This window comes from Ferroplasma sp. Type II (assembly GCF_000496155.1).
In genome coordinates, this window is the sequence record NZ_KI542683.1 from 1 (window position 1) to 41,173 (window position 41,173).

Consider the following 41,173-nt stretch of genomic DNA (forward strand, 5'->3'; position numbering starts at 1 on the left):
ATATTCTATATAATCAACAATTCCTTTCTCGATAAGGGTTTCCAAAAGTTTCATAGCATATCTATAGTTTAAATTACATTTGTATATTATTCTGGTGATATTCACGTCGTCATTATTTTTCAATAGTTGTAGAATTTCCCTCACTATAAATATTTTTTCGCGTCTCTCGATTTTCTCATATCCTTTTTCTATTTCTTTATCATAGCCATCAAAGAATTGGGCACCTGGTATTTTTATTATTTTTGCCATGTTACCTTCGTTCATTATTATTTTTTTATATAGTTTCATTCCGTATTTTAAAACTGTTTCCTTTATTTCAGGTCCTACAACACCACTGTATATAGCAATTTTTCTTTTGAATTTGTTCTTAGGCACCATATCTATAAACTCTTTTACCTTTTTCATTTTATTTTCATTACTACCTTTCAGCAATACTACCGGTATTCTCTCGTTAGTTTTCCTGGAGTGTATAATAAGGTCAAATTTGTATTCCTTTGAAACTCCGTCAAGTGGTTCGTTGTAGCTATCTTCCCATTCATTGCTGTCAAATACTATTTCAAGATTATTCACCATATCATTCACCCCTAAGAATATTATTTATAACACCATACATTTCTACCACCCTGTTCCATCTGGCTTCCATGATTTTTTACTCTTGCTCGGGTACAGTATAAGACCGGCCACACCCATGAAAATTATGGCTAAAATCACTTTGGAATAAATCAGTGCATATCCAAGATATGGTATAGAAAACAGAACATGACCTTTGACATCATATGTGGGTACCGGTTTAGGATCCTCTGATGGATTTGCAACCCCCTTTGTTCTGAAATATTCATGACCACCAATATAACATATGCGTATTACCTGGTGTGCAAATAATGTTCCGTTTTCCCAGGGTGCATTGAATACTATTATTTCCCCCACTTTCACCTGTGATGGTTTAACAGGTCCTACAAAGAGCACCGATCCAGGTTTTATTACAGGAGACATGCTTCCAGTAGGGTCTCCTATCACAAAGTAGCTGTGATCAACAATTCCTGGTGTTACCATTACAGAAACTATGGTTATCACGACTATTAGGGCAATTAGGGATTTTGACTTTCTAATTGCTTTTTTAAGGTCTATTTTGCTGCCTTTAAATATATTTTCAAACTGGTACGATGTTTTTATAACAACATCTGAGATAAAAATAATCAGTGAAAGGGTAACCATTTCCCATATAAGATAATAATACTTTGATACTGAAATGTTTATAGAAAGGGAATTAAATAATATGAATGTAAAAAGGAATATAAATGCTGCAATAAAATTGTAATTGGTCTTGTAATAAATAAACATTACAGTTATTGCAAAGAAGAACATGAAAACAATATTAAACACAGCAAGGGAAAAAATGATTTTTGGGTCTATCAGTACGTTGTATGGATAATAGAATAACAGGATTATGGCACCGAAAATCAGTCCTCTACTAGCAAAGTTTTCTATTCTCGATTTTTTAAATCCTAAAAGTATAAGACAAAAAGAAAAGGCACCTAAGGCAGAATAAATAATTATGGCAGGAAGTGTTGAAGGGTAAAAATGGAATGAAACCCTATTGAATGCTATTCCCGGTTCAAGGAGAAAAATCTCCAAAAATATTCCAAGTATTGCTATTTTTACCACATCTTTGTCTAATTTAATTTTGATACCGAATATAAACGGCAGCAGCAGAAGAAGTGATACTAATACAGTAATCAATGTATTCTTTATGTAATGCAAGGAAAGCTGATATACCACAACGTATGCTAAAATAAATGATGCCATTCTATTCATTTTTTATCACCAAATCCTGGAAAAATATAATTTTTGAAATCATGGGAAACAAAGAACATATTTTCTCTTCTTATGTTGAATAATGGTTCATGGTAGGCATCGGATAGCTTGATGAGCTCCTCAAAGGAATCGACCCTTACTATTCCTCCCTTGGGCATTACATCTATATCAATTATCCTGTCCCCATATTCCCCGAGTATTACCTCCATTTTATTCTTTTTCCTTGGTAGGCCTATATATGAAACTATTAGGAAAACTAGAGCTGTGACAGCTAATAATGTTACTATGTAGCCATAAATAATTGGTATGTTCACAAAGGGCCGGTGTCCGTATGAATCTTTTAACTGTGTAGTTCCAGTAAGATCCGCAGGTTTTCCATAAGAGATCAGGTACTTTTCATTACCCTGGGATATGGTTATGTCCGTGCTGGAAGACACACTATGGTTAGGATTTGTCACTGTAACATTGACACCCACTGTTGAAGGTTGACTGTTATACCCAAGCTGATTATCTATGTTTGCAGATTGATTATACAGATAACTTAAGTTGAGGGGAATTACCATATAATGTATTGAATGGCTCCCACTAAATGTAAAACCGGTAACGTTGGAAGCAAATGTTTTGTTCCAGGAGGGGTTGGCAGAGTCCACATATATGGTATATGATATAATAACTGACTGTTTTCCAGAAGAAAGAAAGTTCCCGTTAATGTAAACCGTCATATTTTTAAGTATATGTTGATAAACCACACCTGGGTTATAGAGAGTTGATGAACTGTACAAACCGTTATTTGTGAGATTAGCCTGCATATTTACTTGTAAATTCGATCTAAAATCAGTTTCACTTATATATTTAGTATGCTCTCTGGGTTCTATTATTATCAATGATGAGAATATAAGAATAACTGCGATTATTATAATAAGTGCTACATTTAGTTTTTTGTTCATAAATATTAGAAGTATAGAATGGTTTAACCCTTATTTATTAAAGATATCTAATTTTGATACATATGTTAGATATGTACTACACCTACTTATTTTACATAAGAACAATATTTTCTAAGTAATTCTCAGGCTAACTGTTATGAAAATCTATATCTTACTGAACTTTCTTATTTTCTTATTTACAGTTAACAGATTAAATTCTGGTGACTAAATTGAACAAAAAGTTAGCCGTATTATTGGTAGTGCCCATTCTCATAGCAATGGGGGGAACGTTTGCGTTCTCCGCATTCTCTGGGGGTTCAAGTACTGCCATAAATAGCACAGCAGGTCATTTAACCTGGGAAAACAACCTAACCCTTGTCAGAACAAACGCGAATAACACGCCAATAACAATACAGGGTCCAAGCGGGCAAATATACGAAATAGGACAAGGTATGCAATACCACCATAATAGTGGACACTACACAATAGGTCTCGGAAATCAGTTCTACACAACAGCTACTAGCGGAAGAGAGTATGTTGTTAATGTGACAAACATGGCTCCAGGGGAATATGTGGAATTAATGGCTACCATAACGAACAACGGAACAGTTGGATTTATGGTATCTCCAGCAGCGCCAACATTCTCACCTGCAGTCAACAGCACATACAATGCAACACAGGCCTCACAGGGTAAGTTCGCAAGTGTCCTGCAGAGCTCAAACGGATATGTATACAACGTAACAGCAGTAAGTGGATTTAACACATCAATTAGCCCAGAAGGGAGCGCAGTAATGCTAATATACATCGGACTTGGAAACGACAACGGTCACGATTTAAACCACTACCAGGGATCTCATTTCTCTCTGAATGTAAACCTGAATGTTGTATCTGACCCGTAAATACCAGCATAAAAATATTTTTTTATTTTTTTATTAATTCTTAATTATACACTTATCTTATGATCACAATAGGTTTTTGTACATCGTGATTTTACATCTATTTTATTTTTATTGACCTAAGAGTACCACTTTTCAATGTTTTCCAAATGCTATGGCGTGGGTGCACTAATCTTTAACCATGCTCTCCATATTCATTGTTTTACCTATGAGATTGGAGATCTCTGATTTGCATTCTATTTTCGATGTTACACTCTTTCCTCTTATTGCATAATTGAGATTTATGTCCTTCAGGTATCCTACTGTGGATATAAGGGAAACAGATTCATTATGTGAGTGGATTTCATTGTATATGAGTGCAAGAAAGAGGTATGCCATAAGTGAGAAGAATATGTGCACCCTTATCTTCTGTGGAGTCCAGTGGTAGAGTGGAAATGCCATATCAACTGTATTAATGGTACGGAAACAGTGCTCCACACGATTTCTCTTCTTATACACGCCTATTATATCTCCAGCATCCATAACCAATTCCCCTGACTTTCCTGTAGACCCTGCGGAAGTGTTTCATGAACGTTGGTTATGGATAGTTTAATGTTAAACAACTGGAAAGAGATATATATAACAGATGATTTATATAAGTATTTAAAGGGGGGATGTAAGTGTCAGGAAGAGTATATACAGCTGATGAGAAGTACAATATAATAATGGAATCATTCCAGAACCCTAATATTGCAATAGCATCAATATGCAGGGAACATGGAATAGCAGTATCAATGTTCTATAAATGGAAGGAACAGTTCCTTGAGGGTGGAAGAAAGGGGCTTGCGGGCAAGGATCCTGATAAAGCCCTGATGAAAGAGAATGAGGAATTAAAGGGGATAATAGGTGAGATGACAATAGCAAATGAAATATTAAAAAAAAATTACATAAAGAGGAAAAGGTGAGTACAGTGGATGAGATGAATGGAAATATTCTGGCATAAACAGGATTACATACTATTACAGGAAGAATAATGATAAAAGTGAGGACAGAAGATACAGCACCAGGATAGGGAATGACATAATAAATAAAATAATAGAGCTGTGCAGGGAAAGGATAACATATGGATATAACAGGATATGGGCACTGTTGAGGAATTCAGGAATACTCATAGCAAGGAAAACAGTATATAAAATAATGAAGAGCAATAACCTTTCCCTACCGGTGCATAGCCACAGGGACAGGAAAGAATTAAAGCTTATTGCAGCTGATAAGCCTGAAATGGTTATTGAAACAGATATAACATATATCCCCACAAAGAATGTAATGACATATCTGATGTGCATTAAGGACATATTCTCAAAGGAATGGTATGGCTATAACTATAATACTTCATGCACTGCAAAGGATGCTATCAATGCTGTAAATGATGCAATAATGAGGAAGTTCCAGGGCAATGTGCCGGAAGGGATTACATTAAGGACAGACAATGGACCACAGTATATCTCAAGGGAGTTCAATAATTACCTTAAGCTAATGAAGATAAGGCATGAATACATAGAAAGGGAAACACCTACAGAGAATGGAGATATTGAGTCCTTCCACAATTCAATTAAGACAGATTACATATGGGTAAGTGAAATAGACAACTTCAATGAAGGGAAAACAGTAATAGAGAATGCATTCTATGACTATAACAATATAAGGCCACATTCCACACTTGATTATTATTCACCAAAACAGTTCCTTGACAAATGGGATAATGACAGTGGCTTCAGGGAATACTATGGAGAGTTCCTGAATAATATGAAGGACAGTTACAGAAGGAGAAGGAATAATTATTATAGGAGGATGAGGATAAATGTACCTTGAAATGGAAAGATTTTTGTTTAACAATCACTATCCAACATCAATTCGTTTAACCCTTATTTATTAAAGATATCTAATTTTGATACATATGTAAGATATGTACCACACATACTTATTTTACATAAGAACAATATTTTCTAAGTAATTCTCAGGTCAACTGTTATGAAAATCTGTGTCTTATTGAACGTTCTCATTTTCTTATTCCCAGTTAACAAATTAAATTCTGGTGACTAAATTGAACAAAAAGTTAGCCGTATTATTGGTAGTGCCCATTCTCATAGCAATGGGGGGAACGTTTGCATTCTCTGCATTCTCTGGGGGTTCAAGTACTGTCATTAATAGCACAGCAGGTCATTTGGCCTGGACAAACAACGTGACCCTTGTCAGAACAAACGCGAATAACACACCTTTAACAATACAGGGTCCAACCGAGAACACATACGAGATAGCAAAAGGGTCAACCTCTGCAAATTATAATTCCAATGGAAACTATAATCTGAGTCTAGGAAATCAGTCATACTCAACACTTAACGGTCTAAAGGAATACACTGTTCGAGTGAATAATTTCGCTCCTGGTGAATTTGTAGAGTTTCAGGCAACAATAACAAACACTGGAACAGTTGGTCTTATAGTGGTACCACATGTACTAGCAATTGGCGAAGAATTTATATCCACTAACGGCACATACAATCCAAGAGATGCACCCATAACTGCAACACAGGTAGGAGTAAATAGCACCAGTCCCTTTAGTACCGATCTGGCGAGTTCGAACGGATATGTATACAACGTGACAGCACCAAGTTCAAGTGGATTCTATCAATCACTTAGCCCAGAAGCAAGTGCAATAATGGATATATATGTAGGACTTGGAAGCGGCAGTGGTAATCACTACCAGGGATCTGGCATCACTCTGACCATATTCCTGAGTGTTGTATCTGACCCGTAAATACCAGCATAAAAATATTTTTTTATTTTTTTGGGTCATCCGACTTTTGTGTGGGTTCATGGATAAAGCTCTAAATTACCGCACATGAAATATATTGCTGTCTTCAGGTGTTCCTTATTTCTCTAATCGAAAGACATCTTCTCTATGAGTGCAATCTTTGAATTGATCCATTCACCTCTTGCGTTTGTTATATGGTGTGGAAATAATTCGATATGTTTCCGATATGCCCCTTCATCAATCTTGCGGCATAATGCTGTAAGGATGTCTCCATATCCTTTCCATGAGATGATCACAGATCATGCATTGTTTCCACCAGATGGAAAAAGGAAACTTTGAACCCTTCTCATGCGTTATGTATATCATCTTAACTACCTTTTTCACCAGATCAGGGGATACCTTCTCAATCTTCCATGGCAATTTAAGTTCAGATAGTACTGAATAAAGCTGGCATTTGTCAATGAAATAATATAAAAAATATCAAATAAAACTACCCATACTAAAGTATGAAGAGCCATTTTTTTTATTGATTCTTAATTATGCAATTATAATACTTACCTTATGATCACAATTGATTTCTGTATATATAAAAAATATATCTTCAGAATCATACTAAAATCCGAATATTCATGTCTTATCAAGATTGTTTAATGACGCACTATGCCAGCTTATTTCATTTCTTCATATACACCAACCATGACATTCCTTCACCCGCATTAGGTTCTATTATGATTTCCCTTAACCATCTTAACACCTACCTTTGGAAATTATCACATGTCCTATTCTTAAACTTCTGGTGTATAACTCTCAATTATGTTGACAGGGGGTTCATGTATTATCTTTATTACTTCCAATTCTACCTTCACTGATATTGTCGCAAGGAAGCCCGCTTTCTTTGGAGGCGTTAGGAAAGGCAACATATATATCCACAACTCCTGGGCATTCTACCAGCTCAGGACGTTCATTGAGTACAAAAGTCAGGGAGGCCGGCATTCCAGTCATAGTGATTGATGCACACAATACCAGGTTGACCTCAAATCGTTTCATACTAAGTTGTAAAAGAGAGCTCGCAATTAATAAAATGATGCATTATTTATATCTGTGGTCATTAAAATAATTAACTATACAGAATTTATGCAATTTAAATTTACGCCCGCGCCGGGATTTGAACCCGAATCTAAGGCTCCGCAGGCCTTCAGGATATCCAAATTACCCCACACGGGCTTCTTAGTATGGCTTAAACATATTTTAACTTTATAATTTTGCAATATGAAAACAGGAATTTTATAAATGATACTACGATTTATTGCTGTATCCAGCATCTGAAGATAGTGGGGATATTTTTATGGACTTATAATTAAAAATGTGTTTCTTATATTTACTGGATGCTGATGAAATTCATTGAAAAATATCCAAAAATGATAACTCTCAGCAAATCATGGCAATAACATCAGTCCGGCTTAAATTCCGGTAATATGACGTCAATCAGTGAAGGTCCACCCTTCTTGGCAGTTTTTATTGCCTTCTGAAATGCTATTGCCAGTTCGTCAGTTGTTTTGACAGTATATGAATCCACATTGAACCCCTTTGCTATGGTAGCAAAATCCATTCTTGGGGCATCAATATCTATGAACTGGGTATCCTTAGAATTTTTTATATATTTTTGCGTTGTGTTTTCAAAATAGGGCCATTCTATTGCCCATGAACCATTATTTATGATAATATATATAACTCCAAGACCATAATGCTTCACGCTCCATAGGGCAGATGTTATATTCCCGAATATGGCATCCCCATCTCCTGTAAGGCATACAACAGGTTTGTAATTCCCTATTTGTTTTAAATAATTCTCTTCATTCCTTGCTATGAAGGCACCGTATGCCATTCCAACCGGTGAACCAAGGTGCCCGCTGGGGTTGCTGAAAAATGTACCCGGTTGTTCAAGTTTGATTTGCTGGTTAATACCATTATAATACCTGATACTGCCATTAACTAAAGCCATATCACTTTCCCATTGTGAGTTAAGAATAAATCCAATGGAATTATCGGTCAATTTGCCCGATTTCATATCCTTTTCAGCCATATTTTTTATATCGCTCATTAATTTATCATGGCTTTCCTTAATATCTTCCCTACGGTTGGCAATAGATTCCATGGTTTTGCCGTCAATATGAGTTTTTTTCATTATCAGTTCCAGTGTGGGCCCAAATCACATTCTATATCTATGGAATTGAAAAGATTGGAAGACCCATAATCACCACCACTGTAAATGTCTCTGCGCCTCACAAATTCGGTAGAAAAATCAATAATATCTATGTCAATTGGAAAAGCATTACCCGGCAATATGCCAAATTCAAACAAAAGCAGAAGATCGTCATTACCGGTTTCTGGGATGTACATTCTCGGAACAAATCCCAAATGCATCTCATTATGCAATGGAAAACTCATGAAATATCGCCGTTCTTTTACTCCAATACCGAAATGTGAAGCAAAATCAACCATAGTTTTTACATATTCCATATTTCTACCACCATGAGATACAAATATTTCCGGGTGTTCAGAGGCAAGAATTTTGTCTCCTATTTTTCTTACTGTGTCCATATCGGGGAGCCTTTTGTTATAATAAAATTTCTTGGTTTTGAGTTCAAGCCCGTCATAGGTCTTCTGCATGAGGTCGTGCCTCAGTGTGAGAAATGAAATTCCTTTCGGTTCCAGCTGTGTAATAAAGAATGCCTTTGATAAATCCTCCTCCATCATTTCCTCAGACTGTGAATTATTTGACCACTTGACCCATGGCTCAATAACCTGCAAATGCTTTGATGAATAATGGCTTGTTGGATCATTCAGGAGATGTGTTCCAGGTATATCCCTCGAAGCAAGTACCAGTAATGGGGCCATATTTAAGTATGAAGAATACAAAGCCCCAATGGAGTTCTGTGTACCCACTATCCTGTCAACCAGCGCAATTCCTGTCTTATTCTTTGCCAGTGCATAACCTTCAGCCGAACTTACTGCAGTGAATTCATGCAAAGCCTGAATCCATTTTAGCCCCTTTTCAACTGAAATAGCATCTTGAATTTCTGCCATCCCAGCACCTGTAGTTCCAAATATAAAATTATTGCCATATAACTTCAAAGATTTTATCAGCACCTGTGCGAGAGTTTTGATCTCATAATCCTCAACCATTAATAATACATCTCAAATACGGATTTAAAATTTTGTTAATATTATCCTGTCTTTATGTTATTTAATGACCATGTTACTGATATTATGGAATTTCCAAATTCATGGAAAGTTATGCAGGTGTGCAAGGTTATTGTTTCCCTTAACCATCTTAACATCTATCTTTGGGAGTTCTCATCCTAATGAATTCTGAGATACTTAAATTTCCCGGGTGTAACTACACATCCTCTATCCAGTTCCTAAAGGATTCAGGGATTATTTTTTATCTAACTGCCCCCAGGGAGACCCCATGCGGAAGCGTGTGGAGGAATTGGGCGCTGAATCTCAATCCCTTGCCGTATCTTGCCAGCTTGACCTTCTTCGTGCTTATATTCATCTTCTTTTCACCATTCCTTATTATTACATAATTTCCATAACTATGGACCCCAACAACGTCGTATCTGCTCTCCCCGAATTCCACTACATCACCGGGTTGTAAGGGGTATCTTCTCCTTCTTATTGATGGCCTGAATCCCTTCCTGTTCGTCTGGATAGAACGGTTGTTCCTCCTTCTTTGTGTGATTGTAAATGGAGATGTCCTGGCCTGGTTGGTTCCTCCAGCAATCACAAATGCATCGTTGGCATGGCTCTTATCCAACCCCAAAGAAATACGGTTCCTCTTTGTGATGTAACCGAATGTATGATCTGCTCCAGTTAGCTGAGTGAGTTTCCACCTTACAGTGTTCATGAAAGCCGCATCTCTTAACGGCATCAATGCACTCTTTCTCAGATCGGGATATCCGAACTCTTCTGCGGTAAGGTTGTTCTTCTTCTGGTTGCATTCATGGCATGAGATGGCAAGATTGTCTACTGTATTAGAGCCGCCTCTGGATTTAGGTGTGAGATGCTCTATTTCCAGCGGTATGTTTGTCTTTCCACAGTACACACACTTTCTATGGAACTTCTCAAGGAGGTATTCCCTGATCTCATATCCCTGAAGTTCTCCCTGCTGGTATTCTATTCCACTCATCTCAGGATTCTTCATCTTCTGGGTATCAAAGGATGCAACCTCAATAATAATATCGGATATTGGAAGTATTTTTTTAAGTTTCTCAATCAGTCTTATGTGAGTCTGTAGTTTGTGATCTATGCTTGGTGCAAGCCATCCCTCCCTGTTGTTCCCCCAGTTCATAAATCTTGGTTTCCTGTACCAGAGTTTGTCTCTCCTGCCTTTACGATACATGGATTTCTCCACGTTCAGTTTTGGCATGTCAGTTCTTATGACCGCTTCTCCTGATACCAGTTCCTTCCTTTCCGTTAATGCAGAGAATCCAATGTGCTTGTATCCTGCATCAATTCCCAATGTTACTGGCTGCTTTGTCTCTCCGGTTGCATATAGAAGTTGTATAGTGAATGGATTTGAGAATGCAACCTTTGCTTTTTTTCCCTTTAATAATTTTCGTGCCTTTCCTAGTGTTGTCGGCATTAAAGGTTCGTTGCGCATGTTTATGACGGGAACCCTCAGGTCCTGTCCAGTCATGCCTGACTGTAGGTCCACATCGGGGTTGTTAGAAGGGGTTTTTAAACCATGCACACTGAGAGTTTCCTCTCTGTTTAATGCATGATCACAGTTGCCACGGACTTGTGGAGCATCCGTAGGTGTGTATGTATTTCTCCAATCTAACTTCTGCTTCTCTTTCATGTTTTTCACCATGTCTTTCAAGCCCCCTAATCAACTCTTGCGATGCCCCTCACGGAACAAGCCCCTTCCGTCAGGGAGGGGTAGTTGACCTCTTTATCCCATTTATATTGTATGTACCATGGTGTTCTATGCCTTCACTACCATGGAAGAGCATTTGATTGTATGGCTCTCTTCCATTTTGTATTTAATCCGTTCTATTGATATATTGAATGATTTCAGAATAAAGTTCTGGTTGAGGGCATCATTTACTTTCATAGTTAATAATATAATTCACGACATATACTGAGGGTTATTTAAATAATTAACTATACAATCTTTGCAAGCTGTGCATGTGGTACCCCATCTATTTTTATTATATTCTCTTTGTCTATATAGTTTGCATCAATTGCTGCATTTACCACATGTTCACCTACGAGGTTTGCTATGGTGCATATGCCAAGGGATGAAATAAATGTCTGTTCAGAAACTTTCATTTCCCCATAAAATTCCGGTTTAACATTAAGATGCAACTTTCCCTCTCTCAGGTCCCTGTTCATAAGTTCGCTGTCTGCTGCTGCGAGCATTACCTCGCCATTGATATTAAGGATTTTCATGTTTATGTCATTCAATCAAATCACATCCACCCTTTTATTTGAGGGTTCATAAATAAATCCATCACTTTTTAATCTTGCGAGATCGGTTTCAGCCCTTTCCCTGCTTATTCCTTTCTGCTTCAACATCTCTATAACGGTTTCAATATCGGGTGCTTTTTTCTGTTCACCCATACTTTCCTTTGCTTCCTTAATCACTGATAAAACGATTTCAAGTTCCGTTCTCTGCTTAGTGCTTATTCCCGTATTCAGTATGTCTATATCTACCTGACCATTCATGGCAGACACCTCCTTAAGGTAATAGTCCACAACACCCTTTGCAAGCAGAGCATCCTCCACTGTGATAATGGGAGATAGTCTTGCCCTTGCGGAAGCTTCTGCTAGCCTTATGGTGGATTCAAGCTGCCTGGCAGTTATTGGCACTGAATCTATGCCACTGGCGCGAGTTTTTACATACTCCTCCTTTAATATGCTGATAGCCTCATCGCTTAACCTTGGAAATATTCTGTTTTTTGCATATGAAACATATTTCCTTATGAGATCTTTGTCCAGTTCTGCTAAAAAATTCTCCTCATCAGGAATATTTATGTCAAGGTTACTGTTTTCAAGACTCCTGTAAATTTCACCCAGCCTGTTGGTTTTAAGCACATGTTCCGCAAGCTTATCATCTATTTCTCTATTGGGAGTATCAATCAGCTTAAAAATTATGTCAAACCTCGAGAGCAGAGGAGCAGGAAATTCTGTCTGTTCTGCTATTGTTTTCATGGGATCATACCTTCCGAACCGGGGATTGGCAGCCGCAAGTATTGAGCATCGGGATTTAAGTGTGGCCATTATGCCTGCCTTTGATATTGTGACTGACTGCTGCTCCATGGCTTCATGCATAGATGCAGTATCATTCTTGTCCATCTTGTCAAGTTCGTCTATAGCAGCAAAACCATTATCCGCAAGAACCAGTGCACCCGCTTCAAGTGTCCATCTGCCCTCCCCAAAATCATCTCTTACTGCAGCCGCAGTTAATCCTGCAGCGCTTGATCCCTTTCCGAAAGCAAATACACTTCTCGGCGAAACGAAAGTCATGTACCGCAAAAGTTGGGATTTTGCAGTTCCCGGATCCCCTATCATGAGTATGTGTATATCTCCCCTAATATGAGTTCCGTCCTTCATTATCTTTCTAACACCGCCAAAAAGCTGGAGTACAAGAGATTTTTTGATTACTTCAAGGCCATAAATTGAAGGTGCAATAGATTTTGCCAGTTTATCCAGTATATTTGGCTCCTTTGCCAATTCCCTGATTTTCTTTTCATCCTCATCGTTAATTTTAATTTCTTCAAAGTCTCTTGTTTCCTTTTTGAAATTGTTCACATTTAGATATATGTTATATTCGGTCAACATTGTGTTTCCTATATGTTTTTCATCAGCCTTTAATATGCCATATACGTTTACCCTGTCACCGGGGTATATTTTACCGGTGATATCATCCTCAATAATTAGCGTAAGCCTCTGTGGCTGTGAAGTTCCATCTATTGTATCCGGGTTTTCCTGTATTTCCAGCTTCTGGGTGTCCACAAATTCTGATTCTTCCGGGATAAGTTTGAGCTTTCCCTTATTCCATCCACATGCCTGGCAGGCTGTAGGTTCGAAAAGCTTCTGTATATCTTCAGGAACAACTGTAAGTTCCCCGCACGCAGGGCACTTGAATGCGGCATACTGCAACCGTGGCAATACCTCTGTATTCTTCCTTATTATCCCATTTATGGATATATATGAATTTACATTGCTGCTTCTAACATTCCGTATTTCATATTTTATACCGCTTACCTCTGGGATATTTTCCAGCCTGATATTTATACGTCTCACTTTACTGTAGGTAATACCCAGTGTTTCCTTGATGTAAAATTCTCCAATAGTCAGATAATAATAGGGGTCTTTCATCAATCCTTCAATGAATTCTGAGCTATAGCCAGACAAATCGTTGTATGAAATATACAGGGATTTTACCTCAGGATAGTCGCTTCGAAGTTTATTTATCTGGTCATTGTAATCGTAACGGTCAAAGAAATCCACCCATTGCCGCTTTATATTGTCTGCCTCTATATCCTGGTTAATCATCTAAAATTATTATATATAATAAGTATTTAACACTTTATTCAATAAAAATTCAAAAATAATTTATACACACTTGTTATTAACCATTAATGCCGTCGTAGCTCAGCCTGGTAGAGCGCGTGCTTGGTAAGCACGAGGTCGCGGGACCGAATCCCGTCGGCGGCTTACTGCTAAAAGGTTAAATCCCTCTGTATCAATAGCAAAGTAATGGCAATATATGGGGTAGAAAGGGATATAAAATCAGAGCATACAAGATTAGGGAAGATAAACGCAGAAGCCAGGAATGCAATATTAGATTTTGTTGATGAAGTCAAGATAACAGGCATAACAGGTTTCAGGGAATTATTCTATTTGACAAAGCTAAGGATTATTTACAACAATCTTCAGGATAAGTTCCTTAACCCGGACAAGAGGGCAATTATAACAATGCTCCTGGACTTCAAGAAAAAATACACGGACCAGACTTTAATTGATTATGAAAACGTGATGAAACGGTTCTACAGATGGAAATTTGGCACACTACCCGATTATATGGCAAATCTTAAAGTTAGCCGGAAGCCAAGCCATGACAAGAAGATGGATCTTATTACCAGGGCAGATATAGATGAAATGATTAACAACTGCAACAATGCCAGGGATAAGGCAATTATCTCCATTCCATACGATTCAGGGTGCAGGATAGGGGAAATACTGGACCTGAGGATAAAAGATGTTGTTTATGATGAATACGGTGCATTATTGCATGTGCATGGAAAGACGGGAAACCGCAGTGTAAGGATAATAGGAGATTCAATCGCTTACCTGAGGGATTACTTAAAAACCAAGGATGGCAGGGATGAATACCTTTTTACCGGCCTGCAGGGTACTACCATGCATAAGCAGCTGCAATATACTGCTATCAGAAGATTATTTATTAATGTGAGAAGGCGTGCAGGAATAGAGAAAAGGATATATCCGCATCTGTTCAGGCATACCAGGGCCTCAATGCTGGCTTCTAAAGTTCCGGAAGCACCACGTGAGAATCAAATGGGATGGGTGCATGGTAGCCAGATGACTGCAATATATGTGCATTTGTCTGGAAGGGGCCAGGATAATGCGATCCTAAAAGCCTATGGAATACATGTAGATGAGGATCGGATAATAGAGGAAAAGCCTAAGAAATGCCCGAGATGCGACCATTTAAACGCTTCAACTGCATTATACTGCACAAATTGCTTTATGCCATTCAATGAGAAGCTGGCCCTGGAATACAAGGATAAGGAAAACAATATTGTGTCCACACTGAAAAGCTCCTCTGTTATACCTGGAATGACCAAGAGCATCCTGGAAAAAGCCCCGGAAGGATTCAAAAATAAAATGATTGAGGAAATCCTGGAAGAAATTTTAAAGGATCCGGAGCTGCTGAAGAGATTCAAAGAAGAATCCAGGAATGGTGAGAAATAAAAATCAATAATATTTATATAATAAAAATCTAATATAAAACGATATTAATCTATAATTATTTTCATTCTATGCCTATATAGAAATATTATAATTACTAATGAAATAATTATTAAACTGGAACCATAATATAAAATCCCATTGAATAATCCTAACATATTATCTATAAGTCCTAGAATAATATCAGAAAATCCCATACAGAAATAAAGTATCATATAATAATTTGATAAAACATTACCCATTCTTAATGGAGGTGCAATTGTCCTGATTCCCCTGGTAGCTCCTGTAAAGGCAAATCCGCCCCCTATTCCAATCGTGATTGTTGCTGCACTAAAAATTAATATAGATTTAAACGGCAATGATACAATAATGAGGATAATGCCAATAATAATAGAAATTATCCCAATAGTTAAAGAATTAAATATATTAATTTTCATTGATAAAATCTGCATTATTGAAGATATTACTAACATCAAAAATACTAATAAACCTGTTATTGCTATATTTGAAATGTTCAATAACTCTATAATATAAAACGGTGACAAAGACAAATAAAATACGGTAATAGACCAGGCAATAGATGCTGTGGCTGCACTTAATATAAATAAATTCTTTGCTTCCATATCCAGTTTTGGAAAATGGAATTTAAAAACATTATGATTGTTATCTATTCTGAATCTATTTATTACAGGAATAATAAAAATAAAAGGAATTATAGTAATTATTAATGAGATAATATATACCAGTTTTAAAGGGAAAGGTAAATATTCAGCCATAAAACCGCCAAGTAATGGCCCCACCGCGATTCCTGATGATGTTGAAAAAGATGTTAGGATTGCACCTGTTTTTCCACGATAATGAAATAATAATGCACCTGCTGGACCAGATATTGCACCACTTGCTAAACCCTGCATAGCCCTTGCTAGAAATAGTTCTGGTGCATTACCTGCCAATAAAAAAGCTATGATACCAATAATCTCAAAAACAATTCCAATAATAACATACCAGTTTCCAGTATTTAACCATTATGTATGACCGTATCATATTTATTCTATGATTTAATTTAGGTTCTTCCCACTTTCATGTGGGTCCCCATCAATGGGATAACAAGGAAAGCCGGTTTTTTAAGGTCAGTGGGAGTTAGCGGATGCCCAGCGAGACCAGTCTTTTATGATGAGCGATAAAACCCAATAAATGAAGCCTCTCTGCGGTCTATCATTTTTATTTACCCATACGAAAGTGCGAAGAGCCTTAATTTATAATCATGTTCAAGCATGTCAATAAAATTCTTAAAAAACACTGCAATAAAATATCAAGGGAATCAAAGGTTGAAGGAATAGGCATAGACAGCTATTCTAAGAAGTTTAACCTGTCAGCACATCTATCCATATTAGCAAAAGGGATAATTAAAAAGAATGACCTTACAGATATAGCATATAACAATGGAATAAGCAAATCACAGCTGTCAAAGCTCAACAATAAAAGGCCATACACTATATCTGAGAAGGTATTCTACAGCCTTTTAAACACATTCATAAAGGCACACAGGTATGATATATACCATGATTATCTTGACAAACTATACAGTATTCTGGCAATAGATTCTACATTTATAGAAACAATGGTTAATGGTTCCGGCATATACCAGAGGGAGAAAAGGAGAAATGGGATAAAGATCCATATTGCAGCTAAAACAAATCACTATGCATTGCCATTGAAGGCAATAATAACACCTGCAAATGTAAATGATTCCAAAGTATTTGATGATCTGTTATGGCATATAAACGAATACATGTCTGGCAATACTGTTTTAACATTTGATTTAGGGTACTATAGCTATGACAGGCTTAAGGAATTAAAGGAGAATAATATTAACTTTGTTTCAAGGCTCAGGAAGAATGCCGATTATACTGTAATAAAAGAGGAAACGTTCAACTCTAAGATTGTAGGGTTCAGGAATGGATTGGAATTGAGGCTTGTATCACCGGATATTGATAATAAAAGGAGGGAGTATGATCTATTCCACTTAATTTAGGACGGTTATAATTGAGAATATATAAAAATATTATAATATCCCAAAAGTGTGCTATATTCGCGATTATTGGCAGATATACGAAGATAGGGATTAACCATTCCCAGAACATAATTTACCTAGTAACCCAGTAAAAATCACACGGATATACTGTAAAAATATGATGATAAGGTTCGCCTATGGAGATACAGCAAAATAAATGATTTTATTAATCTAACCATATCATCATAAGTGTCCAAATTTAGAGGGGACACACCAATAGAGAATAAGGATTATGTAAAGGCAGTATTTGGAAACAACAATATTGCTTCAGTACTGGCAAAGCACATTATGCCATACGGGAATAATGGAATGACACATAAAAAGATTATACAGCTTGTTGAAAAGGGCACTGATATGATAATAAACAGCAGAATAAAAGACAATCCATATACAGATAAACTTTTTGAGTCAATAAAATCTGCAAGAGCATAGAATTTTCCATGTTAATTATCGGTATAAATACTGGATTTACAATACAATAGCTCAGATAACAATTGGGGTGTATAGAAAAATATCTAAAAGTACAGCAATTTTCTGTATCTACATCGTAATGGGGCAGACACTCAATGTCCGGTATAGGTGCAAACATAAGTATTAAGTATCACCCCGTAATTGTTAGAGCATGTCTTGCGGATGTATGAATCATTCAGAAAAAGGAAGTGGCGAGCACAACATGCATGACCATGGAAACATGGGCAGCAAATCGGACGACAGCATTATGACAGCGATGGGTATCCTGAATATCCGTTATGCGAAGGGTGAAATCAGCATGGAAGAGTACAAGAGCATGAAAAACGAGATTACGTCGGGACAATAATATGGCAATAGAATACAGGATAGATTCCAAGCTGACATTTGAGGAGGCGTGTTCTGATGTACCAGCCGTGGTGAAAAAGAATGGTTTTGCCGTTCTGGCAGAGATAAAAACCAGCGAAATCCTGAAAAGCAAAGGATTAGACTACACAGAACTCAGGACATATGATATCTGTAATGCAGGATTTGCCAGTAGAGCGCTTGCGATAGATGCCAGGTTGGAATCGGTTCTCCCATGCCACCTCATAGTGAAAAAGGCAAGCGATCATTCTGAGATATCAGTTCAGTTGCCCGGCGAGATATTCCATATACTCAGTCCGAACAGTTCAAATGATGTGGAGGCTTTTCTGGACGAGGTGGAAAAAAAACTCAAAGGAATAGTAAATTCTTTCGGTGGTTATGATATGAATGCAGAAAAGCTCGGATCCAGAATGCTGACTCCGGCTGTTATGAAAATAATGGCCGACAATCTGAATAAGTTATCACAATCCATTGATCCAAGGACATCTCCATTGTATCAAAAAATTCTGCAAAACCTTGGTCCCGATCGTTCCATAATAGACATAGGAAGTGGTACCGGCAGATTTGCAATACCGCTTGCACAATCGGGATGCTCTGTGACAGCTATAGAGCCAAGCGGAGAAATGCGCAAGTGGCTCCTTTCAAACGCGGAGAAAGCAGGTGTTATGCCAAGCATAAAAGTAGTTCCAGATTCTTGGCCTACAAAAGAAACGGTACGCGCTGAAGTCACGTTTGCATCTTTTGTAATTCAATTCGCCGATGATCCTGTTGAATTTATACATGCAATGGAGCGTTCCGCAAGCAAGAAATGCATACTGGTTGTCCATGTAGATCATATATTTGGATTCCTGAAGGACATATGGCCAGTATTTCACCCTTCTGATCCCCTGCCTGTCATGCTAACTTTTACAGACATTTATTCAACAATGCTGAATATGGGCATAATCGCCGATGTCTCGGTCTACAGCGAACAGAGAGAGATCAGAATGCCTGAACCAACCCAGATCATGGAAATGCTTTCTGGTCTATTAGGGATACGAGATAACCCCAATGAAATAAAACTGCTAAAAGAGATGCTTATATCAAAAAAGGAAAGTATTCAGCAGCAAATGAATATACGCACGGCCATCATCTCTTGGATCCCGGAAGGATAAGAAGCATGAAATGGTCGAATGAAAGAATTTCTCTGAAGTCTAATGTATCACATAACATGTTTTATATCTTTTCCTGATTTTTCATTATCAAGGCTGAAGAGCGACTTCGTAACCGTGGACGAAGGACTTGTGGAGTTAGATTAGAGAAAGAAATGATGGGATTTATGAAAATCTGGGGATCTTAAGGGTGGTTAAAACATTGTTGGAAGGTGTAATGATTCTTTGGTTTGCGCTCACACTGCCTTTTCTCCTTTTCGTTGCATTGAATATCAGTATACTATGTTAATTTAACTTTTGACACATAAATATTGATAACTACTATAGTTTACGCTATTAATATTCAAAATTACGCATTTCCTTTAATTATTTTTAATTTATTTTATTTAAAGGATCTTTAAAATCCTTATTATTCTTCAATACAGAGTATATGATATTCAACAATTTGTTGGAAGATGCAATTAATAGCTTATTTCCTTTCATTCCATCATTCTTCTTCCTTGTGCAATATCGTTTGATTACTGGATTATACTTTATTGCAGGTATAGTTGATAGATACAGAGCATACCTTATTAATGGATTACCTCTTTTTGTAGTGTGAAATGGATATATTCATCCATGCAAACATACCTGAACATATATTCAAAGCAGCAAAATACATCATTGAAAAATACCATGAAAGGGAGGAAATGCTATTTGCAAACAATGCAGACAATACAATACCACGTACTAACAATGGAATGGAGCAGTTCTTCAGGAAACTCAGAAGGAATCTAAGGAAGAGGAATGGCAATACATCAACAGGGAATATTCTAGCACAGACAGGTGTTTCCCTTGCATTGTTCCAGAATATGGAGAATCCTGAATACATAAGAGCTGTATTTGGAAAAGAGAGTATACAATCTGTATTTGCAAGGCATAGAATGCATTTTAAGAGAAAAGGGTTAACCATGATAAAAATAGTTAAACTTGGTGTGTCCCCTCTAAATTTGGACACTTATGATGATATGGTTAGATTAATAAAATCATTTATTTTGCTGTATCTCCATAGGCGAACCTTATCATCATATTTTTACAGTATATCCGTGTGATTTTTACTGGGTTACTAGGTAAATTATGTTCTGGGAATGGTTAATCCCTATCTTCGTATATCTGCCAATAATCGCGAATATAGCACACTTTTGGGATATTATAATATTTTTATATATTCTCAATTATAACCGTCCTAAATTAAGTGGAACAGATCAAACTCATAGATACCGGTATTAATATGATCCTTGAGAATAATTTGAGTGATAATCCATACAGTGATAATGTAATGGCTCTGGCAAAAGCATCACGGGACATGCATGCTTCTTAATAGATAAAATATCCATATGCAATAATATCCAGGATATATGTTTAACCGCAGGGTATTGTAAAAATAGCTATTTATCAGCAATAACAGTTGAAAGTAAATAATTCTTAACATAAGTTTTAGAAATCACTGGAGATTATATGATTCCTAACAATATCAGAAGGTGTTGATATTATTTATCCAACGGTATATAATTGCCATAGCATTTTAGCTATGGCAGCCATTGAGTGTTGAATAATTTGTGAATTTTGTATAATTTTCATTGAAAATACATGATTTCGAAAGGTTTATATTGTATGTGGTAATTACCACATATGACATTAGTGCCACATAAGGTTAGGAGAAATGGAAAAGAATATTATGAACTGATAGAGGAGAAGAGGGTTAATGGGAAGGTTGTGCAGAAGTACATAGGATACCTTGGAAAGGACCCTAAGGCAAAGAATGAGTTAAAGGCTTCAGATATATTGCCATATGTGGAGAGGCTGTTAAAGCACGGAATATCACAGGAAGAGATTGATGAAATATTGAAGAAGATAGGGATAGAATACGATGCATGGCCAATAACTAAAATAATTATAGAGAATGATCTGAAGCTGGATAAAATATATTTGAAGCTAAAATGATTAAAATTGCATTCAGCACTGTTCTTAATAAATGCCCTTTATGTGGCAATAAGTTAAGGTTTTACAGGCCATACAGGAGAACTGCAAAATCCATTGAAGGGGATTTCATTGCTGTGCACAGGCTAAAGGTATGCAAGAATGATGGCATTGTATATAAGTCAGATAAACTGGAAGATATAATAAGGAATAAATGCACATATGCAAATGATGTAATATTAAAGGCAGCCAGGGATAGGTTCGTATATGGGAGATCATGTTCGGAGATATCATCATATGCAGGAATATCCGAAAGGCATGCGGGAAGGGCAGGCAATAGTATTATTGAAGCATTCAGAATAAACCATTATGGGAATATAGCAAAAATAAAAGAATTCATGGAATCGTACATACTCCAGATAGATGGCACAGCAGATTCTGAATATAATATTATAGTTGCAGCAAAGGATGCCATTACAGGATTTGTTATAGATGCACAGCATATATTCCCGGAATCATATGGCAATATCAGGAATGTGCTTGTTAATATTAGGGAAAGGTTTGGAACACCTTCAGGATCAATATCGGACATGAGGTCTGGAATACTGGAAGCATTGAAGGATGCATTTCCAGGAATGCCTGTAAGAATATGCCTGATGCATTTCTTAAGGGATATAGGAAAGGATTTAATGGAAATACTGCACACAGAACTGGGAATAGCTATTAGCAGGATAGGGATAAAATCGCCATTAAAGGCTATTCTGAGGGAAATGCCAGAGTATAGCCAGAAAACATTATATGATATTGAAAATGGCTATTGCAGTGACATAAATAATATGGAAATAATGGGAATAAGGCATATACTTGAGGGATTGCTATTAATAAAATCATCAGGGTATGGCTTTCCATTCACATTAAGGCATTTGAATTTCTATAATGCATGCAGGGAAGCAGAGAATAGATTGCTAAAACTATATGCAAATGTTAAGTCGAAAGAATCATTAAATTATATCAATAATATTATGCAATTATTGCAGAAAATTACGGGCAATGGTAAAATTAAAGAGAATGCAGATAAATTGTCAAATATCAATGCAATATTCAATAAATTGAGGAAAGCCTTCAATGTGCCTGACCATGGAAATCTATCCGATGATTTAAAGGATGATATTGCTGCACATGAACAGTGCAATAACATTATGGATGAACTGAAAGTATACACACATGCGGATATTCCTGGATATTTAATGAAAGCAATAAAGCTTGTAATATCAAGGTACAGGAACAGGGAAACAATGTTATTTGCCAATAATAATGAACATAGCATACCAAGGACAAACAATGGAATGGAGCAGTTCTTCAGGAAACTGAGAAGGAATATACGCAAAAGGTGTGGCAATATAGCTACAGGAAACATGCTTGCAAATAATGGCGTTTCACTTGCAATATTCCAGAATATAGAGAATAAGGATTATGTAAAGGCAGTATTTGGAAACAACAATATTGCTTCAGTACTGGCAAAGCACATTATGCCATACAGGAATAATGGAATGACACATAAAAGATTATACAGCTTGTTGAAAAGGGCACTGATATGATAATAAACAGCAGAATAAAAGACAATCCATATACAGATAAACTGTTTCAATCAATAAAATCTGTTAAAACATAGAATTCTGACATGTTAATTACTGGTATAAATACTATATACAGCACAGACAGTCAATGTCCGGCATAGCATTTTAGCTATGGCAATTATATTCCGTTAGATGAATAGCAATGTTTTGTATCATTTCTTGCGTAAAATACGGCGTACCGAAACATTTATATTGTGGGATGTAATTACAGTCCACATGACAGTGAGACCTAAAAAAGTAACAAGAAAGGATGGAAATACCTATTACAGCCTTGTTGACGAAAAGCGTGTGAAAGGAAAGGTTGTGCAGAAGTATGTTGGATACCTTGGAAAGGACCTGCATTCGAAGAATGAGATCAAACTGGAGGACATACTGCCCTATATCAAAAGGCTCCTGGACAAGAAGATAAGCCAGGAGGATATAGATTCGATCCTGAAGAAGATCGGGATCGAGTATGATTCATGGCCAATAACAAAGATCATGATAGAGAACGATCTCAAGCTGAAGAAGACCTTCCTGAGGCTGAAATGATCTCGGAGATCATATTCCGGACGGATCGCACTGTCTGCCCTCAGTGCCATTCCCGTCTTGTGGAATACAAGACGGAGAGGAGGACGATCAGATCATGGGAGATGGGCGAGTTCACCGCAGTCCATAAAATCATGGGATGCAGAAGACATGGAACAATGTTCAGATCCGAAAGGCTGAAGTCCATCGTTAATCCACACTGCATATACGCCAATGACATCATGATTGAGGCCTCCATGGGCAGGTTCATCCATGGACTTAGCTGCTCGGAAATATCCGAACAGGGCGGGATGAGGGGAATAAGCGGGAGCCATGCAAGGAATGTGACGAACATGGCACTCCGCATATTATCCAGGATTCATGAGGAAAGCTGGAAAAAGCTGAAGGGTGCCATGCATAATTATGTGTTGCAGATAGACGGAACGACGGATTCGAAGTTTGACATGATCGTCGTTGTAAGGGATTCGATATCTAATTTCACTCTCCATGCGGAGAAATACGCCTCGGAATCATATGAGAACATCAAGGACATCCTGATGAAGGTGAAGGAAAGATTCGGATCGCCATCAGGATCCATATCCGATATGAGATCGGGCATACTCACCGCCCTTGCAGAGGTCTTCCATGGAATGCCCATAAGGATCTGCTTGATGCACTTTCTCAGAGACCTTGGAAAGGGTCTGATGGTGGACATGCATAACAATCTCGGTCTCAAGATAAACAGGAAGGGGATAAAATCGGCATTGAAATCCATTCTGAGATCAATGCCTGATTACGATCAGAATACACTGGAAGAGATAGAAAACGGGTTCTGTTCCGACCGGGGAAAGATGGAGATCATGGCCATAAGGAGAATAATTGAACCGGTTCTTTCGGTTAACGGTAGTTCAGGCTATGGATTCCCGTTCTCCCTGAACCACCTGAACTTCTTCACTTCACTGAAAGAAGCGGGAAAGCTCTTATCTGAGCTTTCAGAAAAGGCAGCAGGCGAAGAATCCATGGAACTGATCAGCAGTGCAAGGAAATACATAGGCCGCATAGTAACCGATCAGAGCATAGTGGAAACTGCAAAGAAACTCTCCGAGGTGAACATGCTCTTCCAGAAGCTTCGATTTGCCTTCCGGATCCCGGAAAAGGGCAATCTGTCGGATGACATTCCGGATGATGCATCCATTCACGATCAGTGCAACACGGTCATAGGGGAGATGGAAGTATACCTTCATGAGAACATAGCTCCTCACATAATCAGGGCTGCGAAACACATCATTGAAAGGTACCATGAGCGTGAAATCATGCTGTTTGCAAACAACGCAGATGGAACCATGCCAAGGACGAACAACGGCATGGAGAGGTTCTTCAGGAAGATCAGGAGGAATGTGAGGAAACGAAATGGCAATACAGCAACAGGGCATGTTCTGGCACAGAGCGGTGTCCAGCTTGCCCTGTTCCAGAACCTGGACAACCCGATCTACGTGAAAACTGTCTTTGGTTCGGATGGGATCTCCGCTGTATTTGCAAAGCGGAGAGAACATTTCAGGAAACCTGGTATGACAGTGAGCACTGTTAATAAACTCGTAGCTGATGGAACAAGAATGATACTTGAGGACAATCTGAGCGATACTCCATACAACGATCAGATGATGAATGCGGCTCAGGCGTCAAGAAATATTCAGGCCGCTTAGAGGAAATTATGAACTTTGAGGCAATGATCCAGAGAGGCATACAATTATTCACCTAACGGAATGTAATTGCCATAGCATTTTAGGAAAGCTTTAATAGTTCTCTCGGATATTGGAATATACAGGTAAAATCATGACGTCTAGAGGACACGTGTTTCAATTCAATGGGCAGGGCACTCACTTCTTGTCCATAGCCATAGTGGCTGAATTATCTCTTCTTGCAGTGCAGTTCATAATCGGAATGTGGATGAATCTCTTTGCAGTCTATCCTTCATATAACAATGCCTTTCCGATGTATGGAATGATGGATATTATGTTTTCAATTCCTGAACTTATGGTTCATATGATGATTGGCGTTCTTATTGGACTGTTGTCATTAATGATATTTATGATGACCCTGATGCTGGGGGACTATAAATCGATGGTCGTAAGTGCAATAGCATCAATCTCGATTTTACTTGCTGGATTAAGCGGTCTCGAATTCATATTTTCTAACTTCCAGAATAATACTTTCTCTTTCACTATGTCCATTGGGTTTATCATCGCAGTCATTTCGTTCGTTTTTCTGCTTTATTCAATTTCGATAGAATCCAAGGCTGCGCATTTGCATTCATGACAAGTCATATGTATTAAGCGGAATTAACTTTTGGCAGCGTCCCGATTTACATTTATTAAGATACCTCCTCGTTATTGCCTCTCATGGGCAAGCCATGTGAAGTCTAGTCTGTAACCTGCCTGAATGTGCGTTGCAGATACTACAATAAGGATAGGGGAAAAGATATCATCAAATGATGCAGCAACTCAGCCGGTCACCAACTGTACAGGTGTATGCCCTGCAAACACATGTCCGGCAAAGAGTTCTTTTTCGGACAACAAAAAATAGATCAGGGGGTATATAAATAACTCCTTAATTTTAATGTGTAGTGGTGCATACCCTTTATTATTTGGACAGTTACCAAGTGGAATATGAGGAAGTGATATAATGGAGAAATTTACATCAGATGAAAAGGTAGAATAGTAATAGAATCATTTACAACTAATAGTATAGCAGAGCTATGCAGGAGGCATGGGAGTATTAGGAGCCAACTTCTATAAATGGAGGGATAAATTTATAGAATCTGGGAAAACGGGATTCTATGGAGCCGGCAGATCTGGAGATAATGAATACCAGAAAGAATGAAAAATTGAAAAGGCTGGTAGGTGACCAAGCACTGGTTATCGATGAGTAAAAAAAATTATAGAGGAAAGAGATAATGGGAACAGTAAACAGCCTTAGAAATAAACGGAATTCAGGAACAGGTTTATGGATGGGATAAAGAAAAAAGAGGAAAGGAGATTGAGAAACAGGAAAATTAATATGAAGAGGATGAATAGAAGTGTCTCAACATTACACTAAAAAACTGTCCAAAATTAAGTGGAGCAGGTCGGAGAACAATGTTATCACTGCTTTATTATATTGGATTATTCTCGGTTTGTTCCTCTATTCTTACCTGGAGTCCGATAATCCACTATCCCTTTCCGTGGTATCCGACCGTCTGGTAGACGCCTTGTCGATATCAATGATTTTCCTGGTTAACCGAATTTCGAATAAACCTACGGATGAATTTCACTCATACGGTTTCCATAGAGTCGAGGCACTGCTGAATATCACGATTATCACACTGTTCATTGCAATCTCAGCATATTCTGCAATACTCACAACGGAATTGCTGATACACGGCATTCCAATCTCAAGTGGCAGCACCGCCTTATCGGCTATAATAGCCATTCCGTTGCTGATAGTGGCAGGAGTTACTATTGAACATGACGAAAAGTCCAACTTCAGGATTATGTTCATTCATACACTGCAGGACCTTGCAATAATGATTATAGTACTGGCATTCTCGCTACTGCCGTTCTACTTCTTCAGCCAGTATCTTGACTACCTGGGGAGCTACATTGTTCTCTTCATAATACTATACGGAAACCGCAATATGTTCAGGAGAAACGTTAACATACTGCTCGAAGGCTCTTCCGTCAGTGTCAAAGAGGTTGAAGAGATGATTAGGAAGGAGTTTCCAAGTGTACATCATCTGCACATCTGGGACATATGCCAGCACCAGAGAGTGGCCACCCTGCATATGAGTATACCTTCTCAGATGCAGATAGGTGAACTTGATTCCGTGAGGAAAGACATCGAAAGAATACTGTCAAAATACGGTGTCAATCATGTTACAGTACAATTTGAGTCCAACAATGGAGACAATATCTAAATCATATAAATTCTTAATGACACATACCACGTATAGTATACTCCAAATATAAGAGTGCACTGATACTTTAGAGTTCTATGGCAGTTGACTGTTTTCGCAAAATTACAAAAAATGATCTGGTTAAATTGATGGATAATGCTGCAGATCTAGTACGGACATCTGTGGATTACAAATATATTCTGATTCTCTTATTTATTAAAAGACTGAGTGACGGGTGGAAAGAGGAAGTTGAGGATGCCATGTCAAAAATCATGGAGGAAGCAGGCATTGACGAATCAGAGGCAGGCAAACGTGCAGTCAGCAATGAATTCCATAACTTTATGGTTCCTGAGAATGCTCTCTGTAACAATATAAGGAAAGATAGGGAAAAGCTCAAAGAAAACATGTCAAGGGGTATAAATGAAATAGCAAAGGAAAACAAAGAGCTTGATGAAATAGTAAATAGAATAGATTTCATAGATTTGAGATTACAGAGTATATTTTATTATATGATTTGATAGCATGATTTACCTTATACATTCAATCCCATTCTTAAGCTCAGGTAGGTCAATTTTAGTTCTCCCTGCTAAATTTTTTTGGATAATCTAACATAGAAAATGATAATCCCAACCAAGGTTGCTTTATTTTGAAAACCATGACTATAAGTTTAACTGAATATTTTATAGAAAGGTAGATAGAAAAATACCTCATACCTTAAATAACTGTATATAACCAAAATATTGTGGAGGGTTGGAATTATCTCCATGTCAATTATATACCATTGGGTGAAATCCAGGTTTATGCCGGTTTCTGTATGTATTTCTTAAGGGGAAGTTAATCTCTTTTATTTTCGCATTTTTTTGCATTTACGAAATTTTAAACATAATAATTTCAATGGATTTTGCTTATTTTTTGCATTTTCGCATTTGCTTGACGCAAGAGAGAGGGATATAGGGGATTGCTATATGGAGATTTTTTTCTCTGGATCCTTTATGAAATATCTAACATGGCGGCGGCTGCTTTCCTATTATTATATAATTGTGAATCAAGAGGTAAAGGTTAAGATTTCTGCATGAGTTGTTTTATGTATGTTAAAATTGGCAGATAACCTGGAAAAAAATAACAGGTTTCCTTTATGATTTTGGAGCATGACTTACTTTTAGGGTGTAGTTATACCAGTAAATGACTTTGCCTTGTAAAATTGCCTTGTAAAATGGCATTATAGGGTATGAAAATTAAGGCAAGATTAAAAGTTGCAATTATGGCCATATTTTTTATAACTCAAGGGTTAAATTTTAACCTGGCTTAAAACTATAAAATAATCATGCGATTATATAATTGTATTTTTATATTACAAAAACCGGATCGTGAGTATATAAAGAAAAAAAATAATTTAGGTATTTTTAGCTTATAGCTTTAACCTTTTAATGTTAATCCCGTCGGCGGCTTAAAGTAATTTCAGTAATTTTTCTTTGATGAATTGAATTTTATATAGTCTATGGTAGCATCTATTATCCTGCTCTTTACCATTGCCGGCCTTGTCCATTTAAACAATGAAGGTTCCAGATAACATGACAATGCACATTTGTTGCACGCCCTATAGGGCTCCCAGTCAAAACTGTTCCACGTCTTTTTGATATCCAGATTCCAGATATAGTCGGATCCGGTGTATTCATTAATAATATAACAGGGTGTTACTACCCGCCCCTCAGGATCTATGTTTATTGTGAGCCAGGGTCTGCACTCCCATTTGTATCCCAGGAACCATGAGTCTCTTATCGCTTCAAAATACTGCACAGTATTCATAATAGGACTTTTGGATTTCTTTCTATCTATAAGCATGTTAAGGGCGCTTAGCAGTTTATCTTTTTCCGGTGATATTTTATCAGCTGTGGAATAATCATATTCAATCTGGAAATTTATTGGAACTTCTAGTTCATCACCAAGGTCAAGAATATTACCTATACTGTCAATATTCTCCCTTGTTATTGTTGAGCTCATGGCCACGGGTACCATGTGTTTTGAGGTATTTATTCCTCTTACGGCATGCTCAAATGATCCCTCCATTCCTCTCATATTGTCATGCACTTTCCTATCTCCATCGATTGAAACAAATAGAAAATCAAGAGAATTATGTATTTCATTTATTTTTTTTTCTAAACGCCACCCATTTGTCACCATAGATGTATGGAAGCGTTTATGGCTTTCCTTCAATATATCTCCAATATCATTTCTCAGAAGGGGTTCACCACCTTCAAACCCAAGATATGACACGCCTCCCCCCTTTAGTTTTTCCATCATTTTTATTTCCTGGTCCAGAGACAGAAGCTTACTGTCAGGCCTTCTCCAGAATGGGCACATTTTACATCTCAGATTACACTCATATAACAGTTTATGCCCAGCTATTGTGGGTAATTTTTTATTTTTTATTCTTGACACATTTCTTTTTATGGACCTTAAAACAACTGCATTATAAACCGACATAAAATTGCCCAAATAATACTAGTCAATATACTTATTTAAACTTTTATGATAAAATATATTAAAAACAATATATGTTTATCCAATAGAATGCATCCATATTGGATAATATTCTCTTCTGGTTATTTATTTCATGAAATAATATAAGTGCTTTGCAGGTCATCAACTTCCGCAAGATTGGAGCTTTCTTGTTTATAGTATGCAAATCGGTACAAATACTACCCTGAGAATGAATAGGCCAAACCCTGTCAATACAGAGCATTCTCCTTAGGAAAGTGGATGGGTTCAAAAATTGTAAAATTGAATTTCTGAAAAACTCAAGGCATGGAGACAAAAAATTATTGCGGGTGGGCTGGCAAATAGAAATATGCCAGTTATGTGGCGATTGTATTTCTTCCTGCCCGGAGGTACCATAAAACTCATTTCCAAATAGAACTGAATTTCTACAGTTAGGGAATATCATTCACTGTACTGCGTGATTGCTATGCATCCAAGGTCGGCACCGTTTTTCAGAGCCTTTAATATTTTTACTGGCCTTTTCATGGATTTCATTTCTTCCCTTACAGCCATTTTCAATGGTCTAAAGAGGTCTTCACCCTCCTGGGATATGCCACCACCGATGATAATAGCTTCTGGATCCAGAATATTTATGATATTCACTATACCCACAGCAAGATAATATATGGTTTCTTCCACTATCAGCTGTGCAAACATATCACCGGATTTTTTTGCAGCAAAAATCTTTTTTGCATCTATGTCTGAAGGATTCATGTCAGAGAATATTGTAGAATTTTTAACGGCACTTATATTCTCCAAAACTCTCCTTTCAATTCCTCTTCCACTGGCGATAGCCTCCAGGCATCCTCTTCTACCGCAGCCACATATTGGCCCGTTTGGGAGTATAACCATATGCCCAAGTTCGCCTGCCATACCATGCCTACCCCTGTAAAGTTTATTGTTTATGAATATGCCACCTCCAATTCCGGTACTCAATGTGATGTAGACAAAATTAGAAAAATCCCTTGCAGATCCGAATAATTTCTCAGCTATTGTCGATGCTGAAGCGTCGTTTTGAAGATAGACCTTTACATTGAAATGATTTTCCAGTCTTTTCGTTATATTGTAATTCTTTAACCCAATAATATTCGGTGATGAAATAATAATACCCTTTTCTGAATCCACAGGCCCCGCAAATATAATCCCTATTTTTGATATCTCCTTGATGCCTGCCTTTTTAAGCAATTCTTCTCCCATGGATATAAGTTGATCTGTAACACCTATTTTTCCGTATTCTTTCATTGTTCTCATGGTTATTTTTTTTAATATGTGGCCGTTTTCATCTCCAACAACTGCAGAAATTTTTGTGCCTCCCACGTCATAGCCAAGTATATACATTAGAACTATATTTTAAGAATACATATAAATATAATCTTATACCGGAATTCATTTTTAAATTTTTTTGACTAGAAGTGTCAGCCCCTTTCTTTCCATAATTATAACCCTGTCGTTCTCACGTATATCCACTCCAGTGTTAATGGCACTCCACTGAACACCATCCACTGAGACAAATCCCCTTCCATTTGTTTTCATGGTAGTTACCACCACAGCACTATGTCCTATTAATGATTCAATGCCTGTATAATGTTCTTTTTTCTGGGATTTTAATATCTTGCTTATGTAGGCAACTAGGAGTATCCCCATAAGAACTATGGCTATAGCGGACATAAAAAAGTCAGTTCCAAACGGGCTCGGTGAATAACCCGGACTGGAAGTGCCATATGAGGATGCAAGAAAATAAATTCCGGCAAGGCCTACTATTAGCCCGGATAGGAGTGCAATTCCGTGGCTAGTCTTAAATTCAAGGAATATCAGTACTCCCGCAAGGAGGATGAGAACAAGCCCAAATATGGAAGCATCAATTATATCTGCACCAAGAAGGCCCAGGCCAATCATAACTACGCCGATTATGGAAAGAATTATTGTTCCGTGGTAGAGATCGAGAAATATGGCAACGATTCCGATAAGCATGAATATTCCTGCAGTCAATGGATTGCTAATATATCCCAGAAACTGGTCATAGGCACTCTGGTTTACATAGATTTTTGCATATGTGCTGAGGTTAAGCCCTGCCAGCATTGCATTCATAGATGAAAAACTTCCATTGGACAGATTAATGCTGGCCGCCTGGGAGGAGGAGTAATCAGAATCATTTGTTACCATGCTTTTAGCAGCGGTAGAATTTCTTCCATGGGAGGATGCCATATTTCCCATAATTGCTTCCATCTGGGCAATGTCATTTTGTTCCATTGCTTTTGTTCCCCCAATGATAACTGGTTCAGAAAGACCTATAGACGTTCCAGGTGCCATATAAAGTCCTGTTCCATCCATTGCAATGTATGTGCCAGTGTATGATGCAGAACCGTCCGGCATTACGTATATATAGACATTAATACCCTTATCTTCTGTAGAAGTGATATATTTGTCAATGGCAAATGCCTGTTCCAACATACCCCCTCCAGCATTAATGTTTATAATTACGGCCTTTACGCTGGAGTTATTTATACTGGAGAGATGTGACCTGAACATATTTGTTGTACCTGCATTTATCGTTCCTGTAAGGTTAATAATAAGAATCACTTTGCCATTGCCTGCCTTATATGGTTGGGTGGGGGATTCTGTACTATGGCCGGCTGCTGAAACAACCAGAAGAAGTAGAATCAAAGCTATAATGGCTATTAACAGCCCCTTTGATTTTGTCATCACTAATATAATCAATGTAGACTATTATATTTTACTTTGTACATTCCAGTATATGAATATTCAAAATGCTCTACAGCAAAAAACTGCATTTCAGGAAGAAGCTGTACATGATAATAAATATCCCATTTATCAGAGAAATATATTTACTCCATTCTTGATTCCAGGCAGAAAGTATAAATTATAAGTTTAAATTTTATCTAAGGCGTTTTCAAGGTCCTTTACTAAATCCTCTAAATCCTCTATGCCAACGGAAAGCCTGACCAGGCTGTCTTTTATCCCTGATGCTTTTCTTTCCTCCTCTGTCAATGCCTTGTGAGTACCCTCAACTGGAATGGATATCAGGCTTTCAACTCCTCCAAGGCTTACAGCATATTTTGGTATACTGAGATTTTTGATTAACTTATGCGAGTTTTCAATTCCTCCTCTCACATTGAATGATATCATTCCACTGTAGCCTCTCAGGTTTTTTTCTGCAACGTTGAAATATTTTCCTTCTTTCAGTCCTGGATAATATACATCATCTATCTTTTGTGAGTCGTTTAACACCTTTGCAAGTTCCATTCCATTCTTATTATGCCTTTCCATTCTTAACCCCAATGTTTTCATTCCCCTATAGGCAAGGAATGCCTGAAATGCATCTGGAGTCCCGCCATATGTTTTCCTGTAATAATCCAGATCATCATAATTATCGTTGAAGCCGGACAAACCTATCACCAGGTCGGTATGCCCTGATATGTATTTTGTTCCGCTATGCAATGCCATATCAGCCCCCAATGAAACAGGATTCTGGTTGTAGGGTGTCGCAAATGTTGCATCAACTAATAATTTGATTCCTTCCTCCCTGCACATCTTGGCTATCTCTATAATATCAGGCACCTCTAACAATGGGTTTGTTATGGACTCTATATAAAGAATTTTATAATTTTTATTTTTAAAATCACATTTATTCAAATCACTGACGCTTATGAAATCAACGTTGATTTTATATTTCGGCAAAATTCTGGAAAAAAAACCGAAGGTCTGGCCATATAATTCATTGAGGCTTAGTACAGAATCACCACTCTTTAAATAAGGCATGACGCTTGATGTTATTGCTGCCATTCCTGTTGAATAAGCAAATGCATGTTCTGTGCGTTCCACATCTGCATATTTATCCTCGAAGGATTTAACAGTAGGGTTCCCCCACCTGGAGTAGATATAGTCACCGGATACCCCACTTTCGGGGAATTCAAATGTAGAATTTTCAAAGATAGGTGTAACAACGTTGCCTATTCCATCTATTTCAATGTCCCCGGAATGTACACATTTAGAATTGAAACCATTACTGATCATAAATATGCATATATTTAATTAAATATTAATGTTTGTAATATCTAAGATGTTCTATCCATAATTATCATGTACTTCTACGGTTATGTGCCATCTACCTAGATGAAATTTTCAGTTATAATTGATTAAAAAGTTAAAAAATTTAATAATAGATAAATATACCATAAGAATGAGAACTTATATATCTGATTTAAAGGAACTTGATGATGGGGCACAAGTAACGATAAAGGGCTGGGTTCAGGAAACAAGAAAGATAAAAAACCTTATGTTCATCATTTTAAGGGACAATACGGGAACTATTCAGGTAACGGCAAAAAAGGATAAAATGAACAATTACGACCAACTTTACGACATAACGAGGGAATCTGTAATTTCCATATATGGGACATTGAATAAAAAAAGCATAAGCAAGGCAGGAATGGAAATACTGGGAATAGAAATAGAAATTCTATCAATAGCTGAGACCCCGCTTCCCCTGGGAGTGATTGACCGTGTTTCAGCTGATCTGGACACAAGGCTTAACAACAGATTCCTTGACCTGAGAAAGCCGGAAAATCTTTTAATATTCCAGTTTGAGAGTCAGCTTTTGTTTGGGATAAGAGAATTCATGAACAGAGAAAATTTTATCGAGGTACATACACCGAAGATAGTTGCCGCTGCTACTGAAGGAGGTGCAGATCTGTTCAAGGTTGAGTATTTTGAGAAAAATGCATATCTGAACCAGTCACCCCAGCTCTATAAGGAAATTCTTATATCATCAGGGTTTGATAAAGTATTCGAAGTAGGGCCTGCATTTCGGGCTGAAAAGGAAAACACTGTAAGGCATCTCAACGAATTCACATCCATTGATATGGAAGCCGCATTTATAGACGATAAGAAAGCAATGGAATATCTTGAGGAAGCAATATCATATGCGGTAAACAGAACAGTTGATTTGATGCAATCAAGACTTGAAAAAAATGGATATAATGTAAAAAAACTTGAAACCCCATTTCCCCGGATAACCTATGAGAAAGCAATGGAATACTTAAATAAAAAAGGTCTAAAATTAAACTTTGGCGATGATTTCTCTCCAGAGGCTAATAAAATACTTGCAGAAAAGTTTCTGGGATTCTATTTTATAACAGGCTGGCCGGCCGATATGAGGCCCTTTTACACGCATCCCGACACTAATCCAAGCATTACAAAATCATTTGACCTGCAGTTAAACGACATTGAGGTCACATCCGGGGCACAGAGAATACATAACTATAAGATGCTTGAAGATAATTTCATTAAAAAAGGGTTAAATAAAAATAATTTTGAATTTTATGAAAAAGCATTCAAATATGGAATGCCACCACATGCAGGTTGGGGCCTAGGCCTAGACCGTCTAGTGATGAACTTACTGGGCTTGAATAATGTTAGGGAATCTACATTATTTCCTAGGGATAGAACCCGACTTTCTCCCTGAGTTATTTTTGTCCTCTCTCCATATATCTTTTTCTAAATCTTCATAGCTAGCTATTTCATCTACTTCGTCCTTTCCTTTCTTCCTGTATAGCGACATTAGAAAGACCAATTAATATATTAGAAAAATCTTATATAAACTTTTTGTCATTAATAACTTTATATTGGGTAATAAAAATTATACTTAAAACAACATAAAAAAATACAGGTATCAAACTGAAGAATTTTCTATTTTTGTAAAGCACCTCTCTGCCTGTTCAGTATTACTATAGTTGGGATTATCCTGTATTTTGATTTAGATATACGTTCTATGGATATTATTGCAGATTTTTTATCCGTGTTTGCAAAGAATTTATTGATTTCCTTTGATAGGCTTCTGTTGATAACTAATTCGACATATATGGGGTTTCCCAGGCTGTAATAAGTAGCTATTACAGAACCCTCCTTCACGTTCTCTATGTCAGACCTTTCTATTTCGAAATCATATTTTTCTCCTATTTCTATTTTCAAGTCTCTTACCTTATACTACATAAAAAAGAGAACTATATAACCTTTTCTAATATATTTTCATGTCAAATTAAATATATATTTGATAACAAAAAATTATTTATTTCAAAAATGAAAATAAAAACGAATTTATGTAATATATTTATGGAACAATTTCCATTTAAGTGGTAAATATAGCCTGTAACATAATTATTTAACCGAATTTATTTTTAACATTTACAGGCACATGCTTGACATTATCTCTCTAGATATACAAAATAATTCCCTATATCGTATGGTTTAAGATTTATTATTTCCTTAACTTTGAAATCCTTTATTTCCCGAATGGCCGAATTAACTATGCTCTTTTCAGGCCTGTTTGATGATATAGCTCTTGCCTTTATTATCAACATTGCTTTTCTAGCATTCTTAAATTTCTTTGAATTTTCATTGAATATTTGAACCTGATTTCTCTGTGCAATATCCTGGTAAATAATATCTGGCTCATCTATAAAAAACTCATATTTCTCAGGCATATTTGCGTCTTCCAGTATGGGATAAATGTTGTTCCTTTTAACAGCCAGTGTATACAAATTTATGAAAGAATCATATGAAAACTCCACTGCAAAGACTTCTCCACTGAAACATATATCAGAAACATGGCTTACTGTGGTTCCTGTAGATGCACCTAGATAAAGTACGGTAGAATCCTCTCTCAATGGCATAGATGAAAACCCTTTCAATATGGCAGCTGCTAGTTTGCTTCGCTTTGGGTTCCATTCCCGTAAATAGAAACCACCTGATCTTTTAATTTTTTCTCCATAAACTGACTGATTATATGCGCTTACAGTGAATACTTTTCCCTTTTCTGCGATTATTCTCCTGCTATCTATTTTTAGGGACTGGGCATGTTTTTTCATATCTCTTTATACCCACTGAAAATAAATAATTTCTCTTATTGACATGAATTTGTTCTCTGTATGTTATTCTTGAATAAATGTCTGACTACAATGTCAGTTATACAAAGAAAAATTTTTGAAAACCCAAAGATAAAATCCTAAATTCCCTAATCATTAGGCATTATGATACCATATTCTCCTTTATTTTACGGAACAGTAAAGGTTAAATCATAATGTGTAATTACACATTATGTCTTTCATAAGATTCAAGAAGATTGGGAACAAAGAATATGCCTATGAAGTAACATCATACTATGACAAGATGAAGAAAAAACCGGCACAGAAAAGCAAATACCTCGGGCAGGTTGTTGACAGGGAAAGTAATGAATTCATCAGGCCTGGAAAGGAGAGGATAAAACCAGAGAAACTGATCCTTGATTTCGGCGATTCATACTTCCTGATCAAATTCATGGAATCAAGGATGAAGGATGTCTATGATTTTGCAGTAAAGAACAGTGCACTTCCCCTCATACTGTACCGGATACTTGGAAAGACAGGCATGAGGAGGGCAGGAATATGGTATGAGGGGAATATTGCAAGATATCTTGCACCGGGTGTAATGGACTCACAGAGAATATCAGAATTCCTTGTGAAGTTTGGGAATGAAACAAAGATGAGGGATTTCTACAGGGCATACCTTAAGCAGCCGGAAGAAGGAATATCCATTGACACAACTGCACTTCCCAACCAGATCGATCTGGACATGACACAGTGGGGATATTCCTCAGAGACTGTTGATGAGGAGATCAAGCTTGTACTTGTAATGGACAGGAAGAGGAACAGGCCACTGTATTTCCGGTATATTCCAGGAGGCATCATGGATGTTTCAGCACTATCTGCAACCAACAGTGAGATGGAGAAACTCGGAATAAAACCAGGACTGAGCATAATGGATGCAGGCTTCTTCTCTGAGGGGAATATCAGTTCAATGTTCACCAGTAAGATAGATTTTCTCATGAGGGTTCCTGCAAACAGATCCATATATCATGGCCTGATAGAATCTGCAGCAGGTATGGATATCCCTAAGAATGCAGTGAAGTATGGAAACAGGATCATGTTTATCTCATCCTCCCAGGCTGAATTTGCCGGAAATACTGTATTCACACATCTTGTACTGGATCCAGAGAGGAGGGGCAGGGAATTGAGGAGATATATGCTGAAGCACATGGACGATTATGATCCGTTCTCAGTGAAGAGGAAGGGCTTTATGGTACTCATGAGTTCACAGCCCATTGAAAGGGATGAACTGATACCGCTGTATTATACCAGGCAATTTGTGGAGAAGGCATATTCATACTCAAAGGATGACCTTTCACTCCTGCCACTCAGGGTTCACAATGAAGAAACCCTGAGAGGATACCTGTTCATAATATTCCTCTCACTGATAGTATATATGGAAGTACAGAAGGAAATTGGATCTGTTGAAATGTCCCTTGACATATTGAGGAATTTGAAATGCAAGGTATTCGAAAAGGAGATTGTGATACAGGAACTGACAAAGGATCAGAAGAAACTGTTTGAGAAAATAAGGGTCATAGTGCCTAATACTATGGGAATTTAGGAAAATCTATATTTTAGTAGGGCATATATATGTATGAACTGTGAAATGTGTGGGGATTTTAGCGATAAATTAATTAAGATACGGGTTTCAGGGGCAATACTGAATGTATGCCCAAAATGTGCGAAGTTTGGTGACCCCGTTGAGGAAAAGAAACTGAACAAAATAAGTGAAAATATCACAATCAAATTCCCTGAAAAGAAAATAAATGTGGTAACATATAAGAAACCATTTAAAAAATCAGTGACATCCAGGAAACCAGTTAGAAAGGAAAATGTTGAGGAACTGGATGTGGTGGAGGACTATGCAAATCTGATAAAAAATAAAAGAGAAGAAATGCAGATGACCCAGGATGACCTTGCAAAGAAGATATTCGAGCGCAAGAACGTATTATCCAACATAGAGAGGGGGGAACTCCTTCCTGATATAATTACCGCAAGAAAACTGGAAAAAGTTCTCAATATAAAATTATTGGAAAAAAATTGAATATTTTTCCTGAAACATCTTAAATCATTCTGTTTATAAACTTAATATACATTAAAATAATTCTCTTTGATGTATTATGATTTAATTATTTCACAATCCGAATATAATATACTCTTCTTAGTTCTTCTGGCAATACATGTTCTTTCAGCAATCACATTTGTAGGTGGATCAATATTTATATGGTTAATACTCTGGCCCGAATCATACAAGATGAACGACGACAAGCTAAGAACCCGGCTTCTGGGCTATGTGGGGCATCGTTTTGCATTCTGGACAAATCTGACTCTTGGCCTGCTTATATTGACCGGACTGCTGATGACATACAGGTATATATTGAAACCGTCCCTGTATTTTCAAAGTCCCGGCGGGGAACTTCTCTTCTCTGCTGAGATATTGATAATAGCCATGATAGTAATCATGTATGGGAATAATATTTATCATGGAAAGCTAATAATAAGGTTGAATGAGCAGGGCAAATTTGATGAAGTGAAAAAAATCAGAAAAGTCACCCATTTATACTCAATGATCACAATGGTACTGATGATAATCATAGTTATAATGATGGTGGCTATGCGTGTTTATCATTGATGGTTATATCCATATTTGGAAGTTATCATCTTGCCCATGCTTAAACTTTGTGGGTACAGTTCTCTATAATATTCACTAAGGCTTCAGATATTACTTTTTATTATTCCTAAATCAACCATGAATACGTGAATTGGCATTGTTCATTACATCATTTCACCTTTACCGGCTTCAGGTTTATATTGTAGTAAAAAACGTTTACAATTAAAAATAATACATTATTTTTATTTGGAGCTATTGAAATTTAAAATTATCAGCTAAGATTTGGTAATATCAAAATAATTAACTATATGCATGAGCCTGAAACTGTTTACAGTAATATTTAAATATTATCTAAGGTTAGTATCATATGGATCCATTTTATTTTAAATCTTATGACAGGTTAATCGGTGTTGCCTGTGACCTGGAAAGCCTTGTAACGGAAATGAAATGCCTTAGCGAGTATGATTACGATGCTGTGAATTATCATATCTTAAATGGCCACATTTCCATGTGGTTAAACTATATGGGATTTCCTGAACTGGCAGAAGGTATAAAAATGGCATCTTCTCCAGAGGAAGCTATAAAAATGATTAAATCATTCAAAAAAGGAAAGAAAGGTGTAGGCAGTAATGGCATGAGCATGGGGAAAAACGTTACTGAACATAAAAGAGGGCGCAAATCGAAAACAGAATAATTTCTCTGTAAATTCAGGAGCTTTATAACCATTGATTTATTGCAGATATTGATCAGGGAGGTACTGTATTTTCAATGAATTTGCATGATTAAGACATATGTGAAAATATTAATAATACAGGTATGTCCATAAAACATTTCAGCCTAAATAATAATTACAGTATACTCTGAGTTACAAATATTTGGTTTAATAGAACCTATAATTATAAAATTAGTTAAAAAAATTAGAAATATTACCTTGCAGAAGCTGCAACTCTTTCAATTTCTTCCTTTTTGCTTATTGCAAATGAATTTGCGTCATTTCTTGCGGCAAGAAGTATCTCATTTGCCAGGCATTCCTCTATATGCATCTTATGCTTGAATGACGCCTTTGTTGCTCCCTTTGCTATATTTCTTAATGCCTCATCAAGTCTTCTGGAAGGGGAAACATCCACAGATTTCGGTACAGCTATTCCTCCGTATTTTAGTCTGGTCACTTCTTCCCTTGGAGCAGAATTTTCTATTGCAGAAACAAGGATCTGCACTGGATTCTGCTTTGTCTTTGTGGCCACAATGTCAAAGGCCTGGCTGAGTACTCTGTATGCAGAATATTTCTTCCCAGTCCATTTTCCAGTTCTCATGAGGTTGTTAAGTAGCCTTTCTATTGTATTCACATTTCTTTTTCCAGACAGATAGTTTGAGAATCTCCCGCCTGTATCCAAATTAAGGTAGGATGTAAGATTAATATAGGTTGCAAGTCCCTGATCCTTTATCTGTATGCCTGAAATATCATATTTATTCATTATTAACTGTTCCATGAAATCACCTTACTGTTTTCTCCTTTCTTCCCCGTACAAGCTCATCAAGTGATATGCCATTAACCTTTATAACCTTGAATCTTA

Annotated in this window: 41 protein-coding genes, 2 tRNA genes and 2 pseudogenes; 24 read left to right on the forward strand and 21 right to left on the reverse strand. The window is 37.0% G+C overall.

Annotation, left to right across the window (positions count from 1 at the left end):
* The 3 genes from AMDU4_RS00665 to AMDU4_RS00675 all read right to left on the reverse strand — a co-directional run.
* Positions 1–573: winged helix-turn-helix domain-containing protein (locus tag AMDU4_RS00665; RefSeq protein WP_021786080.1), on the reverse strand; the 573-nt coding region annotated here is incomplete at its 3' end.
* Positions 574–615: 42 nt separating this feature from the next.
* Positions 616–1,815 (reverse strand): signal peptidase I, encoded by a 1,200-nt coding sequence (locus AMDU4_RS00670; protein ID WP_021786081.1) that lies wholly within the window; start codon positions 1,813–1,815, stop codon positions 616–618.
* The gene (locus AMDU4_RS00675) at positions 1,812–2,762 is read right to left on the reverse strand and encodes a DUF5305 family protein (RefSeq protein WP_021786082.1); all 951 of its coding nucleotides are present in this window, start codon (positions 2,760–2,762) and stop codon (positions 1,812–1,814) included. Before AMDU4_RS00675 ends, AMDU4_RS00670 begins: the two co-directional genes overlap by 4 nt.
* A gap of 257 nt (positions 2,763–3,019) precedes the next feature.
* On the opposite strand from AMDU4_RS00675, the gene AMDU4_RS00680 reads away from it, so the two are divergent.
* Positions 3,020–3,640: a hypothetical protein gene (locus tag AMDU4_RS00680; protein ID WP_290703791.1), complete on the forward strand. Its 621-nt coding sequence runs from the start codon at positions 3,020–3,022 to the stop codon at positions 3,638–3,640.
* 165 nt (positions 3,641–3,805) lie between these two features.
* On the opposite strand, the gene AMDU4_RS00685 is transcribed toward AMDU4_RS00680, so the two are convergent.
* A complete protein-coding gene (locus AMDU4_RS00685; RefSeq protein WP_021786084.1) occupies positions 3,806–4,159 on the reverse strand; it encodes a hypothetical protein in 354 nt (117 codons plus the stop codon).
* A 137-nt stretch (positions 4,160–4,296) separates the two neighbouring features.
* Here AMDU4_RS00685 and AMDU4_RS00690 point away from each other — a divergent pair, with 137 nt between their 5' ends.
* The 3 genes from AMDU4_RS00690 to AMDU4_RS00700 all read left to right on the forward strand — a co-directional run bounded on the left by AMDU4_RS00690 (position 4,297) and on the right by AMDU4_RS00700 (position 6,431).
* Entirely contained in the window at positions 4,297–4,581 is a 285-nt protein-coding gene (locus tag AMDU4_RS00690) for a transposase (RefSeq protein ID WP_021786085.1), read from the forward strand.
* Positions 4,582–4,615: 34 nt separating this feature from the next.
* Positions 4,616–5,488, forward strand: coding sequence for an IS3 family transposase (locus tag AMDU4_RS00695; protein ID WP_290703813.1), 873 nt, complete (start codon positions 4,616–4,618; stop codon positions 5,486–5,488).
* A gap of 223 nt (positions 5,489–5,711) precedes the next feature.
* Positions 5,712–6,431: a hypothetical protein gene (locus AMDU4_RS00700; RefSeq protein WP_290703794.1), complete on the forward strand. Its 720-nt coding sequence runs from the start codon at positions 5,712–5,714 to the stop codon at positions 6,429–6,431.
* A gap of 782 nt (positions 6,432–7,213) precedes the next feature.
* On the opposite strand, the gene AMDU4_RS00705 is transcribed toward AMDU4_RS00700, so the two are convergent.
* The 8 genes from AMDU4_RS00705 to AMDU4_RS00740 form a co-directional block, all read right to left on the reverse strand.
* On the reverse strand, positions 7,214–7,348 hold the full coding sequence (locus AMDU4_RS00705) for a hypothetical protein (RefSeq protein ID WP_021786088.1): 135 nt from the start codon (positions 7,346–7,348) through the stop codon (positions 7,214–7,216).
* Between the two features lie 230 nt (positions 7,349–7,578).
* A tRNA-Arg gene (locus AMDU4_RS00710) sits at positions 7,579–7,652 on the reverse strand.
* Between the two features lie 226 nt (positions 7,653–7,878).
* Complete coding sequence (locus tag AMDU4_RS00715; RefSeq protein WP_021786089.1) at positions 7,879–8,613, reverse strand: thiamine pyrophosphate-dependent enzyme; 735 nt, start codon at positions 8,611–8,613, stop codon at positions 7,879–7,881.
* 2 nt (positions 8,614–8,615) lie between these two features.
* On the reverse strand, positions 8,616–9,614 hold the full coding sequence (locus AMDU4_RS00720) for a thiamine pyrophosphate-binding protein (protein WP_021786090.1): 999 nt from the start codon (positions 9,612–9,614) through the stop codon (positions 8,616–8,618).
* Between the two features lie 259 nt (positions 9,615–9,873).
* Entirely contained in the window at positions 9,874–11,292 is a 1,419-nt protein-coding gene (iscB, locus tag AMDU4_RS00725; RefSeq protein WP_021786091.1) for an RNA-guided endonuclease IscB, read from the reverse strand.
* A gap of 126 nt (positions 11,293–11,418) precedes the next feature.
* On the reverse strand, positions 11,419–11,547 hold the full coding sequence (locus AMDU4_RS00730) for a hypothetical protein (RefSeq protein ID WP_290703797.1): 129 nt from the start codon (positions 11,545–11,547) through the stop codon (positions 11,419–11,421).
* 50 nt (positions 11,548–11,597) lie between these two features.
* Positions 11,598–11,900 (reverse strand): DUF424 family protein, encoded by a 303-nt coding sequence (locus AMDU4_RS00735; protein ID WP_290703800.1) that lies wholly within the window; start codon positions 11,898–11,900, stop codon positions 11,598–11,600.
* Positions 11,901–13,994: a minichromosome maintenance protein MCM gene (locus AMDU4_RS00740; protein WP_021786093.1), complete on the reverse strand. Its 2,094-nt coding sequence runs from the start codon at positions 13,992–13,994 to the stop codon at positions 11,901–11,903. It lies immediately after the preceding gene.
* A gap of 88 nt (positions 13,995–14,082) precedes the next feature.
* On the opposite strand from AMDU4_RS00740, the gene AMDU4_RS00745 reads away from it, so the two are divergent.
* Together AMDU4_RS00745 and AMDU4_RS00750 are read left to right on the forward strand one after the other, a co-directional pair.
* Positions 14,083–14,156: transfer RNA gene (locus tag AMDU4_RS00745), tRNA-Thr, on the forward strand.
* Between the two features lie 42 nt (positions 14,157–14,198).
* Positions 14,199–15,434 (forward strand): tyrosine-type recombinase/integrase, encoded by a 1,236-nt coding sequence (locus AMDU4_RS00750; RefSeq protein WP_009887277.1) that lies wholly within the window; start codon positions 14,199–14,201, stop codon positions 15,432–15,434.
* A gap of 44 nt (positions 15,435–15,478) precedes the next feature.
* Here the strand turns inward: AMDU4_RS00750 and AMDU4_RS00755 are convergent, their stop codons facing one another.
* Positions 15,479–16,429: an MFS transporter gene (locus tag AMDU4_RS00755; protein WP_148285735.1), complete on the reverse strand. Its 951-nt coding sequence runs from the start codon at positions 16,427–16,429 to the stop codon at positions 15,479–15,481.
* Positions 16,430–16,695: 266 nt separating this feature from the next.
* Between AMDU4_RS00755 and AMDU4_RS00760 the strand changes: the two are divergent.
* From AMDU4_RS00760 to AMDU4_RS00820, 13 genes and pseudogenes are all read left to right on the forward strand, one after another.
* Positions 16,696–17,445: pseudogene (locus AMDU4_RS00760) on the forward strand (transposase); the annotation flags it as partial.
* 249 nt (positions 17,446–17,694) lie between these two features.
* On the forward strand, positions 17,695–17,937 hold the full coding sequence (locus AMDU4_RS00765) for a hypothetical protein (protein WP_021786094.1): 243 nt from the start codon (positions 17,695–17,697) through the stop codon (positions 17,935–17,937).
* Between the two features lie 205 nt (positions 17,938–18,142).
* On the forward strand, positions 18,143–18,322 hold the full coding sequence (locus AMDU4_RS00770) for a hypothetical protein (protein WP_290703803.1): 180 nt from the start codon (positions 18,143–18,145) through the stop codon (positions 18,320–18,322).
* 1 nt (position 18,323) lies between these two features.
* Positions 18,324–19,493 carry a methyltransferase domain-containing protein gene (locus AMDU4_RS00775; RefSeq protein WP_021786096.1) on the forward strand — a complete coding sequence of 390 codons (1,170 nt, stop codon included), beginning with the start codon at positions 18,324–18,326 and terminating at the stop codon, positions 19,491–19,493.
* Positions 19,494–20,092: 599 nt separating this feature from the next.
* Positions 20,093–20,581: a hypothetical protein gene (locus AMDU4_RS00780; protein ID WP_021786097.1), complete on the forward strand. Its 489-nt coding sequence runs from the start codon at positions 20,093–20,095 to the stop codon at positions 20,579–20,581.
* Between the two features lie 143 nt (positions 20,582–20,724).
* Positions 20,725–20,850 carry a hypothetical protein gene (locus AMDU4_RS00785; protein WP_276922538.1) on the forward strand — a complete coding sequence of 42 codons (126 nt, stop codon included), beginning with the start codon at positions 20,725–20,727 and terminating at the stop codon, positions 20,848–20,850.
* 311 nt (positions 20,851–21,161) lie between these two features.
* Positions 21,162–21,473, forward strand: coding sequence for a hypothetical protein (locus tag AMDU4_RS00790; RefSeq protein WP_021786098.1), 312 nt, complete (start codon positions 21,162–21,164; stop codon positions 21,471–21,473).
* On the forward strand, positions 21,470–23,047 hold the full coding sequence (locus AMDU4_RS00795; RefSeq protein WP_021786099.1) for a hypothetical protein: 1,578 nt from the start codon (positions 21,470–21,472) through the stop codon (positions 23,045–23,047). Before AMDU4_RS00790 ends, AMDU4_RS00795 begins: the two co-directional genes overlap by 4 nt.
* A 255-nt stretch (positions 23,048–23,302) precedes the next feature.
* A complete protein-coding gene (locus AMDU4_RS00800; protein WP_009887273.1) occupies positions 23,303–23,617 on the forward strand; it encodes a hypothetical protein in 315 nt (104 codons plus the stop codon).
* Between the two features lie 155 nt (positions 23,618–23,772).
* Positions 23,773–25,296 (forward strand): hypothetical protein, encoded by a 1,524-nt coding sequence (locus AMDU4_RS00805; RefSeq protein WP_048074059.1) that lies wholly within the window; start codon positions 23,773–23,775, stop codon positions 25,294–25,296.
* Positions 25,297–25,426: 130 nt separating this feature from the next.
* On the forward strand, positions 25,427–25,909 hold the full coding sequence (locus AMDU4_RS00810) for a hypothetical protein (RefSeq protein WP_009887271.1): 483 nt from the start codon (positions 25,427–25,429) through the stop codon (positions 25,907–25,909).
* A gap of 760 nt (positions 25,910–26,669) precedes the next feature.
* Positions 26,670–27,545: a cation diffusion facilitator family transporter gene (locus AMDU4_RS00815; RefSeq protein ID WP_019841624.1), complete on the forward strand. Its 876-nt coding sequence runs from the start codon at positions 26,670–26,672 to the stop codon at positions 27,543–27,545.
* Between the two features lie 77 nt (positions 27,546–27,622).
* A complete protein-coding gene (locus AMDU4_RS00820; protein WP_009887267.1) occupies positions 27,623–28,042 on the forward strand; it encodes a type I restriction-modification system subunit M N-terminal domain-containing protein in 420 nt (139 codons plus the stop codon).
* A 940-nt stretch (positions 28,043–28,982) separates the two neighbouring features.
* Here the strand turns inward: AMDU4_RS00820 and AMDU4_RS00825 are convergent.
* From AMDU4_RS00825 to AMDU4_RS00840, 4 genes are all read right to left on the reverse strand, one after another.
* On the reverse strand, positions 28,983–30,008 hold the full coding sequence (locus AMDU4_RS00825; RefSeq protein ID WP_021786102.1) for a PTO1314 family radical SAM protein: 1,026 nt from the start codon (positions 30,006–30,008) through the stop codon (positions 28,983–28,985).
* A 456-nt stretch (positions 30,009–30,464) separates the two neighbouring features.
* Entirely contained in the window at positions 30,465–31,400 is a 936-nt protein-coding gene (locus AMDU4_RS00830) for an ROK family protein (RefSeq protein WP_021786104.1), read from the reverse strand.
* 54 nt (positions 31,401–31,454) lie between these two features.
* Positions 31,455–32,765 carry a nodulation protein NfeD gene (locus tag AMDU4_RS00835; RefSeq protein WP_021786105.1) on the reverse strand — a complete coding sequence of 437 codons (1,311 nt, stop codon included), beginning with the start codon at positions 32,763–32,765 and terminating at the stop codon, positions 31,455–31,457.
* 186 nt (positions 32,766–32,951) lie between these two features.
* Positions 32,952–34,097, reverse strand: a complete 1,146-nt coding sequence (locus tag AMDU4_RS00840) for a PLP-dependent transferase (RefSeq protein WP_021786106.1) — start codon at positions 34,095–34,097, stop codon at positions 32,952–32,954.
* Between the two features lie 166 nt (positions 34,098–34,263).
* Between AMDU4_RS00840 and aspS the strand changes: the two genes are divergently transcribed.
* Positions 34,264–35,547 carry an aspartate--tRNA(Asn) ligase gene (aspS, locus tag AMDU4_RS00845; RefSeq protein ID WP_021786107.1) on the forward strand — a complete coding sequence of 428 codons (1,284 nt, stop codon included), beginning with the start codon at positions 34,264–34,266 and terminating at the stop codon, positions 35,545–35,547.
* 224 nt (positions 35,548–35,771) lie between these two features.
* Here the strand turns inward: aspS and AMDU4_RS00850 are convergent, their stop codons facing one another.
* Positions 35,772–36,053, reverse strand: a complete 282-nt coding sequence (locus AMDU4_RS00850; RefSeq protein ID WP_021786109.1) for a hypothetical protein — start codon at positions 36,051–36,053, stop codon at positions 35,772–35,774.
* Positions 36,054–36,286: 233 nt separating this feature from the next.
* A complete protein-coding gene (locus tag AMDU4_RS00855) occupies positions 36,287–36,949 on the reverse strand; it encodes a fibrillarin-like rRNA/tRNA 2'-O-methyltransferase (RefSeq protein WP_021786110.1) in 663 nt (220 codons plus the stop codon).
* Positions 36,950–37,178: 229 nt separating this feature from the next.
* On the opposite strand from AMDU4_RS00855, the gene AMDU4_RS00860 reads away from it, so the two are divergent.
* The 4 genes from AMDU4_RS00860 (at position 37,179) to AMDU4_RS00875 (ending at position 40,293) form a co-directional block, all read left to right on the forward strand.
* Entirely contained in the window at positions 37,179–38,549 is a 1,371-nt protein-coding gene (locus tag AMDU4_RS00860) for a transposase (RefSeq protein WP_021786111.1), read from the forward strand.
* Between the two features lie 33 nt (positions 38,550–38,582).
* A complete protein-coding gene (locus AMDU4_RS00865) occupies positions 38,583–39,032 on the forward strand; it encodes a multiprotein bridging factor aMBF1 (RefSeq protein WP_021786112.1) in 450 nt (149 codons plus the stop codon).
* A gap of 69 nt (positions 39,033–39,101) precedes the next feature.
* On the forward strand, positions 39,102–39,620 hold the full coding sequence (locus AMDU4_RS00870; RefSeq protein WP_021786113.1) for a hypothetical protein: 519 nt from the start codon (positions 39,102–39,104) through the stop codon (positions 39,618–39,620).
* A 346-nt stretch (positions 39,621–39,966) separates the two neighbouring features.
* Positions 39,967–40,293 (forward strand): hypothetical protein, encoded by a 327-nt coding sequence (locus tag AMDU4_RS00875; RefSeq protein WP_021786114.1) that lies wholly within the window; start codon positions 39,967–39,969, stop codon positions 40,291–40,293.
* A 232-nt stretch (positions 40,294–40,525) separates the two neighbouring features.
* On the opposite strand, the gene AMDU4_RS00880 is transcribed toward AMDU4_RS00875, so the two are convergent.
* Both AMDU4_RS00880 and rps12P read right to left on the reverse strand, forming a co-directional pair.
* The gene (locus AMDU4_RS00880; RefSeq protein WP_021786115.1) at positions 40,526–41,089 is read right to left on the reverse strand and encodes a 30S ribosomal protein S7; all 564 of its coding nucleotides are present in this window, start codon (positions 41,087–41,089) and stop codon (positions 40,526–40,528) included.
* Between the two features lie 4 nt (positions 41,090–41,093).
* A pseudogene (gene rps12P / locus AMDU4_RS00885) lies at positions 41,094–41,173 on the reverse strand (30S ribosomal protein S12); the annotation flags it as partial.

What these genes read in the sequence shown, in the direction of transcription:
- AMDU4_RS00870 (WP_021786113.1), top strand. Translation starts at nt 39,102, where the DNA reads ATGTATTATGATTTAATTATTTCACAATCCGAATATAATATACTCTTC.
- iscB (WP_021786091.1), bottom strand. Translation starts at nt 11,292, where the DNA reads ATGAAAGAGAAGCAGAAGTTAGATTGGAGAAATACATACACACCTACG.
- AMDU4_RS00820 (WP_009887267.1), top strand. Translation starts at nt 27,623, where the DNA reads ATGGCAGTTGACTGTTTTCGCAAAATTACAAAAAATGATCTGGTTAAA.
- AMDU4_RS00720 (WP_021786090.1), bottom strand. Translation starts at nt 9,614, where the DNA reads ATGGTTGAGGATTATGAGATCAAAACTCTCGCACAGGTGCTGATAAAA.
- AMDU4_RS00770 (WP_290703803.1), top strand. Translation starts at nt 18,143, where the DNA reads ATGAATCATTCAGAAAAAGGAAGTGGCGAGCACAACATGCATGACCAT.
- AMDU4_RS00800 (WP_009887273.1), top strand. Translation starts at nt 23,303, where the DNA reads ATGACAGTGAGACCTAAAAAAGTAACAAGAAAGGATGGAAATACCTAT.
- AMDU4_RS00675 (WP_021786082.1), bottom strand. Translation starts at nt 2,762, where the DNA reads ATGAACAAAAAACTAAATGTAGCACTTATTATAATAATCGCAGTTATT.
- AMDU4_RS00840 (WP_021786106.1), bottom strand. Translation starts at nt 34,097, where the DNA reads ATGATCAGTAATGGTTTCAATTCTAAATGTGTACATTCCGGGGACATT.
- AMDU4_RS00835 (WP_021786105.1), bottom strand. Translation starts at nt 32,765, where the DNA reads ATGACAAAATCAAAGGGGCTGTTAATAGCCATTATAGCTTTGATTCTA.
- AMDU4_RS00805 (WP_048074059.1), top strand. Translation starts at nt 23,773, where the DNA reads ATGTTCAGATCCGAAAGGCTGAAGTCCATCGTTAATCCACACTGCATA.
- AMDU4_RS00790 (WP_021786098.1), top strand. Translation starts at nt 21,162, where the DNA reads ATGACATTAGTGCCACATAAGGTTAGGAGAAATGGAAAAGAATATTAT.
- AMDU4_RS00865 (WP_021786112.1), top strand. Translation starts at nt 38,583, where the DNA reads ATGAACTGTGAAATGTGTGGGGATTTTAGCGATAAATTAATTAAGATA.
- AMDU4_RS00780 (WP_021786097.1), top strand. Translation starts at nt 20,093, where the DNA reads ATGGATATATTCATCCATGCAAACATACCTGAACATATATTCAAAGCA.
- AMDU4_RS00685 (WP_021786084.1), bottom strand. Translation starts at nt 4,159, where the DNA reads ATGGATGCTGGAGATATAATAGGCGTGTATAAGAAGAGAAATCGTGTG.
- AMDU4_RS00830 (WP_021786104.1), bottom strand. Translation starts at nt 31,400, where the DNA reads ATGTATATACTTGGCTATGACGTGGGAGGCACAAAAATTTCTGCAGTT.
- AMDU4_RS00670 (WP_021786081.1), bottom strand. Translation starts at nt 1,815, where the DNA reads ATGAATAGAATGGCATCATTTATTTTAGCATACGTTGTGGTATATCAG.
- AMDU4_RS00860 (WP_021786111.1), top strand. Translation starts at nt 37,179, where the DNA reads ATGTCTTTCATAAGATTCAAGAAGATTGGGAACAAAGAATATGCCTAT.
- AMDU4_RS00810 (WP_009887271.1), top strand. Translation starts at nt 25,427, where the DNA reads ATGACGTCTAGAGGACACGTGTTTCAATTCAATGGGCAGGGCACTCAC.
- AMDU4_RS00875 (WP_021786114.1), top strand. Translation starts at nt 39,967, where the DNA reads ATGGATCCATTTTATTTTAAATCTTATGACAGGTTAATCGGTGTTGCC.
- AMDU4_RS00730 (WP_290703797.1), bottom strand. Translation starts at nt 11,547, where the DNA reads ATGAAAGTAAATGATGCCCTCAACCAGAACTTTATTCTGAAATCATTC.
- AMDU4_RS00775 (WP_021786096.1), top strand. Translation starts at nt 18,324, where the DNA reads ATGGCAATAGAATACAGGATAGATTCCAAGCTGACATTTGAGGAGGCG.
- aspS (WP_021786107.1), top strand. Translation starts at nt 34,264, where the DNA reads ATGAGAACTTATATATCTGATTTAAAGGAACTTGATGATGGGGCACAA.
- AMDU4_RS00750 (WP_009887277.1), top strand. Translation starts at nt 14,199, where the DNA reads ATGGCAATATATGGGGTAGAAAGGGATATAAAATCAGAGCATACAAGA.
- AMDU4_RS00825 (WP_021786102.1), bottom strand. Translation starts at nt 30,008, where the DNA reads ATGTCGGTTTATAATGCAGTTGTTTTAAGGTCCATAAAAAGAAATGTG.
- AMDU4_RS00715 (WP_021786089.1), bottom strand. Translation starts at nt 8,613, where the DNA reads ATGAAAAAAACTCATATTGACGGCAAAACCATGGAATCTATTGCCAAC.
- AMDU4_RS00795 (WP_021786099.1), top strand. Translation starts at nt 21,470, where the DNA reads ATGATTAAAATTGCATTCAGCACTGTTCTTAATAAATGCCCTTTATGT.
- AMDU4_RS00705 (WP_021786088.1), bottom strand. Translation starts at nt 7,348, where the DNA reads ATGTTGCCTTTCCTAACGCCTCCAAAGAAAGCGGGCTTCCTTGCGACA.
- AMDU4_RS00855 (WP_021786110.1), bottom strand. Translation starts at nt 36,949, where the DNA reads ATGAAAAAACATGCCCAGTCCCTAAAAATAGATAGCAGGAGAATAATC.
- AMDU4_RS00680 (WP_290703791.1), top strand. Translation starts at nt 3,020, where the DNA reads ATGGGGGGAACGTTTGCGTTCTCCGCATTCTCTGGGGGTTCAAGTACT.
- AMDU4_RS00880 (WP_021786115.1), bottom strand. Translation starts at nt 41,089, where the DNA reads ATGGAACAGTTAATAATGAATAAATATGATATTTCAGGCATACAGATA.
- AMDU4_RS00740 (WP_021786093.1), bottom strand. Translation starts at nt 13,994, where the DNA reads ATGATTAACCAGGATATAGAGGCAGACAATATAAAGCGGCAATGGGTG.